Raw genomic sequence first — 57492 nt, 5'->3', positions numbered from 1 at the left:
GCGGAAGGCGGCGTTGCCGATCTCGGCGAAATCGGGGCCGCCATCGCCGCTATAGGCATAACCCGACCGCATCGAGCTATCGATGCGATAGCCGCGCTCGGCGAGCAGCCGCAGCGTGTTCGGCCCGATGCCGTAGCGCCCGGCGCGATAGGCGATCGGCCGCGTTCCCGTTCCCGCCGCGATCGCGTCGGTCAGCACATCGATCTTCGCCGCCTCGAGCTGCTCGGGCAGACTGCCGGCATAGCTGTTCGACGGCGTCAGCGCCTCGTCGAACGGGGGATTGACCCACGGGTGCAATTGCGTGCCGACCGCCGACACGCCGTCCTCGAGCACGCCAGCAAGCGTCGCGATCGCGTAGGCGTCGGTCGCGATCGGATAATCGACCATATAGGTCAGCGGCACGCCGTGATCGGCAAAGCGGCGGTGCGCCGCGGGGAGCGCCGCGATCGCCGACACGCCGTGCGTATCGCGCGTCAGCGGGGCGTTCCAGTCGAACTCTTCCTCGGTATCGACGAGCACGATGAAGCGCGTGCCGAACGCCGACGGCCACGCCACGAGATCGCGCGGCTCGGGCGCGCGCGGGCGATACCCGGGGGGTGGCACGCTTGCAGCCACGGTCAGTTGCTGGAAACCTGCTCCATATCGGCAGGAAAGGCGACCGGAAGGCGCAAAGTCAAGCTCTTGTCGCCGAGCGTCAGGCTCCCGCGCAGTTCGACGGCGAGATTGCGCGCGAGCCGCAGCGCAAACCCGGTCCCGAGCAAGGGTGCACCGCCGGACTGGTCGGCGCGATCGGCCTCGGATTCGGCGTCGATCGTCAGCAGCGTTTCCTCGGCATAGGCGGCGAGCGCCTTGGGCCGATCGAACACGATCACGACTGCACCATCATCGCGCCTCGCGACAACACCGATCCGGTCGCCAGCGCCGCCGGCTGCGACGAGCGTCGCGAGCAAGCGCGCGATCAGCCGCTCGACCGCGCGATCATCGCCGAGGATAGCCAGGGCGGGATCGTCGACCTGCAGCTCGAGCACGGTGCCGCGCAGCGTCGCGAGCGGCGCGAGATCATCGGCGATCCGCGTCAGCAGCGGTGCCAGCGGGACATCGGCGGCGCGCAGGTCGAGCGCGTGCGTCTCGATCCGCGCGGCCATGTCGATATCGTCGATCGCCGTGAGCAGGCCGCTCGTCTGGCTGCGGATCACACCGGCCTGTTCGCGATACGGCTGCGGGACTGGCCCGAGCATCTGCGCTTCGATCATCTCGGCAAAGCCGGCGATGGCGTTGGTCGGCGTACGCAATTCGTGCGCGAGCTGGCGCAGCGCGTCGGCGGCGGGGTTGCGCGCCTCGCGCGTCGGTTCGGCGGTTTCGTCGGCACGCGGGCGCCGCGCGCTGCCGCGATAGCCGGTGAAGCGGCCCGTCGTCCGGTCGAACACCGGGATCCCGGTGATCCGCCACGGACCTGCCGCATCGGACGTGCCATCGACCACCAATCGCGCGTCGCTGAAGCCGGCGCGGCGCCGGAAGGCGCCTGACGCGACGCCATCGACCTGCGATCCGATCGCCCCGTGATCGAGCGTCAACCCGATCAGCGGGGCGCGCGCGGCGCCCTCGACCCAGCGCAGCACGCCCGCGGCGTCGGTTTCGAAGCGGAAGGTCTCGGCCTGGCGTGCCGCCGGGACGAACGGCTCGGGCTGGATTTCGAGCGGTGGCGGCGCGGGCGCCTCGGCGCGCTTGCGCTGATAGGCGTCGATCCGCGCGACGAGCTCGGCAATCGGGAAAGTGCCCGATTGCGGCTTGTCGGGCTTCGGATCGGCGCTCGGCGGTGCCACCGAACCGCCTTCGCTCGCCTGTTCGGCGCGGCGCCGCGCCTCGGCTACGAGCGGCATCGATGCGGCGACCGAGGCAATCGACAGGAAGGGCGAGACGGGCGCGATCGTCTCGGGAATGGCGAACGGCTCGGGTTCGGCTTCGAGTATCGGCTGGGCGATAGGCGCTACGATCTCCGCAGGCGCCGGGATTTGGGGTGGCGCAACGGCGTCTGCGACGGGCTCGGGCGCGCCGAGCACGAAATCGACGCTTCCGAAGCTTTGCAGCGCGCGCGTCACGCCGTCGGCCAAATCGCGGCGGTGGCGGAGCACCGAGCGCGCGGCTGGCGACAGCGTGGGAAGGATCGCAGCCCACTCACCGGTCGACAAATCGGCAGTACGCAGCATCGGCGCAGCGATGGCGAGCTCGTCCTGGGCGAAGAAAGCCACCAGGGCTGCGGGCGGCGTGGCAAAAGCCAGCGCGCGCGCGCTCGCCGCGCGGATCGGCGGCGGGACGTCGCGCCGGATCGACGCGAGCCGCGCGATGGCAACGTCGGTTGCCGCAACACGCCCGCGACCAATCAGATCGACCAGCTGCCGCCACGTCGATTGCGCACCGAACGGCGTCGACATGTCTGCCGAAAGAACCGTGTCGAGGCTGTCGTCGAAGCGCAAGTCGGATCGTTCCCTGTGGTCGCCCATCGCGCCGTAAGAATTTCTTAACCGGGGGGAGGACTCGGTGGAAGCCCAAGATTTCGAGGCGTCGCATTGTGGGACAATTGCGTTCGCCGGCAATTATCTTATGCTGGGGGCAGAGCATGCGACGCGAAAGACGCGTCGCGGGGGAGCGGCACGTAATGAGCTTTGATTCGATCGACCGGCGTATTCTGGAATTGCTCCAGGACGACGGACGAATGACCAATGTCGAACTGGCCGAGCGCGTCGGGCTGACGGCACCGCCGTGCCTGCGGCGTGTCCGCGCACTCGAGGAAGCCGGGGCGATCCGCGGCTATCACGCCGAGATCGATGCAGCAACGCTCGGGTTCCCGATCACGGTGTTCGCGATGGTATCGCTGCGCAGCCAGGCCGAGCACGATCTCGCCGCGTTTGAAGAGCATGTCGCGACGATCCCAGAGGTCCGCGAATGCCACATGCTCAATGGCGAGATCGACTTCATCCTGAAGATCGTCGCGAGCGATCTCAAGAGCTTCCAGGAAATCCTGATGACGCACCTGACGCCAGCGCCGAACGTGGCGAGCGTCAAGACATCGCTGACGATCCGCACCGCCAAGGCGCTGCCCGGGATCCCGATCCGATCGGCGTAGAGCGGACGGGAAGTGCGGCGATCGAACGAACGGATGGTCTTGCGCTCCGGTTCGGCCTAGGCGGCAGCGATGTCTGACACATCGCCCGCCCGGATCATGTCGCAGCGCGAATTCGTCGCCTTTGTCGCGGCGTTGATGGCGGTCAATGCGCTGGGCGTCGATCTGATGCTCCCCGCGCTCGCCGATATCGGCCATCGCCTGGCGATCGCCACCGCGAATCAGCGGCAGTGGATCATCACGATCTACATGCTCGGCTTCGGCTCGGGACAGTTGGTCTACGGACCGCTCGCCGATCGCTACGGACGCCGGCCGGTACTGCTGATCTCGCTTCTCGGGTTCGTCGGGGCGAGCGTGTTTGCTGGCGGGTCGCAGACCTTCGCGGCGCTGCTCGGCGCGCGCTTCCTGCAAGGGCTGATGTCAGCCTCGACGCGCGTGCTCGCTGTGGCGATCGTGCGTGACCGCTTCTCGGGACGACAGATGGCACGGACCTTGTCGGTCGCGCAGATGATCTTCTTCCTCGTACCCATCCTCGCGCCCAGTATCGGACAAGTGCTGCTTGCATTCGGACCGTGGCGCTTCATCTTCTACGCGCTCGCCGCGTTCGCCGCGTTCGTGCTGAGCTGGACGTTCTTTCGGCTGGGCGAATCGCTGTTGGTCGAGCGGCGCTCGCCGCTGTCGCTCGCGGCGCTCGGCCAGGCGTATCGGCTGACGCTGACCAACCGCTATTCGGCCGGTTATGCGGTGGCGGCGTCGATGACCTTCGGCGCGATCATCGCGTTCGTGTCGTCGGCGCAGCAGATCTTCGTCGAGGAATTCCATGCCGGCACGCGCTTCACGATCCTGTTCGCGATCTGCGCCTTCTCGATGGGGTGCGCGGCCTTCGCCAACAGCCGGCTGGTCGAACGGCTCGGGACGCGGCTGATCTCGCAATCCGCCTTGCTCGGCCTCATCGCGCTGTCGGTGCTGCATATCGGCGTGATGGCGGCGGGCTTCGAAACGCTGCTGACCTATATGGTCTTCCAGGCGCTGAGCATGACGTGCATCGGCCTGTGCGGTTCCAATTTCGGCGCGATGGCGATGGAGCCCGTCGGGCATATCGCCGGGACGGCGTCGTCGATCCAGGGCTTCATCACCAGCGTCGGCGCGGTCATCGTCGGTTCGCTCATCGGCCAATCGTATAACGGCACGACCTATCCGCTCGCGATCGGCTATCTCGCGATCGGGCTGGTCGTGCTGGCGATCGTCTATTGGGTCGAAGGCGGCCGGCTGTTCCACGCACACCACGCGCGCTGACGCCGCGGGAGAGTTTGGCCAGCAGGATCGGGCGGCGCACCCACGCGTCAAGCCGAGCCGGTTGCGCTTGCGGTCGCCCGAAAAGAGCAGAGGATGGACCCGCGAACGGGCGGCCGTAGCGGGCAAGACCCCCATCCTAGGAGAGTGACGATGGACACGAGAGCCGGCAAGGAAGTCCATGACCTCATCGGTTTCGTCGGACTACGCGCGCATGCCACCGCGGTCGGCTTGCTCCAGCTCTCGGCCGAACTTGTCAAGGCCGGCGTCCTGCAGGAAGATGCGGTAACGCGGATCAAGGCGGCGATTGCCGACGAGCTCGAACTGTCGCGCCCTGCGACCGTATCGAAGGCCGAATTTGACCGCACGACACGCCGGCGGCTCGACCGGCTCTTCGCTGGCGACGAGAAGCTCGCGCCGGGTCCTGCAGCAGAGCCAGCGACCGAAACCGGCGCGCACGCAGCCGAGCGTTCTTCCTGATCGAAGTTAATTCCCGAAGAAAGCTGTGCTTTTCGCGGGACCAAAATCGTGTCTCCGCCCGTTAGGACGCTCCTGACGCTGGGAGAGATTGACGCGATGCCGTGCCGATCATGAGCGAGACAAAGCGTGCGGCGGGTGCCGTAATCCCCGTGTCGGAACAGCCCCTTGCTGCTCGCTGACGCCAATCCGCCAGCGCCTGAAGCGCGCCAGACCGAGCGTGATGCGGCGATCGGAATTGTCGCGACCAAGCTCGCGCAAGCGGCCGCGACGCACGACATTCTCTACATCGCAACCGACGAACAACGCGCCGAGGCCGTGGCCGCAGCGCTCGCCTGCGCTGAGCCCGATCTGCTGGTCGTGCACAGTCCGTCGAGCGACGCGCTGCCAGGCGACACCGCGCCCGCCTCCCCCACCAATGTCGGCCGCCGCATCGCCGCATTGCGCCGGTTGCGCGTCGCGCTGACCGAGCAGCAGCGCGTCGCCTTCATCACCACCGCCGAGGCGGCTGCCGCGGCCTACCCCCCGCCCCCGGCGTTCGACGATGCCCCCCCGACGCTGCGGGTCGGCGACCATGTCGACATGACGGCGCTCGCCGAAATGCTCGGCACGATCGGCTATGTCGCCGACGACCGGGTCGACGAGCCGGGCGAAATGGCGATGCGCGGGCAAGTCGTCGACCTGTACCCCGCCGACGCGGTCGCCCCCGTACGCATCGAGATCGTCGACGGCGCGATCAGCGCGATCCGGCTCTACGATCCGATCTCGCAGCTCGGCACCGAGCCGATCGAGTCGATCCAGGTTGGCCGCGTGTCCGAACCAGCGCTTGGCGCCGACTGGGAGTCGCTGTTCGACCATGCGCCCGACGCCGTGATCGCGATCGACCCCAAGGGAACGGCGCGGCGCGATCGCTACGTCGGCCTTGCCACCAGCGCCGCCAAGGCGCGCGGTCTCGACACGCTGCCGATCGTCGATCGGAAGCGCTGGGACAAGGCGCTGAAAGGGCGCACGATCATCGCGGTCGCCGCCGCCGACGAACAGCCCGTCCCACGCTTCGTCGAGCGCAAGGCGGCGGGTCGCGCTTTCTCGCGCTTCGCCAAGGCGGCGCTGGCGCAGGGGGACCGGCTCGTCCTGCTCGGCGCGGCGCGCGACATCCGTTTCCTCGCGCCGCGCCTCGCCAAGGCGCAGGGCATCGCCTTTACCAAGATCAGCCATTGGGCCGAGGTCGCGACGCTTGAACCGGGCAGCGCGGCGATGCTCGACATGCCGATCGACCATGGCTGGCAAGCGCCCGGCCTCAGCGTCGTCGCCGCAGCCGATCTGCTCGGCAGCCGCGTCCAGGCGACGCATGCGCCGTCGGATGCCGCGGCGGCGCTGCGCGGCGACATGGGCGACATCCGCATCGGTGACGTCGTGGTCCACGAGGATTTCGGGATCGGGCTCGTCGCCGGGGTCGAGCCCGTCGGGGTCGATGCCGATGGCGGCGACGCGATCGTCCTCGAATATGCCAATGAGGGCCGGAGGCTGGTGCCGGTCGCGGATGCCGACCGCATCTGGCGCTATGGCGCCGACCAAGACGCGGTCGCGCTCGACACGCTCGACGGGTCGAGCTGGGAGAAACGCCGCGGCGCGATCGACGCAGCGGTCGCCGAGAGTGCGCGCGGGCTGACCGCGCTCGCCGCCGAACGCGACCGCAAGACCGCCGCGGTGCTCGAGCCCGAAGTCGACGCCTATGAGCGTTTCGCCGCCGAGTTTGCCTTCACCGAAACCCCCGACCAGGCGCGCGCGATCGCCGCGACGCGGGCCGATCTGGCGGCGGGCAAGCCGATGGACCGGCTCGTCGTCGGCGATGTCGGCTATGGCAAGACCGAGGTCGCGCTCCGCGCCGCCGCGATCGCGGCGCTGGCGGGGAAGCAAGTCGTCGTCGCCGCGCCGACGACGGTGCTGGTGCGCCAGCATCTCGAACTGTTCAGCAAGCGCTTCGCCGCGACGGGCCTTGTCGTGTCCGGCCTGTCGCGGCTGTCGAGCGCGGCCGAGAAGAAGGCGGTCAAGGCCGGTCTCGCCGACGGATCGATCGCGATCGTGATCGGCACTGGTGCGGTGGCTGCGAAGGGCGTCGCCTATCGCGACCTTGGCCTCGTCGTGATCGACGAGGAACAGCGCTTCGGCGCGGCCGACAAGGCCAAGCTGCGCGGGCTCAACGCCGATGGCCATGTGCTGACGCTGACCGCGACGCCGATCCCGCGCACCTTGCAGGCCGCGCTGATCGGGCTGCAACAGGTATCGGTCATCGCTACGCCCCCGGCACGGCGCCAGCCGATCCGCACCAGCGTCGGCAGCTTCGATCCCGTCACGGTCCGCACCGCGTTGCTGCGCGAACGCGAACGCGGCGGACAAAGCTTCGTCGTCGTCTCGCGGATCGAGGATATCGCGCCGATGGCCGAACGGCTCGCCGCGCTCGTTCCGGGCCTCACGATCCGGCAAGCGCACGGCAAGCTGCCCGCCGCCGAAATCGACACCGCGATGGTCAGCTTCGCGAACGGCGATGGTGACGTGCTGCTCGCGACCAACATCGTCGAGGCCGGGCTCGACGTGCCGCGCGCCAACACGATGATCGTCTGTCGCGCCGACCGCTTCGGCCTGTCGCAGCTCCACCAGCTGCGCGGACGCGTCGGGCGGGGCGGGCGGCGCGGGCAGATCCTGCTGCTCACCGACCCCGAGAGCAAGGTCGCCGAAGCGACGCTCAAGCGGTTGCGCACGCTCGAGGCGCTCGACAAGCTTGGCGCCGGCTTCGCGATCAGCGCGCGCGATCTCGACATGCGTGGCGCGGGCGATTTGCTCGGTGATGCGCAGGCCGGGCACATGAAGCTGATCGGCGTCGATCTGTACCATTACCTGCTCGAATCGGCGCTTCGCACCGCGCGTGGCGAACATGTCGAGCGCTGGACGCCCGAGCTTCATCTCGGCATCGCGGGCAATCTTCCGTTGGACTGGATCCCCGAGGACGATGTGCGCGTCGCGCTTTACGGTCGGCTATCGCGGCTCAGCGAAATGGCCGCGCTCGACGCGTTCGAGGCCGAGCTCGAAGATCGCTTCGGGAGTTTGCCACCCGAGGCGCATGCCTTGCTGACGGTCGCGCGATTGCGCGTGCTCGCGTTCGGCGCGCGGATCGCGCGGATCGACGCCGGCCCCGCGGCGATAGCGCTGACGCCGCGGCACGATTTCGCCGACGACGCGGCGGGGCTCGAGGTGAAGGGCGACCGGCTGCTGCTGCGGAGCGCGCAGGACGACGCGATGGCGCGGCTCGGCGTGATCGAGACGCTGCTCGAAGGACTGTCGAGCGACACTTGACCTTGCCGCACCGATTCCTGTCTGTAGCGTGAACCAAAGCGACCGGTTGAGCGTTCGGTTGCGACGGATTACAGGTTGGCGCCGTAAATCGACGCTGGCGGCGCAATGGCTGCGTGGCCATTTGATCACAAGAAGGACGTGCGGTGGATATCAAGAGCGAGACAGAGGTGTCGCGGCGCGGCGTCCTGGTGGGCGGCGCGATGACGGCGGGGCTGGCCGCGATCCCGGCAGCGGCGGCGCCCGTCGCAGCACAACAGGAGCGCCCCATGACGATGCCCGTGACGCTCACCGTCAACGGCAAGAAGCAGACGCTCGAGGTCGATACGCGGACGACGCTGCTCGACACGCTGCGCGAGCATCTGCATCTGACCGGCACCAAGAAGGGCTGCGACCACGGCCAGTGCGGTGCGTGCACCGTGATCGTCGACGGCAAGCGCATCAATTCGTGCCTCAGCCTCGCGGTGATGCACCAGGGCGACAAGATCACGACGATCGAGGGGCTCGGCACGCCCGATCATTTGCATCCGATGCAGGCGGCGTTCGTCAAGCACGACGGCTATCAGTGCGGTTATTGCACCCCCGGGCAGATCTGCTCGGCCGTCGCGGTGCTCGCCGAAATCAAGGCCGGCACGCCGAGCCATGTCACCGCAAGCCTCACCGACGCACCGCGCGCCACCAATTCCGAGATGCGCGAGCGGATGAGCGGCAACATCTGCCGCTGCGGCGCCTATTCCAATATTCTCGACGCGATGAGCGAAGTTGCGGGGACAAACGCATGAAGCCGTTCACCTATGCGCGCGCCACATCGCCCGCCGAAGCGGCCGCTGCGGTCGCCCGCACCCCGAATGCCAAGTTCATCGCGGGCGGCACCAATTTGCTCGATCTGATGAAGCTCCAGATCGAGACCCCGGCGCATCTGATCGACGTGCAGGACCTCAAGCTCGACCGGATCGAGGAGACCAAGGACGGGGGCTTGCGCATCGGCGCGTTCGTCAGCAATTCGGATCTCGCCTCCGATGCACGCGTACGGCGCGATTACGGTGTGCTCAGCCGCGCGATCGTCGCGGGCGCAAGCGGCCAGTTGCGCAACAAGGCGACCACTGCGGGCAATCTGCTCCAGCGAACGCGCTGCCCGTATTTCTATGACACCAACCAAGCGTGCAACAAGCGCAAGCCCGGCTCGGGCTGCGCCGCGATCGGCGGGTTCAGCCGCCAGCTCGGCATCATCGGGACGAGCGACGCGTGCATCGCGACCTATCCCGGCGACATGGCGGTCGCGATGCGGCTGCTCGACGCCACGGTCGAAACGGTCCGCCCCGACGGCGCCGCGCGCGCGATCCCGATCGCCGATTTCTACACGCTGCCCGGCAGCACGCCGCATATCGAGACGGCGCTGGTGCCCGGAGAATTGATCACCGCGGTCACGCTGCCCAAGCCGATCGGCGGGACGCACATCTATCACAAGGTGCGCGACCGCGCGTCCTACGCCTTTGCGCTCGTCTCGGTCGCCGCGATCGTCCAGCGCGACGGCTCGGGCCGCGTTGCGGTCGGCGGGATCGCGCCGAAGCCATGGCGCGTCGAGGCGGCCGAAGCGGCGCTGCCGCAAGGCGCCGCGGCGGTGACGCCCAAGCTGCTCGCCGGCGCCAAGCCGACGCACGACAATGCCTTCAAGGTCACGCTGGTCGAGCGCACGCTCGCCGCGGCCCTGATCGAAGCGAAGGGCTGAACGCCATGAAGTTTGATACACCCGCCGGCCAGAACCCGATCGATCAGCTCAAGCATGTCGGCAAGCCGATCGATCGCATCGATGGCAAGTTCAAGACCACCGGCACCGCGCCCTACGCCTATGAGCGCCACGACGTCGTCGCCAATCCGGCGTACGGCTATGTCGTCGGCGCGGCGGTCGCCAAGGGGCGGATCAGCCGGATCGACATGACCGCCGCCAAGGCCGCTCCCGGCGTGCTGACGATCGTCACCGCCGAGAGCGCAGGGCCGCTCGGCAAGGGCAATTTCAACACCGCCAAACTGCTCGGCGGGCCCGAGATCGACCATTATCACCAGGCCGTCGCGCTCGTCGTCGCCGAAACGTTCGAACAGGCGCGCGCCGCCGCCGCGCTGATCGTGATCGATTACGCGCGCACCGCGGGCCGGTTCGATCTCAAGAAGGAATTGAAAGATGCGCCGCTCCACAGCGAAAAGGGCAAGCCGCCGGTTACCAAGATCGGCGATTTCGACGCGGCGTTCGGCACCGCGCCGGTCAAGCTCGACGCGACCTACACCACGCCCGATCACAGCCATGCGATGATGGAGCCGCACGCCACCACTGCGAAATGGGACGGCGACAAGGTCACGCTGTACACCTCGAACCAGATGATCGCCTGGAGCAAAGGCGACGTCGCCAAGACGCTCGGTATTCCCAAGGACAATGTCCGGCTGGTCTCGCCCTATGTCGGCGGCGGTTTCGGCGGCAAGCTGTTCATCCGCGCCGACGTGATCCTGGCAGCCCTCGGCGCGAAGGCCGCGGGACGGCCCGTCAAGGTCACGCTGACGCGCCCGATGATGTTCAACAACACGACGCACCGTCCCGCGACGATCCAGCGGATCCGCATCGGCGCCAGCGCCGATGGCAAGATCACCGCGATCGCGCACGAAAGCGGATCGGGCGATCTGCCCGGTGGTGGGCCCGAGACCGCGGTTAGCCAGACGCGGCTGCTCTATGCTGGCGCCAACCGCCTGACCTCGATGCGGCTCGCGGTGCTCGATCTGCCTGAGGGCAATGCGATGCGCGCGCCGGGCGAAGCGCCTGGGCTGATGGCGCTCGAAATCGCGATGGACGAAATGGCCGAGAAGCTCGGCTTGGATCCGGTCGCCTTCCGCGTCGCCAACGACACGCAGGTCGACCCCGAAAAGACCGAGCGCCGCTTCTCGCAGCGCCAGCTCGTCCAGTGCCTCGAGCAGGGCGCGGAGCGCTTCGGCTGGAAGCAGCGCAGCGCCAAGCCTGCGCAGCGGCGCGACGGCCAGTGGCTGGTCGGCATGGGCGTCGCGGCGGGCTTCCGCAACAGCATGGCGATGAAGTCGGCGGCGCGGGTCGCGCTCGACAAGAAGGGTATCGTCACCGTCTCGACCGACATGACCGATATCGGCACCGGCACCTACACCATCATCGCGCAGACCGCGGCGGAGATGATGGGCGTCGATGTCGACAAGGTCGTCGTCCAGCTCGGCGATTCCGACCATCCGGTCTCGGCTGGGTCGGGCGGGCAATGGGGCGCGAACAATGCGACAGCGGGCGTCTATGCCGCGTGCGTCAAATTGCGCGAGGCGATCGCGCAGAAGCTCGGCTTCAACTCGGCCGACGTCACTTTCGCCGACGGCAAGGTGCGCTCGGGCAACCGCAGCGTCGCGCTGACCGAAGCGGCGGGCGATGCCGGGCTCGTTGCCGAGGACGCCATCGAATATGGCACTTTGAGCAAGACCTATCAGCAATCGACCTTCGCCGGCCATTTCGTCGAGGCGGCGGTCCATAGCCTGACGGGCGAGGTCCGCATCCGCCGGATGCTCGCGGTCTGCGCGGCGGGGCGCATCCTCAACCCGAAATCGGCGCGCAGCCAGGTGATCGGCGCGATGACGATGGGCGCTGGCGCGGCGCTGATGGAAGATCTCGCGGTCGACACGCGCTTCGGCTTCTTCGTCAATCACGATCTCGCGGGCTACGAGGTGCCGGTCCATGCCGACATCCCGCACCAGGACGTGATCTTCCTCGACGAGGTCGATCCGACATCGTCGCCCATGAAGGCCAAGGGTGTCGGCGAGCTCGGCCTGTGCGGCGTCGGCGCGGCGATCGCCAACGCGATCTACAATGCGAGCGGGGTGCGCGTGCGCGACTATCCGGTCACGCTCGACAAGCATATCGCCCACCTGCCGCCAGTGGCATGAGACCGGGGATCGCCGGCGGCATGGCATTCGTGCCGCCGGCATCCTAAATAGTATCCCCGACCGTCGTCCGTCCCCGTTCGCCGTCCCCCATGAGTTTTCCATCTCCGATGTCGAACATCCGCCCCGACACCCCCCCGCCCCGCCCGCTCACCGACAGCTTCGGCCGCCGGATCACCTATCTGCGGTTGTCGGTGACCGACCGCTGCGATCTGCGCTGCCGCTATTGCATGAGCGAGGCGATGACCTTCCTGCCGCGCAAGGAAGTCCTGACGATCGAGGAAATGGGCGCGGTCGCCGATGCCTTCATCGCGCGTGGCGTGCGGAAAATCCGGCTGACTGGCGGCGAACCGCTGGTGCGGCGCGGCGTCGACGATCTCGCGCGCTATATCGGTCGGCATATCGCGACGGGTGCGCTCGACGAGATGACGCTCACCACCAATGCGACACGGCTGTCGCAGCATGCCGAGGCGCTGTTCGCGGCGGGCGTACGGCGCGTCAATGTCAGCCTCGACAGTCTCGATCCCGACAATTTCCGCCACATCACGCGGACGGGCAACCTTGCCGAAGTGCTCGACGGCATCGCCGCGGGCAAGGCGGCGGGATTGTCGATCAAGATCAACATGGTCGCGCTGAAGGGTGCGAACGAGAACGAGATCGAACCGATGATCCGCTGGTGCGGCACGCACGGTTTCGACCTTACGCTGATCGAGACGATGCCGCTCGGCGTGGTCGACGAGGACCGCACCGATCGCTATCTCCCGCTCGACGTCGTTCGCGAGCGGCTCGAGGCGCGCTTCACGCTGGAGCGCGACGATCATCGCACCGGCGGGCCGGCGCGCTACGTCCGCGTGCGTGAAACGGGCACGCGGCTCGGCCTGATCACCCCGCTCACCAACAATTTCTGCGAAGGCTGCAACCGCGTGCGGCTGACCGCGTCGGGGCGGCTCTACATGTGCCTCGGCCATGACGACAAGATGGACTTGAAGCAGGTGCTGCGCGAGGGCGGGCCCGCCGCGCTCGATGCGGCGATCGACGCCGCCTTGCTGACCAAGCCGCTGCGCCATGCCTTCGAGATCGTCGACCGCAACGCTGCGCCTGCGGTCGGGCGGCATATGAGCGTCACGGGGGGCTGACACGATGGCCGATAACGAGACGGCGCTCGCGGCTTTCACGGCCTGGCGTGGGGCACCGATGGCGATCGCCACGGTCATCTCGACCTGGGGATCGGCGCCGCGCCCGCGTGGCAGCCACATGCTCGTCCATGCCGACGGTCGCCTCGAAGGCTCGGTTTCGGGCGGGTGCGTCGAAGGCGACGTGCTTGCGCTTGCCGCCGATGTAATCGCGCGCGGCACCCCCGAACGCCGCCAATACGGCGTCGCCGACGGCCCGGCGTGGGAAGTCGGCTTGCCGTGCGGCGGGACGATCGAAGTGCTCGTCCAGCCGGTGTCCGACGCGGGCTTCCCGCCCGCGCTGTTCGACGCAATCGAGCATGCGCAAGGGTCCGGTCGCGGCGTGACGGTCCATACTGATCTGGCGACCGGGCGCAGCAGCCTCTCGCCGATGCCGGGCGACGGCATCTTCGCCAACACCTATGCCGCGCCGCGCCAGGTGCTGATCGTCGGTGCCGTACAGATCGCGCAGGCGCTCGCGCAGATCGCCGAGACGCTCGGCGTAAAGGCGACGGTGATCGACCCGCGCACGCGCTTTTTGACCGAGGAGCGCTTCCCCGGCGTGACGCTCGACGATCGCTGGCCCGACGAAGCCGTCGCGGCATACAATCCCGGCCCCTCGACCGCGGTGATCACGCTCAGCCACGACCCCAAGATCGACGATCCCGCGCTGATCGCGGCGCTTTCCGCCGAGACCGGCTATATCGCCGCGCTCGGCTCGCGCCGCAGCCATGCCGCGCGGCTCGAGCGATTGGCGGCGGCGGGCTTCGGCCAGGACGATCTGGACCGGATCGACGGGCCGGCCGGGATCGACATCAATGCGATCGGCGCGAGCGAAATCGCGTTGTCGGTCGCCGCCGGGATGGTCAAGGCGCTGCACGCGCGTGGGTAACATTGCCAGATTGCACGCGCGGCTCCCTACTCCGTTCGGGCTGAGCCTGTCGAAGCCCCGCTATCCGCACAAGCGCGCGGGTCCCATTGGGAGACCGGCCCTTCGACAGGCTCAGGGCGAACGGGTGAAGAGTCGCTTCATCCTCACCGCTCTGCGGGAGGCGCTGCCCGCCGCAAGTGTCGATCTTACATCAGCTTGTCGAGCGTGATCGGCAGATCGCGAACGCGCTTGCCGGTCGCGTTGAACACCGCGTTCGCCACCGCCGCGGCGACGCCGGTAATGCCGATCTCGCCAATGCCGTGCGCGCCCATCGGGGCGTGCGGATCGGCGATGTCGGTCCAGATCACGTCGATCTCGGGCACGTCCATATGGACCGGCACATGATATTCGGCGAGGCTCGGGTTCATCACGCGCCCGCTCCGCTCGTCGAACTGCGTCTCCTCCATCAGCGCCATGCCGAGCCCCATGATGATCCCGCCACGGAACTGGCTCGTCGCGGTCTTGGGATTGAGGATCTTGCCGCAATCGAACGAGCCGAGGAAGCGGCTGACGCGCACCTCGCCGGTCACCGTATTGACGCGGACCTCGGCGAACATCGCGCCGTACGAGTGCATCGACCAATGCTGCGTCTCGAGCGGGGCCGAGCCCGCGGCTTCGACGCTGACCGCGTCACGCTGCGCGCGCGACAGGATCGAGACATAGCTTTCGCACGCGCTCGGATCGTCGAGCTTGCACAGGCCACCCTCATACCCGCCGACTTCGCTCGGCTTGAGCCCGGCGAGCGGCGAATCGTTGCCCGCCAGCTTGAGCAATTCGGTGAACAGCGCGGTCTGCGCCGCGATCACCGCCGCGCCGATCGACGCGGTCTGCTGCGATCCGCCTGCCATCACCGTTCCCGGCATCTTCGAATCGCCGTACAGGAACGTGACCTTGTCCATCGGCAGCCCGAGCCGCTCGGCGAGCACCATGGTGTGCGTCGTCGCGGTCCCCATCCCCATTTCGTGCGCGGCGATCTCGACCGTGGCGTGGCCATCCTTGGTCAGCGTCAGCCGCGCAGCCCCACCGGGCATGCGATAATACGGATAGGTCGCGGTCGCGCAGCCCATCCCGACCAGCCACTCGCCCTCACGCCGCGTTCCTGGCGTGGCGTTGCGCTTGTCCCACCCAAAGCGCTCGGCGCCGCTGCGATACGCCGCGACGATGTTGCGCGACGAGAAGGGCGTGCCCGTCGTCGGGTTGGTCTCGGGCTCGTTCGTCTCGCGCAGCGCGATCGGATCGACGCCGAGTTGGGCCGCCAGTTCGTCGACCGCGCTCTCGAGCGCGAAGGTCCCGACCGATTCGCCCGGCGCGCGCATGAAGGTGTTGGCGAGCATGTCGAGCTCGACCGCTTTGACGTTGAGGAGAAAGCTCCCGGCGGCATAGGCCGAGCGCGTCGGCAGGATGAACGGCTCGGGCATATTGTTGTGCGACGTCATCGCGACGACGCCGGTGTGGATCAGCGCATCGAAATGCCCATCGGCCTGCGCGCCGATCGCGACGCGCTGCTCGGTCAGCGTGCGTCCGCCGACCATCCGGTAGACGCCTTCGCGCGACAGCATGATCCGCACCGGCCGCCCGGCAAGCTTGGCAGCGGCGGCTGCCAGGATCTGGTGGTTCCACAGCGTCTTGCTGCCGAACCCGCCGCCGACATAGGGCGAGGTCACGTGGACCTGCGCCTCGTCGATGCCGAACACCTGCGCGAGCGTCCAGGCGACGTGCGCGACGCATTGCGACGCGTCGTGGAGGATGAGTTCGTCGCCCTGCCAGACCAACGTCGCGCCGTGGAGTTCGATTGGGTTATGGTTGTGGCGCGGCGTGCGATAGGTCTGATCGACGCTGTGCGGCGCCGCGGCGAGCGCGGTCTCGGCATCGCCGATCTCGAGCAGCATCGGCGCGCCCATGAACGCCGCGTTCTTGCGATCGGCCTTGGCGTCCTCGAACCGCGTCATCGCGATCTCGGTCTCATACGTGACCGCGATCAGCGACGCGGCATGATCGGCCTGCTCCTGCGTTTGCGCGAGCACCACCGCGACCGGTTCGCCATTCCAATGGATGCGGTCATCCTGCATCACGGGCAACCTGTCACCACCGACCGCCTTCGGCGCGGACATCATCACCGGCGTCGGGTTGAGCCGCGGCGCGTTCTCGTAGGTCATGATCAGGACGACGCCGGGCAGCGCCTCGGCCGCCGCAACGTCGATGGCGGCGATCCGCCCCTTGGGGATCGTGCTGTAGGCGAGCGCGGCGTAGACCAGGTCCTCGAGCGGGAATTCAGCGGCGAAACGCGCCGCGCCCGTGACCTTCAACGGCCCGTCGAGCCGCGACACCTGCGTGCCGACGAGCCCGTGCTTGTGCGCGATCAGCGAATCGGGAACGCCGCCCGGCACCCAGCTGTCGGGCGCGAGCTCGACTGCTTTCTTCATCACCGCCTGCATCGCGCCCTGCGCGAGCTGTGTGGCGTTTTCGATGATGCTCATGCCTGCTCTCCGCTCAGTTCGGCGAGGGTCGCGACGATCGCGCGCTTGGTCAGTTCGATCTTGAAGCCGTTGTCGCGAAGACCCGCGGCGTCGGCCAGTTCCAGTTCGGCGGCCGCGCGGACGTTGACCTCGCTCGGTGCCTGACCGCGCAATGCGGCTTCGGCCTTGAAGGCACGCCACGGCTTATGCGCAACGCCGCCGAGCGCGATGCGCACGTCCTTGATCGCGCCGTTTTCGAGCTCGAGCGCCGCGGCGACCGAGATCAACGCAAAGGCATAGCTCGCCCGGTCGCGGACCTTGCGATAGGTCGAGTGCGCCGCGAATGGGAGTGCGGGCAGCGCGACCGACACGATCAGCTCACCCGGCTGAAGTTCGGTATCGCGCTCGGGCGTGCTGCCCGGCAAGCGATGCAAATCAACCAGTGCGATGGTCCGCTCGCCGCCCGGCCCCGCCACGCGCACCTGCGCATCGAGGGCCGCCAGCGCAACGCACATGTCCGAGGGATGCGTCGCGACGCACGAGGGCGACGCGCCGAGGATCGCGTGGATCCGGTTGAACCCTCCGATCGCATCGCACCCCGCGCCGGGCACGCGCTTGTTGCAGCGCGCGGCGTCATCGTAGAAATAGCCGCAGCGCGTGCGCTGGAGGAGGTTACCGCCAACGGTCGCAACGTTGCGGATCTGCGCGCTCGCCCCCGCCAGGATCGCGCGCGACAGCATCGGATAGTGCGCGCGGATCGTGCGGTCGGCCGCGAGTGCGGTGTTGGTCACCCCCGCGCCGATCACCACGCCGCCATCGGCGCCAACGGTGATCTCACGCGACAGGCCGGTCACGTCGACCAGCGCCGCCGGCCGCTCGATCGTCTCGCGCATCAGATCGACCAGGTTGGTCCCGCCGCCGAGATATTTCGCGTCTGGCGTAGCACCCGCAAGCGCGATCGCGCCGGGAACGTCGTCAGCGCGGGCATAGCTGAACGGCGTCATGCCACTTCCTCCTGCCGCGCGGGCGCCGAGGCATAGGTCTCCGCAATCGCCGCGACGATGCCGTTATAGGCGCCGCAGCGGCACAGATTGCCGCTCATCCGCTCGCGCAGCTCGTCATGGTCAAGCGCGATCGTCGCGGCGGTGAGGTCGCCCGTGACATGGCTTGGGATACCGCGCGCGATCTCGTCGGCCATCGCCACCGCCGAGCACAGCTGGCCTGGCGTGCAATAGCCGCACTGGAACCCGTCATGCTCGATGAACGCGCGCTGGAGCGGGTGCAGCCCCTCGGCGTCGGCCAGCCCCTCGACCGTGGTGATCGCACGGCCCTGATACTGCACCGCGAGCGCGAGGCAGGAATTGATTCGCTCGCCATCGACCAGCACGGTGCACGCACCGCACGCGCCCTGGTTGCAGCCCTTCTTGCTGCCCATCAGGCCGAGATTTTCGCGGAGCAGATCGAGCAGCGAGGTGCGGAGGTCGACCTCGACCTCGACGGGCCGGTCGTTGATCGTGAATTGCATTCAGCACCTCGCCTCAGGATCCAGGCCGCGGCATTTCCGCGCTCGCCCGGCCGATGGTGAGTCGCCTGATCGCGGCGAGTCATCGGCACCGCTGCTTTACGGCAGAAGACCAGCGTCCGTCACGCGATCTTGCCGCGCACGCGCCAGATCAGCGCTTATTTCGGCGCGCGTGAAGCCCACGCTGCCGCAGCGGCGTCATCGGCAGCACGCGGCTCGACCCAATGCGCTGCGCCGTCACCCTGCCATTCCTTTTTCCAGAACGGCGCGGCGGTCTTCGCCCAGTCGATCAGGAAGGCACACGCCTCCATCGCCGCGCCGCGATGGCGCGAGGCGGTACCGACCAGCACGATCCGCGCACCGACCGGCAGCCGCCCGTAGCGGTGGATCATCGTCACGCCGAGCAACGGCCAGCGCTCGGTCGCGGTCTGCGCGATCGCGCGGAGCGCCTGCTCGGCCATCGCGGGGTAGGTTTCCAGTTCGAGCGCGACGGTGTCGGCGGCGTCAGCGCGGACGATGCCGGTGAAACTCGCCACCGCGCCGCCTCCGAGCGTCTCGAGCCGCTCGAGTTCGGTCGCGGGGACGAAATCCGCCTGCTGGACGCCGATCAGGATGCTCATCCGCCCGTCACCGGCGGGAAGATCGCGACTTCGCGCGCGTCGCCGATCGGCGTCGACAGCGGCGCGAAGGTCTGGTCGATCGCGCAGCGCAGGCGCTCGGTGGTGGCGAACACGCCATAGCCCTCGCCCCGCGCTGCCAGCCAGGCGAGCAAATCGTCGACCGTTGCGACCCCAGTCGGCAGCTCGACGGCCTCGCCATCACGGCCGACCGCTTCGCGCACCCAGGAAAAATAGAGCAGATCGAGTTTCATGCCACGTCACCATCAGCGCCGAACCGACTATCGCGGCGCGTGTTTCTGGGTCGTCACGTAAGACCGAAGCCAGCGTCATGCCACCTCCCTTCGCGCGAAAACGCACCGACCGACAAATTGGCTTCCGCTCGCTATATTCGACGGTATACAGCGTTTCGCGGTGAGCCAAACGCGGCGCGTAAGGGGTTTTGCGAATGCGAGTGTCGATCATGGCCGCCACCATTTCGGCGGCGGCCCTGTGCAGTGCCACGCCGACCATCGCATCGGCCAAGGATGCGCCGCCCGCTGTCCCCGCCCTGGGCAACAGCGCGGAGGGCACGGCCGACATCACCGTCACCGCGCGCCGCCGCAGCGAGGATCTCGAAAAGGTCCCGCTCGCGATTTCGGTGGTGGGCGGCACGCTGCTCGAACGGTCGTACACCGTCAACACCAACCAGCTCAGCCTGCTGGTCCCCGCGCTCAACTACAGCTCGGCCAATCCGCGCAACACCGCCTTCACCATCCGCGGGCTCGGCAGCAGCGTCGTCGCGGTGAGCCAGGCGAATGACGGGCTCGAGCCCGGCGTCGGCTTCTATGTCGACCAAGTCTATCACGCCCGCCCCGCCACCGCCGCGTTCGACTTTTCCGACATCGCGCAGATCGAAGTGCTGCGCGGGCCGCAAGGTACGCTGTTCGGCAAGAATACCACGGCGGGCGCGATCAGCATCACCAGCAAGGCGCCGACCTTCAGCCCCGAGGCGAGCGAGGCGCTCTCGGTCGGCAGCTATAATTTCGTCCAGGCCAAGGCGTCCGCCTCGGGCCCGCTGATCGGCGATACGCTCGCCTTCCGCATCGCGGGGCTGACGACGCGACGCGACGGCGTGATTAACAATGTCCGCACCGGCGCCAAGCAAAACGGCATCGGCAACCAGGCGGTGCGCGGGCAGTTGCTGTTCAAGCCGACGAGCGATTTCCAGCTCCGCCTCACCGCCGACTTCACCAATTTCGAGAGCGAATGCTGCACCCAGGTCTATCTGCGCGTCGGCCAGAGCCTGCGCGCCGCGACGCGGCAATATGCCGGGCCGACCGGGCTCGCCGCGCAATTCGGCTATGCACCACCGAGCACCAACCCGTACGACCGCAAGACCGACATCGACGCGCCGCTCGGGGTCAACACCAACGAGGGCGGCGTCTCGGCGATCGCCGACTGGAACCTCGGGCGGATCGGCACGCTCACCTCGGTCAGCGCGTGGCGCTTCTGGAACTGGGATGCGGCGAACGACCGGGATTATACCGGCATCCCGGTCCAGATCACGCAGCACATCCCCTCGCGCCAGGACCAGTTCAGCCAGGAACTGCGGCTCGCCTCGAACGGCGAGCACCGCCTGGGCTATGTCGCCGGCCTGTACTTCTTTGACCAGAAGATCACCGGCGAGCCGATCAGCATCTACGGCCCCGCCGCGGCGCGCTATCTGATCGGCACGACCACCGGAACCGGCGCGGCGGCGGTCGCGGTGCCGGCAAACCTGCTCGACGGCTATGGCACCGATGGCAACACCCGGCTCAAGGAAGACAGCTATGCCGCCTTCGCCGAACTCAACTACAAGCTCCTGCCGCGCCTGACGCTGACCGGGGGCTTGCGCTACACCTATGAGGTCAAGGACGGCAGCTACAGCGCCTATACCTTCGGCGGACCGACCGTCACCAACGCGGCGCTGCTCGCGGCACAGCTCGGCGTGCTGCGCGGGCAGAGCTATTCGGGCCACGACACGGAAAGCAACCTGTCGGGCCGCGCGAACCTCGCCTGGCAGGCGACCGATCAAGTGCTGGCGTACGCAAGCTATGCGCGCGGCTTCAAATCGGGCGGGATCAACCTGTCGGGACTGCCGCTCGACATCGCCAACCAACCGGTGCTGACCACCGCCGTCATCCGGCCCGAGCTCAACACAACCTATGAGGCCGGGCTCAAAGCGGCGCTGTTCGACCGGCGGCTGACCTTCAATCTTGCGGGCTTCACCACCGCCGTGCGCGATTTCCAGGCGACGATCGTCGACAGCGCGCAGACGGTAGCGCTGCGCGGCTATCTCTCGAACATCCCCAAGGTCACGGTGAAGGGCGTCGAGGCCGACGTCACCGCCACGCTCACGCCCCGCTTCCAGCTCCGCGGTAACCTCGCCTATGCGCATGGCGAATACTCGCGCTACCCCGCCGGCCCCTGCCCGCTCGAACTCCAGACCGCCGCGACGGCCGCCTGCAACCTGACAGGGCGGCCGCTCGCCGGGCTGCCGAAATGGTCCGAGACGATCGGCGGCGACTATACGCTGCCGGTGGGGACGCTGGCGGTCATCCTCCATGCCGATTCGAGCTGGCGGACCAGCTATTATGGCGACCCGAGCCTGTCGAGATACACGCTGATCGACGGCTACACCGTCACCAATGCGAGCCTGGGCGTGCGGACCCGCAGCGGCCTCGAAGTCGCGGTGTTCGTCCGCAACGTGTTCAACGCCGACTACATCCAGAACCTGACGATCCAGGCGGGCAATTCAGGGCTGATCCTCGGCACGCCGAGCGACCCGCGCGTGATCGGCGTGACGCTGCGCGCGCACCAATAAAGCGCTCAGGTCAACGGATAGACGCGGCGGCGCTCGCCGTCGGGCGTCGTGTCGGCGACCACCCAGCAATTCGCTTCGATCAGCGGGCGCAACGTGTGCGATCGCTGATCGGCGAGGATCCGGATCGCTCCAGCGGCATCGCGCGATGCCTTGAGGAACAGCGTCGTGTCGGGTCGCGCATCGGTGTCGATCTCGACCGTTTCGCCGCGTTCGGGCGGAAGTCCGCTCATCACGCGGAGCGCCGCGCCGAAGAAAAAGCGCGCGCCGAGCAACGCCGCGACCGGGTTGCCCGGCAAGCCGAAGAACAGCGTGCCATTCGGCAACGTCGCGAACAGCAAGGGCTTGCCCGGCCGCATCCGCACCCCGTGAAAATGCACCTGCGCGCCGAGCTGCGCCAGCGCTCGGCCGAGATGGTCATGGTCGCCGCCCGACGCGCCGCCCGTCGTCACGACGATCGCGCTGTCCGACGCGGCCGCGATCGCGCGCTCGAGTTGCCCGGCATCGTCGCTGACCGGCGCGGCGCGCAGCGGTTCGATTCCCTGCTCGCGCAGCAGCGCCGTAAGCATCACGCTGTTGGCGTCGAAGATCGCGGCGGGCCGCGCGACGCTCGGCGGCACGAGCAGTTCGTCCCCGGTCGGCAGCAGCGTGATCGAGGGCCGCCGCGCGACGTCCAGCGCCGCGACCCCATAGCAAGCAAGCGCCCCGATGATTTCGGGCGTCACCCGCGTTCCCGGCGACAGCACGCGCGCACCGGCGGCCGCATCCTCGCCGCGACGCCGCACGTTCCGCCCCTGCAGCAGCGGGCGATCGAGGACGAGTGCGCCCTGCTCGATTCGCGCCTCCTCGTGCGGCAGAACGTAATCGCACCCGGCCGGGACCGGCGCGCCGGTGCTGATCCGGCACGCGGTGCGCGGCGCGTGCGCGGTCGGATTGATGCCCGCGCGGACCGATCCCGCGATCGGCAAATGCGCTGGCTGCTCGGGCGTGGCACCCACCGTATCGGCCGCGGCGAACGCGAAGCCGTCCATCGCGGCGGCATCGAAGCGTGGATAGTCGCTCGCCGCGATCCCTTCGCCCGCCGTCACGCGGTGCAGCGCATCGAGCAGGCCGACCGTCTCGACGCCGAGCGATGCCGACTGTTCGCGAATGATGGCGAGCGCGGCGTCGAAACTCGGCCGCTCGGCGCGTGGTGCGTCGCTCATTCGGCCCGGTCCGCGAGCCGCGCGAGATCGGCGACGCGATTGACGTTGGGCAGATCGCGCCCCGCATCGATCGCCACCGCGCCGACACGCGATGCCCAACGATAGACGGCGCGATCTTCGCTCTGCGTCAGACGGTGCGAGAGGGGTTCGGTCAGCGCGACGGGCCAATAGCCGATGATCGGCGCCTGCCGCAAAAACCGCGCTTCGCCGCCCGCCATCAACCGCTCGACAAGTGCGCTCGGAAGATACGGCGTATCGCACCCGATCGACAGCACCGCGTCATGCCCGTGCGCTTCGGCGTGCCGCAACGCGGCGCACAAGCCGCCAAGCGGCCCGAGATCCGGCGCCGGCCAATCGGGAATCGCGGCAAGCCCGTCTGGCCCCGTCGTCCGCCCGCAGACGATCACCGTATCGGTCGCCGCCCGCAACGCCGCCGCCGCATGCGCGGTCAGCGTCTGCCCGTCGAGCAGCGCGAGCGCCTTGTCGCTCCCGAACCGCGTCGCCTGACCACCCGCGAGGATCGCACCGAGCAGCGTCATGCCGCGCCGTGCGCCGCCAGCACCGCATCGCTGCGCGCCAGCATCACCACGCGCAAGCCGCACGACGCCGCACGCCGCAACGCAAGGTCGGTCGCCGCCGAGATCGTCACGAGGAGCGGGCAATTCGCCAATGCCGCTTTCTCGACCAGTTCGTACGAGCAGCGCGACGAGAGCAAGGCAAACCCGCCATCCCAGCCGCGACGCTCGCGCGCCATCGCGCCGATCAGTTTGTCGAAGGCATTGTGTCGCCCGACATCCTCGCGGACGAGCAGCACGTCGCCCTCTGCCGAGCACAACGCCGCGGCATGGACCGCGCCTGTCGCGCGGTTGAGCGGCTGGAGCGGGCGAAGCGCGTTCAAGCCGCGGAACAGCGCGGCGCTGTCGGCACGGCTCTGCGCCGTCACGGCGGGCAACGGGCGCAGCGCCTGTTCGAGATTTTCTATCCCGCACATCCCGCACGACGATTCGGACACGCGGTGCCGCACGCGTTCGAGCAGATTGGGTCCGCACTCGGGCGCGAGCGCGACGCGCACGATGTCGCCGTCGGCGCGCGAATGCACGTCGATCCCGAGCACTGCCTCGACGCCAGGAATGAGCCGCTCGCTCAAGGCGAAGCCCGTCGCGAAATCGGCGAGATCGGTCGGCGTCGCCATCATCACGGCATAGCCGACCCCGCTGAACTCGAGTGCGATCGGCCGCTCGACCGCGACCGCGCGCCGGATTTCGCTGTGCGTGCCGTCGGCGCGGATCTGCGCAAACGTCTGATCGAGGGAGGCATCCGTCATCGCATTCCCCTAGCCGATCCATCGGCATCGCCAAATGCGCAATCGCGCGCAAGCGATGCGCAAATCGTACGCTTTTGTGGGTGAACCAATCGGTTGCGGTATCGTTCAGCGAAAAGGTCCGCTCTGTCGTGCGGGCGAAATGCGGGAACGGTCATGGTCAAGCAGAAGTCGGACGCCCCTGAAATCGAGCCGTTCGAAGGGCCCGCCGGAGGCTGGGGTTCGGTCCGTTCGCTCGCCGAGATCCTGCCGCGCGAACGCGTCGGTCCCGAGGCGCTGCGCGAACTCGTCCGCCAGAACAAGCCCGACGGCTTCCAGTGCGTCAGCTGCGCCTGGCCGAAGCCCAAGCATCTCCACCCCGTCGAATTCTGCGAGGAAGGCGCCAAGGCGACCGCGTGGGAGCTGACCAGCTACCGCACCACGCCCGATTTCTTCCAGCAGCACACGCTGAGCGAATTGCGCGACTGGAAGGATTACGACCTCGAGCAGAACGGCCGCCTGACGCATCCGCTGCGCTACGATGCCGCGACCGACAAATATGTCGCGTGCAGCTGGGACGAGGCGTTTGCCGAGATCGGCGCGACGCTCAAGCCGATGGATCCAAAGTCGGTGGTCTTCTATTCGTCGGGCCGCACCAGCCTCGAGGCGTCGTACATGTACGGCCTGATGGCGCGGATGTACGGCAACCAGAACCTGCCCGACAGCTCGAACATGTGCCACGAATCGACCTCGGTCGGGCTCAAGGCGGCGATCGGCGTTCCCGTCGGCACGACGCGGCTCGAGGATTTCGAGACATGCGACATGATCCTGTTCTTCGGGCAGAATGTCGGCTCGAACGCGCCGCGGATGCTGCATGACCTGCGCAGCTGCCGCAAGCGCGGGGTCGAGATCGTCACCTTCAACCCCTTGAAGGAACGCGGGCTCGAGCGCTTCACCGATCCGCAGAACCCGATCGAGATGGCGACGCTCGGCGAGACCAACATCTCGACGCAATATCATCAGGTAAAAGCGGGTGGCGATCTCGCGGCGATGATGGGGATCGCGAAGTTTCTCGTCGAATGGCACGATGCAGCGCTCGCCGCGGGCAAGCCGCCCGTCCTCGATACCGCCTTCATCGCCGAGCACACGCATGGCTTCGACGCCTTCGTCGCGTCGGTGCGTGCCGCCGACTGGGATGCGATCGTCCATGAATCGGGCCTGCCCAAGGCCGAACTCGAAGAATCGGCGCGGCTCTACGCCAAGGCGAAGGCAGTGCTCGCGATCTACGGCATGGGTCTGACGCAGCACGTCAAGGGCGTCGAAAATGTCCGCATGGTCGTCAATTTGCTGCTGATGCGCGGCAATATCGGCAAGCCCGGCGCCGGACCGACCCCGGTGCGCGGCCATTCTAACGTCCAGGGACAGCGCACCGTCGGCATCACCGAGAAGACCGAGCTCGTGCCGGTCGAGCAGATCGAGAAGCAATACGGCTTCACCGCGCCGCGCGAGAAGGGGCTCAACACCGTCGAGGCATGCCGCGGCGTGATCGATGGGTCGGTCAAGGCGTTCGTCGCGCTCGGCGGCAATTTCCTGCGCGCGGTGCCCGAGACCGAGCCGATGGAAGCCGCCTGGACCAAGCTAGACGTGTCGGTCCAGATCGCGACCAAGCTCAACCGCAACCATCTCTTCCCGGGCAAGGTGACCTATCTCCTCCCCTGCCTCGGCCGGATCGAGAGCGATGTGCAGGCAAGCGGCCCGCAAGTCGTGACGGTCGAGGATTCGACGAGCTGCATCCACGCCTCGCGCGGCAAGGCGCATCCGGCGAGCGAGCATCTGCTGTCCGAACCCGCGATCGTCGGTGCGCTCGCCAAGCAGCTCCTGCCCCCCAATCCCAAGGTCGACTGGGACGCCTGGGTGGGCAATTATGCGCTGATCCGCGACGCGATCGAGGAAACCTATCCAAAAATCTTCCCTGATTTCAACAACAAGCTGTTCAGGCCCGGCGGCTATTGGAAGGGGAACAAGGCGTCCGAGCGGATCTGGCTGACGGAGAGCGGCAAGGCCGAATTCCTCGCGCCGAGCGGGCTGTGCGCCACCGGGTTCGACGACGCCGAGGGTCGCTTCCGGCTGATGACGCTGCGCTCGAACGACCAGTTCAACACGACGATCTACGGCTATCACGATCGCTTCCGCGGCGTGAAGGGGACGCGCGACGTGCTCTTCATCCACGCCGCCGACATGGCGGATGCCGGACTCTCGGAGGGGCAACTCGTCGCGCTCGAAAGCGATGCGGGCGACGGCATCGCGCGCCGCCGCGACGGGTTGATCGTAACGCCGTACGATATCCCGCGCGGTTGCCTCGGCGCCTATTATCCCGAGTGCAACGTGCTGATGCCGGTCGAGCATTATGCCGAGGAAAGCTTCGTGCCGGCAGCGAAATCGGTGCCCGTCAGGATTGTCGCCGACTAACCCTACGCCGTCACCCCGGCCTTGTGCCGGGGTCCACCGCGACCCGAGTGTGCCGCCGAAGCGCGCGCGGCACGGTGGGCCCCGGCACAAGGCCGGGGTGACGGGTTGGCTTCAATCGAGGATCGCTTACCGCGCGCCCATATCGACGACGGTCGTCGCAAGCCGATCGACCTCGCCACGGTCATGGCTCACATACAGGATCGGCAGCCCGACCTCGTCGCGCACGCGCTCGATCAGCTCCATGATTTCGCCCCGCCGCGCGCGGTCGAGCGAGGCAAGCGGCTCGTCCATCAGCAGGAATGCCGGCCCAGACAGCAGCGCCCGCCCGATCGCGACACGCTGCGCCTCGCCCCCCGACAGCGTGCGCGGCCAGCGATCTAGCAGATGCGCGATGCCGAGCAGTTCGCTCACCTCGTCGAGCGTCATCCCTGCCCCCGCCGCGCGCGCCGCACCGTACAGCAGGTTGGCGCGCACGCGGTAATGCGGGAACAGCCGCGCATCCTGAAAGATATAGCCGCAACGGCGCTGCTCGGCGGGAACGTTAGTGGTGCGATCGAACAGCGTGCGCCCCGCGACGCGGACATGCCCAGCATCGGGCCTGAGCAACCCCGCGATCATCGCGAGTGCGCTCGATTTGCCCGCGCCCGACGGACCGAACAGCGCGGTCAGCCCCGCCTCGCTTTGGAAGGCCAGCGCCGCGACCGTGCCCGAGCGGAAGCGATGCCGCACGTCGACGTCAAAAGACATGATCGACGCCCCCGCGGCGGCTGAGCCATTCCGACAGCACCAGCGCGGCCAGCGATAGCAGCACCGAGATCAGCGCGAGCCGCGCGACCATCGGGTCCGATCCCGGCACCTGCAGCGCCGAATAGATCGCGATCGGCAGCGTCTGCGTTTCGCCCGGGATGTTCGAGACGAAGGTGATCGTCGCGCCGAACTCGCCGAGCGAGCGCGCGAACCCGAGCACCGCACCCGCCGCGATCCCCGGCAGCGCAAGCGGGATCGTGATCGTCCGCCACACGCGCAGCCGCGACGCGCCGAGCGTCCGCGCCGCACCCTCGAGCCGCGGGTCGACCGCCTCGATCGACAGCCGGATCGCGCGGACCATCAGCGGCAGCGCCATGATCCCAGCCGCCACCGCCGCCCCGGTCCATCGGAACAGCAGCGACACGCCGATCGCCGCAAGCGGCGCGCCGAGCGGTCCGTTCGGCGCAAAGGCGAGCAGCAGCAACCAGCCCGTCACCACCGGCGGCAATACCAGCGGCAAATGGACGAGCCCGTCGAGCAGAAACTTCCCCGGAAACCGCGCCCGCGCGAGCAGCATCGCGAGCACGAACGCGATCGGCAGCGTCACCAGCACCGCGACGAGGCTGATCTTGAGCGACAGCCAGACGATCGTCCAAAGCTCGGGGGTCATCGCCGCTGCGACGCTCAGCGGGCCACGAAGCCGTAGCGCCGGAAGATTGCCTTGCCCGCGCTCGACACCAGGAAGCGCCGGAACCCCTCCGCCGCCGCTGGCGACGGCGCGGCCTTGAGCACCGCGACCGGATACGTGATCGGCGGATGGCTCGCCGCGGGGAACACCCCGACGATCCGCACCCGCTTCGAGGCATAGGCGTCGGTCGCATAAACGATGCCGTACGGCGCCGCGCCCCGCTCGACCAAGGCGAGCGCCGAGCGCACGGTATCGCCGCGCGCAACCTTCGGCGCGACCGCGCTCCACACGCCCAACGCGGTCAACGCCTGTTGCCCATATTTCCCCGCCGGGACCGCGCTGTCCGCCATCGCGAGCCGCCCGCTCCCGAGCCACTGCGTCAGCGCGAAGCCGCGCTTGATCGTCACAGGCTTCGCAACTGCCGCTGGGGCGACGAGCACCAGCCGGTTGCCGAGGAACGTCACGCGGCTCGCCGATACGATCGCGCCCTTCCTGGCCAGCGCGTTCATCCAATCCTCGTCGGCCGAGACGAACAGGTCGGCTGGCGCCCCCGCCTCGATCTGCCGCGCCAGCGCCGACGAGCCGCCGAACGAAATCACCGGCCGCTCATGCCGCTGCGCCGCCCAGGCATCGGCGGCAGCGTTCATCGATTCCTGCAAGCTCGCCGCCGCGAGCACGAGCGGCCCGCGCGCGAGCGCCGGGGCCGCAGCCAGCAAAGCGACCGACACGGTGAGCACGCTAAAGAGGGGGCGCATCGTCAAACTCCTACGGCCGAAACCGTGCATGGCGCGCTCCGTGCGGGAGAGCAACCCGGTCCGCTGCCCGTCTAGAAGTCGATCACCGACACCATGCTCCCGGCCGGTGCCGCGGCGGCATGCGGCAGCCGCCGGATCAGCACATCGGCCTCGGCCAGCGCGCGCTGCAGCCCCGAATCCTGGTTGGCGAGCGGTGCAACGCCGTCGCCGTCGAAGCGCGCGCGGACGAAGGTCTCGCGCGCGCTCACCGCATCGAGCGGCGCGGTCAGCGTCGCACTCCGCCAGCGCAGCGCATCCGACGGCGCGCGACCGCTCAACCCCGCCAGCAGCGTCGTCAGGAACAGCCGCGCGGTGACCATCGCCGAACTGGGATTGCCCGGCAACCCGAGCACCAGCTGGTCGCCGCGCCGGCCGAACCACACCGGCTTGCCCGGCATGATCGCGATCCGCGAGAACAGGATTTCGGTGCCGAGCGACACGAAGATCTGCTTGGCATAATCCTTCTCGCCGACCGACGCCCCGCCGGTGACAACGACGACATCGGCCTCGCCAAGCGCCTTGGTCGCGCCTGCGGTCAACTCGGCAATGTCATCGCGCAGGCGGTACCGCCCCATCATCTGCGCGCCCCAGCCTTCGCCGAGCGCCGCCGCGCCATAGGACGCGCTTTCCGGGAAGCTCCCCGTCCGCTCGCGCGCATGACCCGGCTCGGCGAGCTCGTCGCCCGTGCTGATCACGCTGAGCCGCGGACGTCGCCACACCGCAAGCGTCGCGACATCCGCCCCCGCCGCTGCGACCAACGCGCGCGGTCCGAGCACGGTGCCCGTTGCGAGCAGGACTTCGCCCATGCGAAAATCCGACCCATGAGGCCGGATGTAGCGCTTGCCGGAGAGTGTCCCGACGACGCGCATCGTATCACCCTCGCGCTCGACATCCTCCTGTACGACAACCCGGTCCGCGCCCTGCGGCAGTGGGGCCCCCGTGAAGAGCCTGACGCACGCGCCAGACTGCACCACTCCGTCGAAGGCCGTGCCCGGATAGGCAGCGCCGATGACGCGAAACGGGGGCGCCAGCGCGAGATCGGCATCCCGCAGCGCATAACCGTCCATCACCGATATGTCCGAGCGCGGCGCATCGACCTGCGCGACGCACGGCTCGGCCAGCACACGCCCGAGTGCCGCACCGAGCGCAACCGCTTCCGCCGCGAGCGGCTTCGCCTCGGCAACGACGATCGCGAGCGCCGCGTCGAACGCGATCACGCCGCGTCCGCCTGCCAGACGCCCGAGCGGCCTCCCGATTTGTGCGTCACTTGGATCCCCTCGATCCGCATCGTCCGGTCGACGGCTTTCAGCATGTCGAACAAGGTCAGGCATGCGACGCTGACCGCGGTCAACGCTTCCATCTCGACTCCGGTCTGCCCCTTGGTCTTGACGGTCGCCGCGACGCGAAAGCCCGGCAATGCGGGATCGGGCGCAATCCGCACCTTGATGCTCGTCAGCAGCAGCGGGTGGCACATCGGAATCAGCGTGCTGGTCTGCTTGGCCCCCATCACCCCGGCAAGCTCGGCGGTCTGCACCACCGCGCCCTTGGGCGCCTCGCCACGCAGGACGATGTCGAGCGTCTCCGCGGTGCAGTGCAGTCGCCCCTCGGCGGTGGCTACGCGTGCGGTATCGGCCTTTTCGCTGACATCGACCATATGCGCCCGGCCCGCAGCGTCGATATGCGTCAACCCATCCGCGGTTTCGACCGATAGGCTGGTATCAGGATTGGGCATGGTCTGTCCCATAGCTGGCGTCGCGCTCACCGTTCAGCCCTCGTCGATATCGAGGAACGGCACCACGTCGTTATCGGTCGCGAACCACAGCCCTGCCTGAACATCTTCGGGCTGCTGGCGTGCCAGCGCGATCGCGTCGGCGCGCGGCCCGTAGAACAGCGTCTGCGCCACGGGGTCGCTCTCGTCGAGATAATATAGCCGCACGCTCGCGGTGGAGGAAGTGGTGCGCATCGCGCTGCTTTGCCGCCGCCACGCGACCACGGCAAGGCCTCACGACGGTACCGGTGTCAGGGGGGCGGTGTCAGCGCTGAACGCGACCGAGGCCGCTCGCCTTCGCCATGCCCGAGCGCACGACGCTATGGTCGGCCGCGGTCATCGGATAGGATTCGGGCAACGACCATTTCTCGCGATAGGTTTCCGGCGTCAGCCCGTGGCCCGACAGATGGCGCTTGAGCGCCTTGAAGCGCGCACCGCATTCGAGGCACGCGATCGAATCAGGACGAACGCTCGCGCGCACCGAAACGGCCGGCGTGGGCGCTTCGGCGGCTGCTTCCGCCGGCGCTTCGCCAAGCTGCGTCATTGAGGCGTAAACCGACTTTATTAATTCGGGCACTTCACCGCTGGCGACGCGATTGGCGCTGACTTGCGCGATGACAATATCGCCAACGAGCCGTAACATCTTCAAATCCAACAATATCTCTTCCTCGTGTGCGCTCTTTGTGCGCCGCAGCACCGCAAGAGCCGTCTATTATAAGGTGATGTAGTCTTAAAGGTCCCAGAAGGTTGCGGCCTTGCGGGAATTAACATGGTTTATATGCAGGGTGCGCGATATGGAACACCTACCTCCGCCAGCGCTTCGCGCTATACATCGTGCGCTCATCCCGATGTGCCAATTGCGTTAGATGGACGATGATCGACCAGTTTTCCTATCACCAGCGTTCGATCGGTCCGGCCCTGCGAACAGCCGACGCATGATCAAGGTCGTCAGCTACAACATTCACAAGGGCATCGGGCTCGATCGGCAGCGCGACCCGCAGCGCATCCTCGACGTGCTGCACGAGATCGGCGGAGACGTGATCGCATTGCAGGAGGCCGATCGCCGCTTCGGCACCAAGGCGCGCATCATCCCGCAGCGTCTGATGGACGAGCATAGCCCGTGGCGCGCGATCCAGATTGGCCATGACCGCGCGAGCATGGGGTTTCACGGCAACGCATTGCTCGTTCGCAAGGAGGCCGCGGTGCACAGCTGTGCCACGCTGCATATCCCGGCGCTCGAACCGCGCGGCGCGATCCGTGCCGATGTCGTCGCGAACGGCACGCCGATCCGCGTGCTGGGGATGCATCTCGATCTGTCGGGGCTGTGGCGCCGCAAGCAGGCGCGCGCGATCCTCGCGCATATCGACGGATGCCCCGCACGCCTGCCGACGGTGTTGATGGGCGATCTCAACGAATGGACCCCGGCCGGCGGATGCCTGCACGATTTCGGACGCGACTATCCGAGCGTCCCGACCGGCCCGAGCTTCCATGCCCGCCGCCCGGTCGGGCGACTCGACCGGATCATGACGCGCGGCTTTCGCGTCGTCGATTACGGCGTGCATGCCAGCGTGATCGCCCGCCGCGCCTCGGATCATCTGCCGATCTGGGCGGTGCTGGACCCCGAGTGATGCGCGAGAAGGAACTTCGCCTCGCGCTCGTCTGCTATGGCGGCATCAGCCTTGCCGTCTACATGCACGGCATCACCAAGGAGATCTGGCGGCTCGCGCGGGCCAGCCGCGCCTTCCACGCGGGCGACTCGGCTGCGGCGACGGGCAGCGAAGCGGTCTATTTCGCCTTGTTCGAAGAAATCGAGGCCGAGACCGGGCTCAAGCTGCGCGTGCTCGTCGACATCATCGCCGGCGCGAGTGCGGGCGGGATCAACGGCATCTTTCTGGGCCAGGCGATCAGCACTGGCCAAAGCCTCGAACCGCTCACCCAGCTCTGGCTCGATTCGGCCGATATCGAGGCGCTGGTCGATCCCAAGCAAGCGCCGACGCACCGCTTCACCAAGGTTTGGGCGCTGCCGCTCGCCTGGATGGCGGGGCGGCGCGATGGCGAGGATATCGACCAGACCGTCGAGCCCGGCGAGCGCGAGGAAGTCCGCGCCAAGCTTTCGCATTTCATCCGCTCGCGCTGGTTCGAACCGCCGTTTGGCGGCGAGCGTTTCACCGGGCTGATCCTCGATGCGCTCGCAGCGATGGCGGCGTCGCCGCGCGAACCGCGCCTGCTCCCCCCGGGTCAGCCGCTCGACCTGTTCGTCACCGTCACCGATTTTCGTGGCCATCCCGAACGGCTGACGCTCAATTCGCCACCCGAAGTGGTCGAAACCGAACACCGCGTGATCGTCCCGTTCAGCGACCACGGCATCGCCGGCGAGACGCTCGCCGACCCCGCCGAGCTCGCCTTTGCCGGGCGCGCGACGTCGAGCTTTCCGGGGGCCTTCCCGCCTTTCATGGTCGGCGAACTCGACCGCGTGCTCGAAACGCGCAAGGCCAGCTGGCCGGGCCGCGCCGCCTTCCTCAAGCGCATCCTGCCGCGGCAATTCGCCGTGAACGCCGCCGAAAGCGCGGTGCTGATCGATGGCTCGGTGCTCAACAACGCGCCGTTCCGCCCCGCGATCGAAGCGCTGCGCGAGCGTCCGGCGCGCCGCCAGGTCGATCGGCGCTTCGTCTATATCGACCCCAACCCGCGCGGCGCGCTGGTGTTCGGTGCGACGCGGAGCGAAGTCCCGGGCTTCTTCCAGACGATCCTCGGCGCGGTCACCGAATTGCCGCGCGCGCAGCCGATCCGCGACAATCTCGAGGAGATCGCCACGCGCTCGCGCCAGATCGAGCGCATGCGCGCGATCATCGCGGGGATCCGGCCCGAGGTCGAAAAGCAAGTCGAGGCGCTGTTTGGCTACACGCTGTTCCTCGATTCGCCGACCGCGGCACGGCTCGCGACATGGCGCCGCCGCGCGCAAGCCGCCGCCGCCAAGAGCGCGGGCTATGGCTATGCCGCGTACGGCCATCTCAAGATCAACGGCGTGGTCGAGGCGATCACCGACTTGCTGTACCATGCCGGCGGCGAGCCCGGCGGGCAGCATTGGCGGCGGATCCGCGGGCATATCGCCGAGGCGGTCAGCGCGCGCGGGTTCGACGATATGCAATCGAGCCTTGCCGGCGGAGCGAGCCGCGCGACGATCGGTTTCCTGCGCACCTTCGACCTGGGCTTTCGCTTGCGTCGGCTGCGCCTGCTCGCGCGCCGCATCACCGATCTCGAGGGCGACCAGCCCGAGGCCGAACTCTCCGGCATCCGCGAGGCGATCTACGAAAGCCTTGCCGAATATCTCGAGCGCAAGCGGACCGACCGCTACGGCGCGTTGCGCGCCGCGGTGCAGGGCTTGCGCGGCGATGCCGGACCGTTGCTCGACGCGCTGGGCACGGCGATGGACTTGAAGGCGCTCGACAGCCGCACCGAGGCGCGCCTGGCAGCGGCGTTCGCCGGGCTCAGCCGCGAGATCAAGCGGCCGATCCTGCTGACCTATCTCGGCTTTCCCTATTTCGATGTCGCGACGCTGCCGCTGCTGCAGGGCGAAGGGCTCGACGAATTCGACCCGATCAAGGTCGATCGGATCTGCCCCGACGATGCCGCGAGCATTCGCAGCGGCGGCGCCGAAGCAAGTTTGAAGGGCATCCAGTTCAACAGCTTCGGTGCGTTCTTCAGTCGCGCCTATCGTGAGAACGACTATCTGTGGGGCCGGCTGCACGGAGCCGAACGGATGATCGACATCGTCCTGTCAGCGCTCGAACCGGGCATGACGCTCAAGGCTGGACGCACCGCCGCGATCAAGCGCGCGGCGTTCCTCGCGATCCTCGACGAGGAAGCCGAGAAGCTGACCGCGGTCCCCGGCCTTTTCGAGACGCTGCGCCGCGAGATCGGCTGAGGCGGCAAACGACGCGGCAGGTTGGCAACCCACCGCATTGCCATTACGCTGCCGTCATGCAGTTCCTCAAAATCCTCTTCTGGTGTCTTCTCGCCTTCATTGCGGCGGTCTTCACGCTCGGCAATTGGACCAGCGTGCCGATCAAATTGTGGGGCGGGATGGAGGCGCTGGTCAATTTGCCGCTGCTGCTGCTGCTGACCTTCCTCGCCGGGCTCGTGCCGACGCTGCTGTGGCATTCGACGTTGCGCTGGCGCTTGCGCAACCGCCTCACCGCAGCCGAGCGTGCGCTGCACGATCTGCGCGTCACCGCGGCACCCGTGCCGGTCTCGACGCTCAGCCCCGAAGCCGTCGTCGTCGTCCATCCGGTCGACCCGGCATGAGCAACCGCATCTACGTCGCGCTCGACACGCCCGATCTCGCCAAGGCGCACGCGATGGCGGGCAAGCTTCGCCACCATGTCGGCGGGATCAAGCTCGGCCTCGAATTCTTCATGGCCAATGGCCGCGCCGGCGTGCGCGACATGGCCGAGCTCGGCTTGCCGATCTTCCTCGACCTCAAGCTCCACGACATTCCCAACACCGTCGCCAAGGCGATCATGGCGCTGCGCGATCTCGCGCCGGCGATCCTCACGGTCCATGCCGCCGGTGGACGCGCCATGCTCGAGGATGCCAAGGCGGCGGCGCCTGTGGGCACCAAGGTGGTCGCGGTGACGACGCTGACGAGCCTCGACGGAACCGATCTCAAGTCGATCGGCTGCATGGGCGACCCGCACGAACAGGTGCTGCGCTTGACCGAGCTCGCGCGCGACTCGGGTGTCGATGGCGTGGTCTGCTCGGGCGAGGAAGTCGCCGCCGCACATCGATTCTGGCCCAGAGGTTTCTTCGTCGTGCCAGGTGTACGGCCCGCCGACGGCGTGGTCGGTGACCAGAAGCGCGTCGTCACCCCGCGCGCAGCGATCGACGCGGGCGCGTCGATCCTGGTGATCGGTCGCCCGCTGACGCAAGCCGAGGATCCCGACGCGGCCGCGCGCGCGATCGCCGCGACGCTCTGAGCAAGCGCTGAGGAACCGTCATGCAGATCAGCGCGAAAATCTGTGGTCTCTCGACCCCCGAAACGCTCGACGCCGCGATCGACGGCGGCGCGAGCCATGTCGGATTCGTGTTCTATGCGCCGTCGCCCCGTACGCTATCGCGCGATCGTGCCGCACAACTCGCCGCGCGCGTGCCAGCGCATGTCCAGCGTGTCGGGGTATTCGTCGACCCCGATGACGCGTTGCTCGACCGCGCGATCGCGGCTGGGCATCTCGACGTGCTGCAGCTCCACAAGACCCCGGCTGCGCGCAGCGCCGCGATCAAGGCGCGGACCGGCCTGCCGCTGTGGAGCGCGGTCGCGGTGCGGACGCGCGCCGATTTGGCGGAGGCGGCGACCTATGGCGGCGTCGCCGATCGGATCCTCTACGATGCCAAGACGCCGCCCGGTGCCGCGCTTCCCGGCGGGATGGGCGTGCGGTTCGACTGGAGCTTGCTCGAGGGCTTCCGGCATCCCTTGCCGTGGTTGCTGTCGGGCGGGCTCGATCCGGTCAATCTGCGCGAGGCGGTGGCGATGACCGGCGCGACGCTGGTCGACGTCTCCTCGGGCGTCGAAAGCGCCCCGGGGATCAAGGATGTCACGAAAATCCGCGCGTTCCTACAGGCGGTAAACGACCTCTAACTGAAAGCCCTCTCCCATCCTTCATGGGAGCGGGTTGGGTGAGGGTCTTCTGCCTTCTGTCGTCTGTCCGCGCATCCCGCCTCGAGAAGAACGCCCTCACCCAACCCTCCCCCGCGAAGGCGGGAGCGGGCTTTAGGCCGCACCCGGCTCGACACGCCCGCGCCAGGTGCTAAACGGCACGGCATGAACGCTCCCAACTCCTTCCGCACCCAGCCAGACGAGCGCGGCCATTTCGGTGACTTTGGCGGCCGCTATGTCGCCGAGACGCTGATGCCGCTCGTGCTCGAGCTCGACACCGCCTATCGCGCCGCCAAGGCCGACCCGGCCTTCAAGGCGCAGTTCGACGATCTGCTCGAACATTATGTCGGCCGCCCGAGCCCGCTCTATTACGCCGAGCGCTTGACCGAAGCGCTGCGCGAATCCGCGCCCGCGGGCAAAGGCGCGCAAATCTGGTTCAAGCGCGACGAGCTCAATCACACCGGCGCGCACAAGATCAACAATTGCATCGGGCAGATCCTGCTCGCGATGCGCATGGGCAAGACGCGGATCATCGCCGAGACCGGCGCTGGCCAGCACGGCGTCGCCACCGCGACGGTCTGCGCGCGCTTCGGCCTGCCGTGCATCATCTACATGGGCGCCAAGGACATCGAGCGGCAGGCCTCGAACGTGTTCCGCATGAAGCTGCTCGGCGCCGAAGTCCGCCCGGTGACGAGCGGATCGCATTCGCTCAAGGACGCGATGAACGAGGGCATGCGCGACTGGGTCGCCAACGTCCACGACACCTTCTACATCATCGGCACCGCTGCCGGCCCGCACCCATACCCTGAGATGGTGCGCGATTTCCAAAGCGTGATCGGCATCGAGGCACGCGCGCAGATGCTCTCGCGGATCAACCGCCTGCCCGACATGCTCGTCGCGGCGATCGGCGGCGGGTCGAACGCGATCGGGCTTTTCCATCCCTTCCTCGACGATAGCGAAGTGGCGATGCTCGGCGTCGAAGCGGCGGGTCGCGGGCTCGACAAGGAGCATGCGGCGTCGCTCGCCGGCGGCGCGCCGGGCATCCTCCACGGCAACAAGACCTATCTGCTGCAGGACGAGGACGGCCAGATCACCGAGGCGCACTCGATCTCGGCCGGGCTCGACTATCCGGGCATTGGCCCCGAGCACAGCTGGCTGCACTCGATCGGCCGCGTCGAATACACCTCGATCACCGACACCGAGGCGCTCGACGCGTTCCAGTTGCTGTGCCGCACCGAGGGCATCATCCCCGCGTTGGAACCGTCCCACGCCATCGCCGCGGTGGCGAAGCGCGCGCGCGAAATGGACCGCGACCAGATCATCCTCGCGAACCTGTGCGGGCGCGGCGACAAGGACATCTTCACCGTCGCCGAGGCGCTCGGGGTGGCGCTATGAGCACCGTCCAGAAGGCATCGTCACCCCGGCCTTGTGCCGGGGTCCACCAAGCCGCAAACTCCCCAGTCCGACACTCTTGCGTTGCGCTCGCTGCACAGTGGACCCCGGCACAAGGCCGGGGTGACGACCGATGAGTAACCGCCTCGCCGCCGCCTTCGCCAAGGGCCACCCCGCGCTCGTCGCCTTCGTCACCGCCGGCGACGGCCCGACGCCCGCGATCCTCGACGCGCTCGTCGAGGGCGGCGCCGACGTGATCGAGCTCGGCATGCCGTTCACCGATCCGATGGCCGATGGCCCCGCGATCCAGGCCGCTAACATCCGCAGCTTGCTCGCCGGCACGCGCACCGCCGACATCCTCGCGATCGCGACCGCCTTCCGCGCGCGCCACCCGGATACCCCGCTGGTGTTGATGGGCTATGCCAACCCGATGACGATCCGCGGCGGCGCGTGGTTCGCTGACGCCGCGCATGCCGCCGGCGTCGATGGCGTGATCTGCGTCGACATCCCGCCCGAGGAAGACCCCGAGCTCGGCCCCGCGCTGCGCGCCAAGGGCATCGCGCCGATCCGCCTCGCCACGCCGACCACCGACGCAGCCCGCCTCCCCGTCGTGCTCGATGGCGCGAACGGGTTCCTCTATTACGTTTCGGTCGCCGGCATCACCGGGCTGCAGCAGGCGGCGCAGACCTCGATCGACGAAGCCGTCAAGCGGCTCAAGGCGCATACCGACTTGCCCGTCGCGGTCGGCTTCGGCGTCCGCACGCCCGAACAGGCCGCCGCGATCGCCAAGGTCGCCGACGGCGTCGTCGTCGGCTCGGCGATCGTCGAACTCGTCGCCGAGCATGGCGCGGCCGCTCCGCACGCCGTGCGCGCCTATATCCAGTCCCTGTCGGCGGCGATCCGCACCGCCCGCGAAGGAGTTCCCGCATGAGCTGGCTCACCAGCGTCCGCAACGCACTGGCCTATGTCGTCCCCGTCAAGAAAGAGACGCCCGACAATCTGTGGCACAAGTGCAAGAGCTGCGGGACGATGACGTTCCACAAGGAGCTCGAGGACAATCTCCACGTCTGCCCGCATTGCGACCATCATGATCGCATCGGGCCGCTGCTGCGCTTCGAATATGTGTTCGACAAGGGCAGCTACACGATCGTGCCGCTCCCCAAGGTGCCCGACGACCCGCTCAAGTTCCGCGACACCAAGCGCTATGTCGACCGCATCAAGGCCGCGCGCGTTGCGACGTCGGAGGGCGATGCGCTGATCACGGCGCGCGGGACGATCGAGGGCCGCAAGGCGGTGATCGGCGTCCAGGACTTCGCCTTCATGGGCGGATCGATGGGACTTGCGGTCGGCGAGGCGTTCATCCGCGGCGTCGAGACCGCGATCCAGGAGAAATGCCCGTACATCATCTTCACCGCCGCCGGCGGCGCGCGGATGCAGGAAGGCATTCTCAGCTTGATGCAGATGCCGCGCGCGACAGTGGCGATCGCGATGCTGCACGATGCCGGGCTGCCCTATATCGTCGTGCTGACCGATCCGACGACGGGCGGCGTCACCGCGAGCTATGCGATGCTCGGCGACGTCCAGATCGCCGAGCCGGGTGCCTTGATCGGTTTTGCCGGGCAACGCGTGATCGAGCAGACGATCCGCGAGAAGTTGCCCGACGGCTTCCAGCGGGCGGAATACCTGCTCGAGCACGGCATGATCGACATGGTCAAGCACCGCCGCGACATGCGCGCGACGCTGGCGAGCCTGATCGACTATCTGTGCGGCCAGCGCGAAGCGGCGTAGCATATCTCCGTCTCCCCGCTTGCGGGGAGAGGGTAAGCGAGGCGAATCCCCAGCGCGGGAGAGGGGCAGTGGTCGGACGGTAGGTGGTCCTACCCCTCTCCCCGGCCCTCTTCGCGCACGCGGGAAGAGGGAGAAGACAATGGACAGCGCGACCTCGAGCAACCCCGCCGTGCAAACTCAACTCGACCGGCTCTGGTCGCTTTCCCCCGGCGCGGACATCCTCGGGCTAGAGCGCATCACGGCGCTGCTCGACCGACTCGGTAATCCGCACCACCGCCTGCCCCCGGTGATCCATGTCGCGGGCACGAACGGCAAAGGCTCGACCTGCGCGTTCCTGCGTTCGGCGATCGAAGCGTCGGGGCTTACCGCGCACGTCTACACCAGCCCGCATCTGGTCCGCTTCAACGAGCGGATCCGCCTCGCCGGCACCCTCATCACCGACGACGCCCTTGCGATCTTGCTCGCCGAAGTGCTCGATCACGCCGCCCACCTGACGGCGAGTTTCTTCGAAGTCACCACCGCAGCCGCGTTCCTCGCCTTCAGCCGCACGCCCGCCGACGTGTGCATCATCGAGGTCGGGCTTGGCGGCCGGCTCGATGCGACCAACATGGTGCCGGCGCCGATCGTCACCGGGATCGCGCAACTCGGGATCGATCATCAGAGCTTTCTCGGTGAAACGCTCGGGGAGATCGCGGGCGAAAAGGCCGGGATCGCCAAGCGCGGCGTTCCGCTCGTCACGATGCGCTATCCCGCGCCGATCGCAAAACGCGTCGCTGCGGTCGCGCGGACGGCCGGAGCCAAGCCAGCGCCCGCGGGCGACGACTGGCACTTCACGGTGGAAAGCGATCGCCTGATCTATACCGACGCCAATGGGACGATCGAAACCCCGCTCCCGCGCATGGCGGGCCCGCACCAGCCCGAGAACCTTGCGCTCGCCATCGCGCTGCTGCGGCATCAATCCACGCTTGCGATCCCAGCCGACGCCTATCGCATCGCCGCCGAGACGACGCACTGGCCCGCGCGAATGCAGCGGCTTCACCCCGGCCCGCTGCTCGACCAGCTTCCAGCAGGCAGCCAGCTCTGGCTCGACGGCGGGCACAATCCCGCCGCAGCACAGGCGATCGCGGCAGCGCTCGACGCGATTGCGCATCCCGCCGTCGGGCGGAGCGAAGTGCATCTCGTGCTCGGCATGCTCGCGAACAAGGATCCGGTCGGGCTGCTCACCCCGTTCGCGCGACTGGCGACGACGCTTCACGCGGTGCCCGTCCCGAACCACGAGCATCACGCGCCCGCTGCGCTCGCCGCGGTTGCGCATGACCTCGGGATCGCAGCCCATACCAGCGCCGACATTGCGGGTGCGTTGCGCGACATCACGACGATCGCCGATCCGGCGGAACCGCCGATCGTGCTGATTCTGGGCTCGCTCTACCTCGCCGGGGAAGCGCTTTCGGCGAATCTCGAGGCGCCAGACTGACGCACCTTTATTGCGATTGACTTGCAATAGCGAATGCCAGAGGATGCTCCTAGTAACGGAGCATCCCCTCATGAGTCTCAGCCCAGCCCCCTCGCCCAGCCCCGCACAGCGCCCGTCGGCGCTCGCCGCCAGCTTGCCGAATGCGATGCCGGAAGACCCGAATGCGCGCTTGCTGCTGTTCGCGTTCCGCCGGCTCGGCGCGAACGGCCTCAACGACGCGCACGGCGCGCAGGCGTTGTTTCACAGCTTTGGCGCAGCGTTTCGCCGGCCGTTGCTGTTGCTGCGCACGATGATGGCCGATCTCGCGCATTCCGCGACTTGCCCGATCGCGATCGCGCCGTGCTGCTGTCTGCGGATGACGAGCGCCGAGGCCGCGATCCTGACGATCGTCGCCCGCGCCGAGACCGCCCCCGAAACCGCACGGCTGCTGCTCGGTGACTTGATCGGCGTGCGTCGCCCGGACGGCGTGCTCGCCAGCATCACCGCGCTGGCGCAGGCGTTCGCCGATGCCGGGCGACCCGTTACGGCGTAACGCTGTCAGCCGGCCGGTCGCGCATCCTCGGTCTCGCCGACCGAGGCGTCGATCAGCCCCTTGCGGCTCATCCACCAGAACAGCAACACGCCCGGCAGCGCCGCGACCGTCGTCAGCAGGTAGAAGTTCACATAGCCCATCGCATCGATCAGACTGCCCGCGGTGGTGCCCGTCACGGCGCGCCCGACGATGCTCGTCGCCGCCGAGATCAGCGCATATTGTGCCGCGGTGAAGCGCGAATTGGTCAGCGCCGAGAAATAGGCGACGACGGTGACGCCGCCGATCCCGCTCGAGAAATTCTCGAAGCCGATCGCGCCCGCCATGCCGAGGTTCGAATGCCCCGCCATCGCCAGCCCGGCAAAGCTGAGGTTCGACACCATCATCAGCACGAGCGAGATCAGCACCGAGCGCTTCATGCCCAGCCGCGTATAGATCAACCCGCCGATGAAGATGCCGACGAGATAGGCGAGGAAGCCGATCCACACGTCGTAAAAGGCGATCTCGTCATTGGTGAATTTGAGCGAGTCGAACAGCAGCCGGAAAGTCAAATTGGCGAGCGTGTCCCCGATCTTGTGGATCAGAATGAACAGCAAGACGAGCAAGGCGCCCTGCCGCTGGAAGAACTGCACGAACGGCCCGATGATCGACGCGCCGAGATTCGCCATCCCGCCGCGTGCATCGGGCTCGCGGTGCCGCTCGGGCTCGCCGTAGAGCAGGCCGGCGATCATCGCGGGAAGCGCGAACAGGCCGCACAGTAGATAGGCGTTCGACCAACCAAATCGCGCCGCGACGACCAGAGCGAGCGCGCCTGCGCCCGCTGACCCAAGCCGCCAGCCATATTGCGACATGCCCGAGCCGACGCCCAACTGCCGCGGCTCGAGGATTTCGATGCGATACGCGTCGATCACGATGTCGAAGGTCGCGCCCGCCGCGCCGACCAGGATCGCCGCGATCGCAGTCGCATAAATATCGGCCTTTGGATCGACCAGGGCAAGGTTGGCGACCGCCGCCATTACCAGCAGCCCGGCGACGATCAGCCACGACACGCGCTGCCCGAGCCGCCCGATCAGCGGCAGGTGGACGCCGTCGACGACCCACGCCCAGATCCATTTGAGATTGTAGACCAGAAAGGCGAGGCTGAACGCGGTGACCGTCGACTTGGTGATGCCGCTCTGCGCCAACCGCGTCGTCAGCGTCGCGCCGATCATCGCGAACGGGAAGCCCGACGAGATCCCCAATGCCAGCGCGGCGAGCGGTGCCTTTTCAAGATACGGCCGGACACCGTCCCACCAATTCGGGTCGCGCCCGGTCACCGCATCCATTCGTCACTCGCCCCTTGCTCGTTAAAGCGCGAGACTAGCGGTAAATCACGTCGGAGGAACCTCCCAATCGTCACCCCGTTACGGACCGGGGCGAGCGATCAGCTTACGGTCACGAACAAACTGAAGCCGTTGGGCATCCGCTTGGGCTTCTTTCCCTCGAGCACGGCTTCGATTGCGGCAATCGCCGCGAGCAAATCACGCTGCGCGTAGGGCTTCGCCAGGCACCCTGCGGCGACTTCACGCCCGCCCTCGGGGCAAGAGCCCGTCACGAACAGCACCGGCACGCCGACGCCGTGCGCCGCGCGCGCGACGTCGAGTCCGCTGCCATCGGCCAAGCTGATGTCGACCAACACCAGATCGATCTCGCGCTCGCGCCCGATCACCACAAGCGCATCGGCGACGCGGTCGACCGTCGCCACCACAGAATATTCGGCATCGCGCAGGAAATGCTCGGTGTCGAACGCCACCAACGGCTCGTCTTCGACAAGCAAGAGGTTGGAAATCCGCCGCTTCTTCTTCGCGAAAAGCATCGCAGGAAATACCCGTCTTTTTTCTGGGGCCACCACAATGGTAGCGCGCGCACCGCCCTCGTTACGCACCCGTGCCTTAACGCGCGGCTACGAGATTGGGCACACATTATTTTGTGCGCACAACATGAGATAAATTGGGTATCAGGCGAGTGTGTCCAAGCCCCCTACCCCAATAGACCGCTCGAACGAGCCCCCGCGACCTTCGACGCGACCCAAAGACGAACAGAGGATCGCAAAACTGCTCGCGCGCGCCGGCGTCGCGTCTCGGCGTGAAGTCGAACGCATGATCGCCGAGGGGCGCGTCGCGCTCGATGGCGTCGTGCTCGATACGCCGGCGACGATCCTGCAATCGCTCACCGGGGTGACCGTCGATGGCGAGCCGATCGCCGCGCCAGCCGCTGCACGGCTGTTCCTCTATCACAAGCCGCCCGGCCTGCTCGTCACCGAGCGCGATCCCGCCGGGCGCCAGACGATCTACGACCAGCTGCCCGACGATCTGCCGCGGCTCGTACCCGTCGGCCGGCTCGATCTCAACACCGAGGGCTTGCTCCTCATGACCACCGATGGCGAGTTGAAGCGCCAGCTCGAACTCCCCGCGACCGGCGTCGAGCGTGCGTACCGCGCCCGCGCCTACGGCCCGATCACGCAGGAACAGCTCGAGGAGCTGATCCACGGCGTCGAGATCGAGGGCATTCGCTACGGCTCGATCAACGCCAATCTCGAGCGCCGCACCGGCGCGAACGTATGGATCGAGATGATCCTGACCGAGGGTAAGAATCGCGAAGTGCGCCGCGTGCTCGAATATCTCGGGCTCAAGGTCTCGCGGCTGATCCGTACGCGCTACGGCCCGTTCCTGCTCGGCGATCTCGCGGTCGGCGAGATTGGCGAGGTCAAGCAGCACGACGTCGTCAGCTTCCGCAAGGATCCGACGCGGAAAGGTGGCGGCGAAGCCCCCAAGCTGGTCGAGAAGCCGCGCCGCGAGCAGCGCGGGCCGCAGCAGATTCCGTCCGCGCCAAAGGCCCCGACGCCCAAGCCGCAACCCGCACGTCGAATCACCAAGACCTCGGCCAACCGCGCCGACAAGGCGGCGTTTGCCGAACCGACGCGCCAGGCGCAGCCCGGCCGCGATCCGGTCGTGCTGACCAAGGCCACCAAGGTGAAACGCTTCTACGACGCCAAGCCGAAGGCCGGCACCGAACCCGTTGCCCCGCGCGCGATCGCGCCGGGCCAGCGGCCGAAGGTGTTCAGCCCCGAGCTCGGCCGCAACGTCCGCGCCAAGCCGGGCCGCACCGCCACGCCGACCGAGACCGCCGAGCGCAAACCCGCCAAGGCGACGCCGCGCACCGCGGGCAAGGCGCGCGCCGCGCCGTCGAAGCCGGCGCGCGTGAAGATCCACAAGAGCCGGACCAGGAAGTAAGATGCGCATCATTGCCGGAAAATGGCGCGGTCGCCCGCTGGTCGCGCCCAAGGGCGAAGCGACTCGCCCGACTGCCGACCGCGTGCGCGAGGCGCTGTTCTCGATGCTCACCAGCCGCGTCGGTAGCTTCGAGGAATTGGCGGTCGCCGATTTCTTCGCAGGCTCGGGCGCGCTCGGGATCGAGGCGCTGTCGCGCGGCGCCGCGTCGTGCATCTTCGTCGAGCAGGACAAGCCCGCGCTCGACGCGCTGCGCGTGAACTTGACCAAATTGGGCGGCGCGAAGGAAATCGGCGCCGACGTCCGCGCGCAGTCGGTGCTTGCGCTGGGGCTCGCCGCCAAGCCGCTCGATCTGATCGTGATGGACCCGCCCTATGACAGCGGCGCGGGCGCGGTCGCGCTCGACAAGCTCAACCGGCTGGGGTGGATCGGCGAGGCGACGTGGATCAGCATCGAGACCGCCAAGGCCGAGCTGGTCGAGGTGGCCGGGTTCGTCGAGGACGTTTCGCGCGTGCACGGCAAGGCGCGGATCACGCTGCTGCGGCGGGCTTGAACAGATAAGCCCCTCCCCTGAAGGGGAGGGGCTTTAGATTAGCTCAAACGTGATGCGACAGCCCGAACAGCGTCAGCATCAGCCAGTACAGCCCGCCCGACAGCGCCATTGCCGCGGGCAGCGTCAGCACCCACGCCAGCGCCATGTTGCGCAGCGTCGTGATCTGCAGCCCGGCGCCATTCGCCACCGAGGCACCCGCCACGCCGCTCGTCAGGATGTGCGTCGTCGACACCGGCACCGCGATGAAATCGGCACCGGCGATCGTCGCCGCCGCGACGATCTCGGCCGCGGCACCCATGCCGTACGTCAGATGCGTCTTGCCGATCCGCTCGCCGACGGTGACGACGATCCGCTTCCAGCCGATCATCGTGCCGAGCCCGAGCGCGATCGCGACGATGATCTTCACCCAATACGGGATGTAGCGCGTGCCATGCTCGAGATTGGTGGCGTAGCTGTTGATCGCCTTGAGCTCGGCCGGCGCGAAGGTCTTCGCCGCCTTGTCCTTGTCCTTGACCGCGAGCTTGATCGTATCGAGCGCGAGATACATGTCGTTGCGCAAATTGGGCGTCGCCGCGGCGGGCACCTTCTGCAGCGTGCCATAGCCCTCGATGCGCTGGCTGACGTCGCGTGACAACGTATCGATCGCGCCGAACACCTGCGGCGACAGCACCTCGCGCACGCGCAGCGCCTTGGTCAGCGTCGTGCGCGCCGCGTCGACCGTCCCGTCCGGAGCATCGCCAGCATGCGCGCGGAATGCGCCGGCGGCCTGGTTGGCGGTCTGGACGAAGGCGGGCATGTCGCGCTCGGGCATCGTGCGATTGAGCGCATAGGCGGTCGGCGCGCAGCCGATCAGGATGAGCATGATGAGCCCCATGCCCTTCTGCCCGTCATTGCTGCCGTGGAAGAAACTCACCGCGGTGCACGTGCCGATCAGCAGCGCACGGATCCCCGGCGGCGGCGGCGTCTGGCCTTGGGGCTCCGAATACAGCTTGGGGTTCCGGATCACGCGCTTCATCAGCCACAGCAGCGCGAGCGCTCCGGCGAAGCCCATCAGCGGGCTGAAGAACAGCCCCTTGAAGACGTTGAGCGCTTGCGACCAATCGACCCCCGACGTGCCGCCGGTGTTCGCGGCGATCAGCTGGTTGGCGAAGCCGACGCCGAGCACCGAGCCGATCAGCGCATGGCTCGACGAATTGGGGAGCCCGACATACCAGGTGCCGAGGTTCCACAGCACGGCAGCGAACAGCAGCGCGAAGATCATCGCGAAACCGGCATTGCTGCCGACATGCAGGATCAGGTCGACCGGCAGCAGCGTGACGATCGTATAGGCGACCGCCCCGCTCGACAGCAGCACGCCGAGCAGATTGCAGCATCCCGACCACACCACCGCCACGGGTGCGGGAAGCGAGTGGGTATAGATGACGGTGGCAACGGCATTGGCAGTGTCGTGGAAGCCGTTGACGAATTCGAACCCCAGCGCGATCAGCAGCGCGAGCCCGAGAAACGCGAAGGTGCCGAGCGCGAGCCCCTCGCCGACGTTCGCGGTGTCGGTGAAGATGCTGTACGCGGCATAGGCGATCCCGGCGAACAGCACGCCGAAGAAGATCCAGCGCCCCGCGGGATGCAGTTTATGGTCGAGCCGTGGCCCATGCGATGCGTCCGTCGCCGATTCGGGGGACGCGAGAAAGGTGGTCGCCATGTCACCTATGGCCTTCGCTGGGTTCTGTTACGGTATGATGACAGCGCGCGGCTCGCGTGCCGTATCGGTGCCGCCGAGTCGGGAGCCAGCGCCCGGAAAATCGCGCTATTTCAAGCAATGGTCGGCTCGTAGCGCGGCACGACTTCGAGGATTCACCGCGAGCGTCGGCTCCGGTAGGCGATGCCGGGCGCATGGCGTAATGCAATTTGCGTGTCGCGCCGCCGCGCTCTAAAGCGTTTCGACGCGACCGGGGGGCGCAGGAGAGATTTGGGTGGGCACGGCTTTTATCGCGACGGCGCAAGTCGATACTGCCGAGCCTCCGCCGATCGATCCCCCCCCTGCCCCGTTCCAGCATCCACCGATTGCTGGCCCGCTGCGGATCCTCACCTATCTCTACAGTTTCGCGCCAGGCGGCGTCGAACGCGTTGCGGCACGGCTCCATGCGGCATGGAGCATGCGTGGTTTCGACGCGCAGGTCGTGCTCGCCGACGCCCGCGTCGCGCCACCGCAACCGTTGCGCGCGACGCGGCAAGTCGGCCTTCGACCGGCGGCGGGCCAGCTCGCCGGGTTCGTCGCACTCGCGCGCGGGCTTCCCGCGATGATCGGGGTGGAGCGCCCCGACATCCTGTTCTGCGCGGGCAACACCTACACCGCGCTCGCGGTCGTGCTGCGCTTGCTGCTCGGGCGGAAATGCCCGCCGATCGTCGCGAAGATCAGCAACTGCCTCGAGCGCCCCGACATGTCGCCGCCGGTGCGCGCATTCTACCGCATCTGGCTGCGCATCCAGGGGCGCTACATCGACCATTTCGTTGCGATGGCGCCCGCGATGCGCGACGAAATCGCGCAGCGGACCGGGGTCGCGGTCGACCGGATCAGCGTCATCCCCGATCCGGCATTGTGCGCGGGCGATCTCGCCCGGCTCGGCGCCGCGCGCGATGCGGCATCGCGCGGTCGCCCCGGCCGCCATTATCTCGCGGTCGGTCGGCTTGCACCGCAGAAGAATTTCGCGCTGCTGCTCGAGGCGTTCGCGCGCGTCGTGACGCCAGGCGATACGCTGACGATCCTCGGCGAAGGGCTCGAACGCGCGAGCCTCGAACGACTCGCGGCGTCGCTCGGGATTGCCGGCGCGGTGCACATGCCGGGGCATACCGACCCGCTCGACCGGTGGCTGGCGCAGGCCGACGTGTTCGTGCTGTCCTCGACCTATGAGGGCGTTCCCGCAGTGCTGATCGAGGCGCTGGCCGCCGGCTTGCCGATCGTCGCGACCGATTGCTGCGTCAGCATGCGCGATCTGCTCGGTCACGGTGCCTTCGGCGCGATCGTGCCGAAGGGCGATTGCGCGGCACTGGCGCGCGCGATGACGACCATTGCGCTCGACGATCGCGCAGTCGTCACGGCTCGGCGCGCCGCCGCCGCGGCGTTCACGGTCGAACATGCCGCCGACGCCTATCTCGACGTCATGCACACGCTCGCCGCACCGCGCCGCGCGCGGGTGGCGGGCAGGATCGACGCGCCCGCGCTCGCCGCCGAATAAGCGGAAGCGCTTGCCCGCGGGCGCGCCGTTCCCTACCTGTTCACCGATGAGTCTCCCCGCCCCTACCGATCAGGATCCGCCCTATCTGCGCGGCCTCAACGCGCCACAGCGCGACGCCGTGCTCACCACCGAGGGCCCCGTGCTCGTCCTCGCCGGCGCGGGCACCGGCAAGACCGCCGCGCTTACCGCGCGGCTCGCGCACCTGCTCAACACCCGCAAGGCCTGGCCGAGCGAGATCCTCAGCGTCACCTTCACCAACAAGGCCGCGCGCGAGATGCGCCACCGCGTCGGGATGCTCGTCGGCGACGTGGTCGAGGGGATGCCGTGGCTCGGCACCTTCCACGCGATCGGCGCGAAGATGCTGCGCCGCCATGCCGAGCTGGTCGGGCTGCAGAGCAATTTCACGATCCTCGACACCGACGACCAGCTGCGCCTGCTGAAACAGCTGATCCTGGCCGCCGATCTCGACGAGAAGCGCTGGCCGGCCCGCTCGCTCGCCGGGCTGATCGACGGCTGGAAGAATAAGGGCCTCACGCCCGCCCAGATCGATGCCGGCGAGAGCGAACTCTATGCCAATGGCCGCGGGCAGGAACTCTACGCCGCCTATCAGGCGCGCCTGGTCGCGCTCAACGCCTGCGATTTCGGCGACTTGCTGCTCCACATGCTCGTCATCCTGCAGCGCGACCGCGACGTGCTCGCCGATTACCAGCGCCGCTTCAAATACATCATGGTCGACGAGTATCAGGACACCAACAGCGTCCAGTATCTCTGGCTCCGCCTGCTCGCGCAGGAGCGCAAGAACATCGCCTGTGTCGGCGACGACGACCAGTCGATCTATTCGTGGCGCGGCGCGCAGGTCGAGAATATCCTCAAGTTCGAAAAGGATTTCCCAGGCGCCAAGATCATCCGGCTGGAGCAAAATTACCGCAGCACGCCGCACATCCTCGGCGCCGCCTCGGGCGTGATCGCCAACAATAGCGGCCGCCTCGGCAAGCAGCTCTGGACCGAGCTCGACGCGGGCGAGAAGGTCAAGGTGCTCGGCGTGTGGGACGGCCCCGAGGAAGCGCGTCGCGTCGGCGAGGAGATCGACAGCGTGCAACGCGGTGGCAAGTCGCTCGACGAGATCGCCATCCTTGTGCGCGCGCAGCACCAGACGCGCGAGTTCGAGGACCGCTTCATCGCGACCGGCATCAACTATCGCATCGTCGGCGGCTTCCGCTTCTACGAGCGCGCCGAGATTCGCGACGCGCTCGCCTATCTGCGCGTCGTCGCGCAGCCGGCCGACGATCTCGCCTTCGACCGCATCGTCAACGTCCCCAAGCGCGGCCTTGGCGACAAGGCGGTCGCCAAGATCCACCAGCTCGCGCGTGCGCAGAACGCCCCGCTCGTCACCGCCGCCGCGCGGCTGCTCGATACCGACGAACTGAGCGGCGCGGCGCGCAAATCGCTCGGCAATCTCGTGATCGACATGGCGCGGTGGCGCGCGCAGGTGACCGAGCTGCCGCATGGCGAACTCGCGCGGATCATCCTCGACGAAAGCGGCTATACCGCCGCGCTCCAGGCCGAGAAATCGGTCGAGGCGGCCGGGCGCCTCGAAAACCTCACCGAACTCGTCCGCGCGATGGAGGAATATGAGACGCTCGGCGCGTTCCTCGAACACGTTTCGCTGGTGATGGACAATGAGGCTGCGGCCGAGGAGCCCAAGGTCACGATCATGACGATTCACGCCGCCAAGGGCCTCGAATACGACACGGTGTTCCTGGTCGGCTGGGAGGAAGGGCTGTTCCCCTCGCAGCGCTCGCTCGACGAGGGCGGCACCAAGAGCCTCGAGGAGGAGCGCCGCCTCGCCTATGTCGCGATCACGCGCGCACGGCGCCGCGCGATCATCCTCCACGCCGCCAACCGCCGCATCTACGGCCAGTGGACGAGCAGCATCCCGAGCCGCTTCGTCGGCGAACTCCCGCCCGAGCATATCGAAGCCGAGTCGAGCATGGCGGGCGGCGAGAGCCTGTGGCGCGCCAATTGGTCCGAACGCGCCGATCCCTTCGCCGACGTCGCGCGCGGCACCGGCCGCGGCCCGGGGTGGCAGCGCGCGGCGGGCGTCGATTCCGCCAAGCCCGGCGGTGGCTACACGAACCGAACTTTCACGCGCGAGCCAAGCCGCGTCCAGGAATCGCGCGCTTCGGCGGTGAGCCTCGGCAACAAGGGCCGCGCCGACGTTTCGGTCGGGATGCGCGTGTTCCACCAGAAGTTCGGCTATGGCGCGATCGCCGAGATCGAGGGCAACAAGCTCGAGATCGACTTCGAGAGCGCCGGGCGCAAACGCGTGATGGATACGTTCGTGACGGTAGAGGCTTAGCCGCGACCGCAATCGTTGACCCGGCGACGGCCGGGGCCGCCAGATCGGGCGCGAGACGCGGAGATGCAGCAAAGCGAGGAGAACGGACACCGCCGCCGCGCCATCGCACTGCGCGGTACGGCTCGCCGAGCCCGCGTCCGCGCAACGCGTCTTACCAGCGCCTAGCGCGCCACGGCGCGCACCGGCACCAACACGTTGCACAGGTCCGTCGCACCCGCGGGCACCGTGAAGAACGGCCCGCCGCGATTGGCCCGCGCCTCTAGCGTCGCGGCGAAGACCGGCGCATCGGGGCGCAGATATTCAAACGCCGGGCGTTCCGCCGCGGGCAGATCGGCCGCGATCGCAATCCGCTGGATCGGCACGCGTTGCTTTGGATCCTCGTACAACCCGAGCCCCCCGCCCGTCCCGCGCGGCAAGGCCGAGAGCGCCGCCATCCCGTCGATCACGCGCCCGACCAGCGCGATATTGCGGTCGAGATGCCGCGGAGCGTGCCCGATCACGGTATAGAGATCGCCCCCCGTCCCGGTGTCTGGCGCAAGATCACGCGCCACGCCGACCATGCCGTAGCAATGCGGCAGCCATTGCCGCGTGCCATCCCCCGCCACCGCCCAGCCGCTCGGCGTGAAGCCGGTGCGGCTGGCATAGGCATCGCGATACGGATTGGCGACGGCGACGCCGTGCGCACCCCACGCCCATTCATATTCGGCGGGCGGCCTGGTCGTGATCCCGGCGGCAGGCGGCTTCTTCTCGGTCGCATCGCCCCATTGCGTGACGTAATTGTCCTGGACGCGGTAGACGGTCGCGTCCTTCCACCAACCGCTCCGCGCGATCGTGCGGATATTGGCGACGTGTACCGGGGCAAAAGCGGGGGCGAGCCAGATCACGCTGCGACGTCCGTCGGCAAAGTCGATCAGCAGCAGATCCTGCGGGTCGATCGCGCCCCAGGCACTCGCCGGAGCGGCGGCGGCGAGCTGCGCCGCGGTCGGCTTCGGGGCGGGCGCGGGCGCGGCCTGGGCGGCGGCGAGCAGGGCGAAAAGCGGGAGCAGCATCGGCATCACGCCAACCTGCCCGCTCGGCACGGCGGCGGCAATCCCTGTCGCGCGCAGCAGAATGCTTGCACAGCGGGCAGCGACGCTCTAGGGCCACCCTCCTGTCCAGGACATGCGGAGCGGTGGCCGAGTGGTCGAAGGCGCTCGCCTGGAAAGTGAGTATACGTCAAAAGCGTATCGAGGGTTCGAATCCCTCCCGCTCCGCCACCAAGTCTCTGTTTTTGCAGAGATATTTGGGAAACCCACTGAGTCCAAATCAACAGAATTCTGACTCTCCAAGTACGGTTTTGGCCATTTTCGCGCAAATTTGCTTGATCGTTCTCTGTTCGTACCGCTCTCAAATGGTTTCGTAGTGAATTCAGCAGGTTATGACCGACCATATTGCCGATTTCGAATATGATTTGCTCCGCCAGCCAGTCTTTATAGACTCAGATACCGATGAAAGTGTTCCCCGAGATCGGGGGAAACGGCGCAAAACTGCGTGATATCATTGCAGACTCGGTACCGCGGAGAAATTTTGCCCCCGACCAAATCCCCTAATTGGACGAATATTCTCCGGCGCGACGGTAGCCAGTACGGAATTCATTCCTGTCGCGTACCGATAAGAATCATGGACAATTCTTCGGACCAATGTGCGGTGGACCCCGCATTCACATAGCGCGGTAGCGGTCGGTGCGTACGGCCTAGTCGTGTTTAGGAAACGAACGAGCGAGTCCTAGGCTTTCCGTGCCGCGACGCGTTTGGCACCGTATCGAAAAAAAACGACAAGGAACGGTTAGCTTCGCTGCCGCGATTCTCATCACCTTTTAATGACTTAATAGCGGTTTTCCGTCCCACCGCTATCAGCGAAACGGCAGTGAAATGGCAGGGAAAGAATATCCATAGTATCGTCGTCGTCGAATTCGATCGTTTTGTTGACAACGAAAGTAGTACCTAATTATTTTAAATATATTTGCTAGCAAGGTTGGTCAGGCTTTGCTAAATCATCGATGTCGAGAGGGAGATTGGCGTGACGACGCGCGGTCAACCTTTCGGCTGGCCCTCGTTGTCGCATGGAAATTTGCAGCGGCTACGGAAAGGCCAAAAAATGACTACTCGACAAAAACCGGCCGGTGGAACGACCGACAATATTTCTACAATTCTTCGCCACAATGTGCGGCTCGACCGCATAGAATATATCCGAGTCGACGCCCTGAACAGCTACGGTCGCAAGCTGCGGCGCCGAGTCAAAGGCACGATCGAGGCGCTTAAAGCATCGCTCCAGGCGTTCGGCATCGTTTCACCTATTTTAATAGACGCGAGCAATACCATCATTGGTGGTGAGGCGATCGTTGAGGCGGCGCGCGCACTCGGCTATGTTGACGTACCGACCATCCGCGTCGAGCACCTCGATGAAGCGGAAGTGCGCTTTCTCCGGCTTGCTTTGAACAAGCTGAGCGAAAACAGTCGGTGGGACGAGGTCGAACTTGCGGTCGAGTTCACCGAACTCATCGAGATGGACACGGTGCTGGCTTATGAGGTGACAGGCTTCAGCACGCCTGAGATCGATAACCTTCTCTATCCATCCTCGGTCGAGTCGGAACTCGATCCCGACGACGATCTTAGCGAGGTTGGAAAACCGGGAATGGCTGTGAGCCGTATTGGCGATGTCTGGCAACTTGGTCGCCACCGCGTGCTTTGCGGTTCGTCGCTGGACCACGGAGACCTAGCCATCCTGATGGACGGGCAGATCGCAAGCATGGTTCTCACCGACCATCCCTACAATCTAAAGATAGATGGCTTCGTGAGTGGCAATGGAAAGAATAAAAATAGGGAGTTTGTTCAAGCCAGTGGAGATTTGAGCGAAGAACAGTTCACTGATTTTTTGTCGACTAGTATCGCAGCTCTTGCTGCGCGATGCCGTGATGGTGCTTTGCTATATATGTTTATGGATTTTCGGCATCAGTGGGAGATGATGACCGGAGTTCGCGCAGCGCACCTGGCTCTTCTAAGCATGGCAGTGTGGGTGAAGGCCTCGGGAGGAATGGGCTCATTTTACCGGTCGCAGCACGAGCTCTGTTACATCGCGAAGAAGGGCAAGGCTCCGCATACGAACAACATCCAGCTCGGGCGATTTGGAAGGACGAGGACCACCTGCTGGTTCTATCCAGGCGTAAATACCTTCGGCGCAGGGCGTGATGAGCTTCTTGCGATGCATTCCACTTGCAAAAACGTTTCAATGCTCGCCGATGCAATCCGCGATGCGACTAATCGTGGCGAAGTTGTGCTCGATGGCTTTCTAGGCAGCGGGTCCACGCTGATCGCCGCTGAGCGAACCGATCGTGTCTGTCGCGGCGTCGAACTCGATCCCCTGTACGTCGATACAATCGTCCATCGATGGGAAAAGGCTACTGGCCAAAAGGCGGCGCTCATCGCGAGCGGTGAAACCTTCGATCAGGTAGAAATGCGTCGCGCTGCCGAGGCACTCCCTCAAGTCAACGCAGTAAATCCGCGTCCGCGCGTCCGCCCCGTCGTCTGAGCTCATCAAGGTAATTTTGTCATGCCGTTCCGTCCGATCGTTCCCGCCGCCACGCCTATCGGAGGAGGTGTACCGAAGCTCGCCCCCCCCGCCCTGGTCGAGTCCCCCCCGGCGGCGAAAGCCATCGCCAACCCGCCAGCGCGCATCCGGTCGGCGACGGCGGGACGATCCGAGCCAGAACCGGAACCGAAGCGTCGTCATCACAAATCCAAAATTGCCGAGACCAATTTGGATGAAAACGGAGACTACATCATCGGTAAATGGAGGCCGCCAATTAAGTACCAATGGACGAAGGGTCAGTCTGGAAATGCACGTGGCCCGAAACCTCGAAAAGCCATCGACCCCGAGACTGCGCTTAATGACGCAATCCTGGCGGAGTTCGCAACGATTGCGAACGGCGAAAAGGCTATGACGAATCTTGGGTTGTTTGCGCTTAACAGTTTGAAGGCGAGAGCCGCACAAAAGGATCGAAAGGCGGCCGAGTTCCTGCTCGACCTTTACTACGCCAAACTGCGTGAACGTAAGCCACAGAATGAGGGCGCCGGGTTGCTGCCTGAGGAGCAGGCCATCATCGACGCCTTGTTGAACACCGCCGGGTGGGAGGAAATGCCGGACATTCGCAAGCGTCTTACGTCTTCGGACGCCCCGGAGCCAGACGATGAATGACCCCAACATCGTTTCGTCAGCAGCATTCCAGCGCGCGCTACATGATGAACTGATGCGGCGCTCGCTCGCTGACTTTCACGCCGCCGGGTTTAGCATGCTGCACGGCGGCGAGAAGCTGGTCGCGGCGCCACATGTTGAGGCGATGGCCCATGTTTTGACTCGCCTCGCCAAGGGCGAGATCAAGCGCTTGATTATTACGCTGCCGCCGCGCCACGGCAAGTCCGAGCTGACGTCCAACTCTTTCGTGGCTTGGTTGCTTGGGCATGATCCAACAGCAAAGATCACGGTGGTTAGTTACGGGGCGGATCTGTCCGTCCCGCTGGTCGATGGGGCGCGCACTATCGTCAAACATCCGCGCTATCAGCGGTTGTTTCCCGATACCCGAATCCGCCGCGATCATGACCGCGCCGGGTTCATCAAAACCACCCAAGGAGGTAGTATCCGAGCCGCATCGCGGCTCGGCGCAATGACCGGTCTGGGAACCCATTACCTTATCTCCGACGACTGGCAGAAGGCTGGCGAGGTCATTTCCGCGATCGAGCGTGAAAACTCGATCGATACCTTTCGCAAGACGTTTTTAAACAGGTTCGACAATCTCGCGGACGGTCGCATGGTCATCGTGCAGCAGCGTTTGCACGAAGAGGATCTGGTAGGATGGGCGCTCGAGCATGGTGACTGGTACCACCTCAATCTGCCTGGCATCGCGGTTCAGAAGCAAGACATTCCGTTAGCGCTAGGCAAGGTGTGGCAGCGTAAAACGGGCGATCTGCTTTGCCCGGCGATTGCCCCACAGTCGGTCTACGACTGGTGGAAACAGACGATGACCCCGGCCGATTATGAAGCGCAGGTCCAGCAAGATCCGGGCTCCGGCGGAGGAGGTCTGGTAGATTGGGGATGGTTCAGCTCCTACGAAAATCGCCCACCCCGCACATTCTTCGAGAGGGTCGTTCAAAGTATCGACCTTGCATCGTCAGACGCTACGACCAGAAGCTCTTGGTCGGTCGGTATGACGTGGGGCTACCGAAAAGGGCTGTGGTATCTCCTTGATCTGTTCAGAGCAAAAGAAGACTTTAACGAGCAGGTCGATCGTGTCCTGCACTGGCATCGACACTGGAAAGCCGACGTGCTGTTGATCGAACGCGCTTCGAACGGCGGACCGTTATACGACTTGGTAAAGGCTGCAAGGTTGCCTGGCCTCGTACGCCTGCCAAAGCCGACGGTATCGAAACGAGCGCGCCTCGAAGCAGCTACCGTTCATTTGCGGACCGGAAAATTCTTGTTGCCCGAAAACGCTGAATGGCTTCCTGCATTGCGTCGCGAACTGTTGGGGTTTCCTGACGCCTCGTCGGACGATCAGGTCGATGCTCTATCGCAGTTCGTCAATTGGACGTTCGAGAAGCAAGATTGGATCGGGGCCAAGCGCGATGCCAACGGGCGACGGATGGAAGTTAGACGTCCGACCCGCAAACCGCGCTTTTACGATGGCAACCTATCATCAGCCGACTTCATGCACGAGAGCGACGATTAAATGGTTGGCGCGTGACGCTCTCCAGACACCGCTCCAGTATGCGGGCGTGCCCGTGCTAATCAAGTCTGTCCGCGCAACCGTTGAACCAAAACGACCATCGCCATCGTGTCGAGCCGGCAATAATCCAGCAGTCCGCGGCGGAGCACTGTTCGCCGCTCGGGCGGGGTCTCGCCGATGATTAACTCAAGATACGCATCCTGCGCCTCGACACCCGACTTCGTACCATCGAGAGTCGCATAATCCAGCTCGGGCACGAGCGTTGGAAGCACGGCCTTGATTGACCAGCTACCGCGCATGTCTCGGTGGTAGTAATGCCGCCGCGCGACCAGCAGCAGATCGACCAAGCGGTCGGCGAGCGTGCGCAGCGTCGTGGCGTGTTGGGCAACAGCGCTCGCCAGCCGCAAAAGGCACGAGCGCTCGAACGGCGCGTTCCACGCGATTACCGCCCCGGTCGCCGGCAAGCTCGCGAGCGCTGCCGCGCAAGCCGCACGCGGATCAGCGCCGTCGGTCGACAGGAACTCGGTGTGCTCTAGGCCCCCTTCCCCGCGATCGATATGCGCAGAGAACTGAAACGGGATCTGCTGATAGGGGCTGGTCCCAAGCCAGCGCGGAACGGCAAACGCGATTGTCTCGAAGTCGAGGAACGTCCGCGGATAAGCCCAGCCGTCGGTCTCGTTGGATGCGCCGGTGACAAAGCAGGCCATCGGAACGCCGGCGCGGTGCTGAGCGTGGCGGAGTAAAATCCAGCCGTTGGTAAGGCTGCTTCTTTTAGGAGCGGCCGGGGATGTTTGGCGT

The 57492-nt window shown here is 66.9% G+C and carries 50 protein-coding genes and 1 tRNA gene (1 of these 51 only partly in view); 29 read left to right on the top strand and 22 right to left on the bottom strand.

The window, feature by feature from the left end; all coding sequences use genetic code 11:
- Together ACP7C5_RS05085 and ACP7C5_RS05080 are read right to left on the bottom strand one after the other, a co-directional pair.
- On the bottom strand, window positions 1–603 hold the 5' portion of the coding sequence (locus tag ACP7C5_RS05085; RefSeq protein WP_426263425.1) for a polysaccharide deacetylase family protein. 423 nt of this gene lie to the left of the window's left edge; only the first 603 of its 1026 coding nucleotides appear in the window; its start codon is at window positions 601–603; its stop codon lies off the left edge, out of view.
- Between the two features lie 14 nt (window positions 604–617).
- Window positions 618–2474, bottom strand: a complete 1857-nt coding sequence (locus tag ACP7C5_RS05080) for a histidine kinase dimerization/phospho-acceptor domain-containing protein (RefSeq protein WP_426263424.1) — start codon at window positions 2472–2474, stop codon at window positions 618–620.
- 182 nt (window positions 2475–2656) lie between these two features.
- Here ACP7C5_RS05080 and ACP7C5_RS05075 point away from each other — a divergent pair, with 182 nt between their 5' ends.
- From ACP7C5_RS05075 to ACP7C5_RS05035, 9 genes are all read left to right on the top strand, one after another.
- Complete coding sequence (locus tag ACP7C5_RS05075; RefSeq protein WP_133188921.1) at window positions 2657–3124, top strand: Lrp/AsnC family transcriptional regulator; 468 nt, start codon at window positions 2657–2659, stop codon at window positions 3122–3124.
- A gap of 96 nt (window positions 3125–3220) precedes the next feature.
- A complete protein-coding gene (locus tag ACP7C5_RS05070; protein WP_426263903.1) occupies window positions 3221–4417 on the top strand; it encodes a multidrug effflux MFS transporter in 1197 nt (398 codons plus the stop codon).
- A 150-nt stretch (window positions 4418–4567) separates the two neighbouring features.
- On the top strand, window positions 4568–4894 hold the full coding sequence (locus tag ACP7C5_RS05065) for a hypothetical protein (RefSeq protein ID WP_426263423.1): 327 nt from the start codon (window positions 4568–4570) through the stop codon (window positions 4892–4894).
- A 165-nt stretch (window positions 4895–5059) separates the two neighbouring features.
- On the top strand, window positions 5060–8242 hold the full coding sequence (locus tag ACP7C5_RS05060) for a helicase-related protein (RefSeq protein WP_426263422.1): 3183 nt from the start codon (window positions 5060–5062) through the stop codon (window positions 8240–8242).
- 143 nt (window positions 8243–8385) lie between these two features.
- A complete protein-coding gene (paoA, locus tag ACP7C5_RS05055) occupies window positions 8386–9021 on the top strand; it encodes an aldehyde dehydrogenase iron-sulfur subunit PaoA (RefSeq protein ID WP_426263421.1) in 636 nt (211 codons plus the stop codon).
- The gene (locus ACP7C5_RS05050; RefSeq protein ID WP_133188929.1) at window positions 9018–9968 is read left to right on the top strand and encodes an FAD binding domain-containing protein; all 951 of its coding nucleotides are present in this window, start codon (window positions 9018–9020) and stop codon (window positions 9966–9968) included. Before paoA ends, ACP7C5_RS05050 begins: the two co-directional genes overlap by 4 nt.
- A gap of 5 nt (window positions 9969–9973) precedes the next feature.
- A complete protein-coding gene (gene paoC / locus ACP7C5_RS05045) occupies window positions 9974–12178 on the top strand; it encodes an aldehyde oxidoreductase molybdenum-binding subunit PaoC (RefSeq protein WP_426263420.1) in 2205 nt (734 codons plus the stop codon).
- 89 nt (window positions 12179–12267) lie between these two features.
- A complete protein-coding gene (gene moaA, locus ACP7C5_RS05040) occupies window positions 12268–13311 on the top strand; it encodes a GTP 3',8-cyclase MoaA (protein WP_426263419.1) in 1044 nt (347 codons plus the stop codon).
- A 4-nt stretch (window positions 13312–13315) separates the two neighbouring features.
- Window positions 13316–14239, top strand: a complete 924-nt coding sequence (locus ACP7C5_RS05035; protein WP_426263418.1) for an XdhC family protein — start codon at window positions 13316–13318, stop codon at window positions 14237–14239.
- Between the two features lie 185 nt (window positions 14240–14424).
- On the opposite strand, the gene ACP7C5_RS05030 is transcribed toward ACP7C5_RS05035, so the two are convergent.
- The 5 genes from ACP7C5_RS05030 to moaD form a co-directional block, all read right to left on the bottom strand.
- On the bottom strand, window positions 14425–16755 hold the full coding sequence (locus ACP7C5_RS05030) for a xanthine dehydrogenase family protein molybdopterin-binding subunit (RefSeq protein ID WP_426263417.1): 2331 nt from the start codon (window positions 16753–16755) through the stop codon (window positions 14425–14427).
- On the bottom strand, window positions 16752–17738 hold the full coding sequence (locus ACP7C5_RS05025; RefSeq protein ID WP_426263416.1) for an FAD binding domain-containing protein: 987 nt from the start codon (window positions 17736–17738) through the stop codon (window positions 16752–16754). Before ACP7C5_RS05025 ends, ACP7C5_RS05030 begins: the two co-directional genes overlap by 4 nt.
- Window positions 17735–18259, bottom strand: a complete 525-nt coding sequence (locus ACP7C5_RS05020; protein WP_426263415.1) for a 2Fe-2S iron-sulfur cluster-binding protein — start codon at window positions 18257–18259, stop codon at window positions 17735–17737. Before ACP7C5_RS05020 ends, ACP7C5_RS05025 begins: the two co-directional genes overlap by 4 nt.
- 155 nt (window positions 18260–18414) lie before the next feature.
- Window positions 18415–18876 (bottom strand): molybdenum cofactor biosynthesis protein MoaE, encoded by a 462-nt coding sequence (locus tag ACP7C5_RS05015; protein ID WP_426263414.1) that lies wholly within the window; start codon window positions 18874–18876, stop codon window positions 18415–18417.
- Window positions 18873–19127, bottom strand: coding sequence for a molybdopterin converting factor subunit 1 (gene moaD / locus ACP7C5_RS05010; protein ID WP_426263413.1), 255 nt, complete (start codon window positions 19125–19127; stop codon window positions 18873–18875). The genes ACP7C5_RS05015 and moaD overlap by 4 nt, the downstream gene beginning before the upstream one ends.
- 194 nt (window positions 19128–19321) lie before the next feature.
- On the opposite strand from moaD, the gene ACP7C5_RS05005 reads away from it, so the two are divergent.
- On the top strand, window positions 19322–21718 hold the full coding sequence (locus ACP7C5_RS05005) for a TonB-dependent receptor (RefSeq protein WP_426263412.1): 2397 nt from the start codon (window positions 19322–19324) through the stop codon (window positions 21716–21718).
- Between the two features lie 5 nt (window positions 21719–21723).
- On the opposite strand, the gene ACP7C5_RS05000 is transcribed toward ACP7C5_RS05005, so the two are convergent.
- From ACP7C5_RS05000 to fdhD, 3 genes are read right to left on the bottom strand one after another with little or no spacing between them, the layout of a single operon-like run.
- Window positions 21724–22920 carry a molybdopterin molybdotransferase MoeA gene (locus ACP7C5_RS05000; RefSeq protein WP_426263411.1) on the bottom strand — a complete coding sequence of 399 codons (1197 nt, stop codon included), beginning with the start codon at window positions 22918–22920 and terminating at the stop codon, window positions 21724–21726.
- Window positions 22917–23459 carry a molybdenum cofactor guanylyltransferase gene (locus ACP7C5_RS04995; protein ID WP_426263410.1) on the bottom strand — a complete coding sequence of 181 codons (543 nt, stop codon included), beginning with the start codon at window positions 23457–23459 and terminating at the stop codon, window positions 22917–22919. Before ACP7C5_RS04995 ends, ACP7C5_RS05000 begins: the two co-directional genes overlap by 4 nt.
- Window positions 23456–24244 (bottom strand): formate dehydrogenase accessory sulfurtransferase FdhD, encoded by a 789-nt coding sequence (fdhD, locus tag ACP7C5_RS04990; RefSeq protein ID WP_426263409.1) that lies wholly within the window; start codon window positions 24242–24244, stop codon window positions 23456–23458. Before fdhD ends, ACP7C5_RS04995 begins: the two co-directional genes overlap by 4 nt.
- Before the next feature lie 153 nt (window positions 24245–24397).
- Here fdhD and ACP7C5_RS04985 point away from each other — a divergent pair, with 153 nt between their 5' ends.
- Window positions 24398–26689 (top strand): FdhF/YdeP family oxidoreductase, encoded by a 2292-nt coding sequence (locus ACP7C5_RS04985; protein ID WP_426263408.1) that lies wholly within the window; start codon window positions 24398–24400, stop codon window positions 26687–26689.
- 126 nt (window positions 26690–26815) lie between these two features.
- Here ACP7C5_RS04985 and ACP7C5_RS04980 read toward each other — a convergent pair whose 3' ends face one another.
- The 7 genes from ACP7C5_RS04980 to ACP7C5_RS04950 all read right to left on the bottom strand — a co-directional run bounded on the left by ACP7C5_RS04980 (window position 26816) and on the right by ACP7C5_RS04950 (window position 31329).
- Window positions 26816–27436 (bottom strand): ATP-binding cassette domain-containing protein, encoded by a 621-nt coding sequence (locus ACP7C5_RS04980; protein ID WP_426263407.1) that lies wholly within the window; start codon window positions 27434–27436, stop codon window positions 26816–26818.
- The gene (gene modB / locus ACP7C5_RS04975) at window positions 27426–28106 is read right to left on the bottom strand and encodes a molybdate ABC transporter permease subunit (RefSeq protein WP_322163128.1); all 681 of its coding nucleotides are present in this window, start codon (window positions 28104–28106) and stop codon (window positions 27426–27428) included. Before modB ends, ACP7C5_RS04980 begins: the two co-directional genes overlap by 11 nt.
- Before the next feature lie 14 nt (window positions 28107–28120).
- Window positions 28121–28879: a molybdate ABC transporter substrate-binding protein gene (gene modA, locus ACP7C5_RS04970; protein WP_426263406.1), complete on the bottom strand. Its 759-nt coding sequence runs from the start codon at window positions 28877–28879 to the stop codon at window positions 28121–28123.
- Window positions 28880–28950: 71 nt separating this feature from the next.
- Window positions 28951–30135, bottom strand: coding sequence for a molybdopterin molybdotransferase MoeA (locus tag ACP7C5_RS04965; RefSeq protein ID WP_426263405.1), 1185 nt, complete (start codon window positions 30133–30135; stop codon window positions 28951–28953).
- Window positions 30132–30650, bottom strand: coding sequence for a cyclic pyranopterin monophosphate synthase MoaC (gene moaC / locus ACP7C5_RS04960; protein ID WP_322163122.1), 519 nt, complete (start codon window positions 30648–30650; stop codon window positions 30132–30134). The genes ACP7C5_RS04965 and moaC overlap by 4 nt, the downstream gene beginning before the upstream one ends.
- Before the next feature lie 33 nt (window positions 30651–30683).
- Window positions 30684–30881 carry a hypothetical protein gene (locus ACP7C5_RS04955; protein ID WP_426263404.1) on the bottom strand — a complete coding sequence of 66 codons (198 nt, stop codon included), beginning with the start codon at window positions 30879–30881 and terminating at the stop codon, window positions 30684–30686.
- Window positions 30882–30951: 70 nt separating this feature from the next.
- Window positions 30952–31329: a MucR family transcriptional regulator gene (locus tag ACP7C5_RS04950; RefSeq protein WP_426263403.1), complete on the bottom strand. Its 378-nt coding sequence runs from the start codon at window positions 31327–31329 to the stop codon at window positions 30952–30954.
- A gap of 292 nt (window positions 31330–31621) precedes the next feature.
- Here ACP7C5_RS04950 and ACP7C5_RS04945 point away from each other — a divergent pair, with 292 nt between their 5' ends.
- The 10 genes from ACP7C5_RS04945 (at window position 31622) to ACP7C5_RS04900 (ending at window position 41525) form a co-directional block, all read left to right on the top strand.
- Window positions 31622–32314, top strand: coding sequence for an endonuclease/exonuclease/phosphatase family protein (locus tag ACP7C5_RS04945; RefSeq protein ID WP_133188969.1), 693 nt, complete (start codon window positions 31622–31624; stop codon window positions 32312–32314).
- A complete protein-coding gene (locus ACP7C5_RS04940; RefSeq protein ID WP_426263402.1) occupies window positions 32314–34611 on the top strand; it encodes a patatin-like protein in 2298 nt (765 codons plus the stop codon). Before ACP7C5_RS04945 ends, ACP7C5_RS04940 begins: the two co-directional genes overlap by 1 nt.
- A 56-nt stretch (window positions 34612–34667) precedes the next feature.
- Window positions 34668–34991, top strand: coding sequence for a hypothetical protein (locus ACP7C5_RS04935; protein ID WP_426263401.1), 324 nt, complete (start codon window positions 34668–34670; stop codon window positions 34989–34991).
- Window positions 34988–35662: an orotidine-5'-phosphate decarboxylase gene (gene pyrF, locus ACP7C5_RS04930; RefSeq protein ID WP_354286209.1), complete on the top strand. Its 675-nt coding sequence runs from the start codon at window positions 34988–34990 to the stop codon at window positions 35660–35662. The genes ACP7C5_RS04935 and pyrF overlap by 4 nt, the downstream gene beginning before the upstream one ends.
- A 20-nt stretch (window positions 35663–35682) precedes the next feature.
- Entirely contained in the window at window positions 35683–36321 is a 639-nt protein-coding gene (locus ACP7C5_RS04925) for a phosphoribosylanthranilate isomerase (RefSeq protein ID WP_426263400.1), read from the top strand.
- 183 nt (window positions 36322–36504) lie between these two features.
- Window positions 36505–37734, top strand: coding sequence for a tryptophan synthase subunit beta (trpB, locus tag ACP7C5_RS04920; protein WP_426263399.1), 1230 nt, complete (start codon window positions 36505–36507; stop codon window positions 37732–37734).
- A gap of 130 nt (window positions 37735–37864) precedes the next feature.
- Window positions 37865–38662, top strand: a complete 798-nt coding sequence (gene trpA, locus ACP7C5_RS04915; RefSeq protein ID WP_426263398.1) for a tryptophan synthase subunit alpha — start codon at window positions 37865–37867, stop codon at window positions 38660–38662.
- A complete protein-coding gene (gene accD / locus ACP7C5_RS04910; RefSeq protein ID WP_426263397.1) occupies window positions 38659–39519 on the top strand; it encodes an acetyl-CoA carboxylase, carboxyltransferase subunit beta in 861 nt (286 codons plus the stop codon). Before trpA ends, accD begins: the two co-directional genes overlap by 4 nt.
- A gap of 139 nt (window positions 39520–39658) precedes the next feature.
- Window positions 39659–40993, top strand: coding sequence for a bifunctional folylpolyglutamate synthase/dihydrofolate synthase (locus ACP7C5_RS04905; RefSeq protein WP_426263396.1), 1335 nt, complete (start codon window positions 39659–39661; stop codon window positions 40991–40993).
- 70 nt (window positions 40994–41063) lie between these two features.
- Complete coding sequence (locus ACP7C5_RS04900; RefSeq protein ID WP_426263395.1) at window positions 41064–41525, top strand: DUF6628 family protein; 462 nt, start codon at window positions 41064–41066, stop codon at window positions 41523–41525.
- 5 nt (window positions 41526–41530) lie between these two features.
- Here ACP7C5_RS04900 and ACP7C5_RS04895 read toward each other — a convergent pair whose 3' ends face one another.
- Window positions 41531–42847 carry an AmpG family muropeptide MFS transporter gene (locus ACP7C5_RS04895; RefSeq protein WP_426263394.1) on the bottom strand — a complete coding sequence of 439 codons (1317 nt, stop codon included), beginning with the start codon at window positions 42845–42847 and terminating at the stop codon, window positions 41531–41533.
- A 98-nt stretch (window positions 42848–42945) separates the two neighbouring features.
- Entirely contained in the window at window positions 42946–43377 is a 432-nt protein-coding gene (locus ACP7C5_RS04890; protein WP_133188990.1) for a response regulator, read from the bottom strand.
- 283 nt (window positions 43378–43660) lie between these two features.
- Here ACP7C5_RS04890 and ACP7C5_RS04885 point away from each other — a divergent pair, with 283 nt between their 5' ends.
- Window positions 43661–44794, top strand: a complete 1134-nt coding sequence (locus ACP7C5_RS04885) for a pseudouridine synthase (RefSeq protein ID WP_229839200.1) — start codon at window positions 43661–43663, stop codon at window positions 44792–44794.
- Between the two features lies 1 nt (window position 44795).
- On the top strand, window positions 44796–45344 hold the full coding sequence (gene rsmD / locus ACP7C5_RS04880) for a 16S rRNA (guanine(966)-N(2))-methyltransferase RsmD (RefSeq protein WP_133188992.1): 549 nt from the start codon (window positions 44796–44798) through the stop codon (window positions 45342–45344).
- 43 nt (window positions 45345–45387) lie between these two features.
- On the opposite strand, the gene ACP7C5_RS04875 is transcribed toward rsmD, so the two are convergent.
- Window positions 45388–47043, bottom strand: a complete 1656-nt coding sequence (locus tag ACP7C5_RS04875) for an inorganic phosphate transporter (protein ID WP_426263393.1) — start codon at window positions 47041–47043, stop codon at window positions 45388–45390.
- Between the two features lie 271 nt (window positions 47044–47314).
- On the opposite strand from ACP7C5_RS04875, the gene ACP7C5_RS04870 reads away from it, so the two are divergent.
- Window positions 47315–48577: a glycosyltransferase gene (locus ACP7C5_RS04870; RefSeq protein ID WP_426263392.1), complete on the top strand. Its 1263-nt coding sequence runs from the start codon at window positions 47315–47317 to the stop codon at window positions 48575–48577.
- A gap of 46 nt (window positions 48578–48623) precedes the next feature.
- Entirely contained in the window at window positions 48624–50936 is a 2313-nt protein-coding gene (locus tag ACP7C5_RS04865) for an ATP-dependent helicase (RefSeq protein ID WP_322163097.1), read from the top strand.
- Between the two features lie 161 nt (window positions 50937–51097).
- Here ACP7C5_RS04865 and ACP7C5_RS04860 read toward each other — a convergent pair whose 3' ends face one another.
- On the bottom strand, window positions 51098–51991 hold the full coding sequence (locus ACP7C5_RS04860) for a peptidylprolyl isomerase (RefSeq protein WP_426263391.1): 894 nt from the start codon (window positions 51989–51991) through the stop codon (window positions 51098–51100).
- Window positions 51992–52101: 110 nt separating this feature from the next.
- Here ACP7C5_RS04860 and ACP7C5_RS04855 point away from each other — a divergent pair.
- The 4 genes from ACP7C5_RS04855 (at window position 52102) to ACP7C5_RS04840 (ending at window position 56697) form a co-directional block, all read left to right on the top strand.
- Window positions 52102–52192: transfer RNA gene (locus ACP7C5_RS04855), tRNA-Ser, on the top strand.
- Between the two features lie 802 nt (window positions 52193–52994).
- Window positions 52995–54503, top strand: a complete 1509-nt coding sequence (locus tag ACP7C5_RS04850) for a site-specific DNA-methyltransferase (RefSeq protein WP_426263390.1) — start codon at window positions 52995–52997, stop codon at window positions 54501–54503.
- Between the two features lie 21 nt (window positions 54504–54524).
- Window positions 54525–55169, top strand: coding sequence for a DUF5681 domain-containing protein (locus tag ACP7C5_RS04845; protein ID WP_426263389.1), 645 nt, complete (start codon window positions 54525–54527; stop codon window positions 55167–55169).
- Window positions 55162–56697 carry a hypothetical protein gene (locus ACP7C5_RS04840; RefSeq protein WP_426263388.1) on the top strand — a complete coding sequence of 512 codons (1536 nt, stop codon included), beginning with the start codon at window positions 55162–55164 and terminating at the stop codon, window positions 56695–56697. Before ACP7C5_RS04845 ends, ACP7C5_RS04840 begins: the two co-directional genes overlap by 8 nt.
- Before the next feature lie 59 nt (window positions 56698–56756).
- Here the strand turns inward: ACP7C5_RS04840 and ACP7C5_RS04835 are convergent.
- The coding region (locus tag ACP7C5_RS04835; RefSeq protein WP_426263387.1) for a DUF2779 domain-containing protein at window positions 56757–57492 on the bottom strand (736 nt) is incomplete at its 5' end.

Origin of the sequence: Sphingomonas sp. PWP1-2, assembly GCF_049898305.1 — a bacterium.
Taxonomy (GTDB): Bacteria; Pseudomonadota; Alphaproteobacteria; order Sphingomonadales; family Sphingomonadaceae; genus Sphingomonas; species Sphingomonas glacialis.
The sequence above is the reverse complement of the archived record's forward strand: the minus strand, read 5'-3'. Positions and strand labels throughout refer to the sequence as shown.

Coding starts and splice junctions, on each gene's coding strand:
- ACP7C5_RS05075 (WP_133188921.1), top strand. CDS start 2,657: ATGAGCTTTGATTCGATCGACCGGCGTATTCTGGAATTGCTCCAGGAC.
- ACP7C5_RS05070 (WP_426263903.1), top strand. CDS start 3,221: ATGTCGCAGCGCGAATTCGTCGCCTTTGTCGCGGCGTTGATGGCGGTC.
- ACP7C5_RS05065 (WP_426263423.1), top strand. CDS start 4,568: ATGGACACGAGAGCCGGCAAGGAAGTCCATGACCTCATCGGTTTCGTC.
- ACP7C5_RS05050 (WP_133188929.1), top strand. CDS start 9,018: ATGAAGCCGTTCACCTATGCGCGCGCCACATCGCCCGCCGAAGCGGCC.
- paoC (WP_426263420.1), top strand. CDS start 9,974: ATGAAGTTTGATACACCCGCCGGCCAGAACCCGATCGATCAGCTCAAG.
- moaA (WP_426263419.1), top strand. CDS start 12,268: ATGAGTTTTCCATCTCCGATGTCGAACATCCGCCCCGACACCCCCCCG.
- ACP7C5_RS05035 (WP_426263418.1), top strand. CDS start 13,316: ATGGCCGATAACGAGACGGCGCTCGCGGCTTTCACGGCCTGGCGTGGG.
- ACP7C5_RS05030 (WP_426263417.1), bottom strand. CDS start 16,755: ATGAGCATCATCGAAAACGCCACACAGCTCGCGCAGGGCGCGATGCAG.
- ACP7C5_RS05025 (WP_426263416.1), bottom strand. CDS start 17,738: ATGACGCCGTTCAGCTATGCCCGCGCTGACGACGTTCCCGGCGCGATC.
- ACP7C5_RS05020 (WP_426263415.1), bottom strand. CDS start 18,259: ATGCAATTCACGATCAACGACCGGCCCGTCGAGGTCGAGGTCGACCTC.
- ACP7C5_RS05015 (WP_426263414.1), bottom strand. CDS start 18,876: ATGAGCATCCTGATCGGCGTCCAGCAGGCGGATTTCGTCCCCGCGACC.
- moaD (WP_426263413.1), bottom strand. CDS start 19,127: ATGAAACTCGATCTGCTCTATTTTTCCTGGGTGCGCGAAGCGGTCGGC.
- ACP7C5_RS05005 (WP_426263412.1), top strand. CDS start 19,322: ATGCGAGTGTCGATCATGGCCGCCACCATTTCGGCGGCGGCCCTGTGC.
- ACP7C5_RS05000 (WP_426263411.1), bottom strand. CDS start 22,920: ATGAGCGACGCACCACGCGCCGAGCGGCCGAGTTTCGACGCCGCGCTC.
- ACP7C5_RS04995 (WP_426263410.1), bottom strand. CDS start 23,459: ATGACGCTGCTCGGTGCGATCCTCGCGGGTGGTCAGGCGACGCGGTTC.
- fdhD (WP_426263409.1), bottom strand. CDS start 24,244: ATGACGGATGCCTCCCTCGATCAGACGTTTGCGCAGATCCGCGCCGAC.
- ACP7C5_RS04985 (WP_426263408.1), top strand. CDS start 24,398: ATGGTCAAGCAGAAGTCGGACGCCCCTGAAATCGAGCCGTTCGAAGGG.
- ACP7C5_RS04980 (WP_426263407.1), bottom strand. CDS start 27,436: ATGTCTTTTGACGTCGACGTGCGGCATCGCTTCCGCTCGGGCACGGTC.
- modB (WP_322163128.1), bottom strand. CDS start 28,106: ATGACCCCCGAGCTTTGGACGATCGTCTGGCTGTCGCTCAAGATCAGC.
- modA (WP_426263406.1), bottom strand. CDS start 28,879: ATGCGCCCCCTCTTTAGCGTGCTCACCGTGTCGGTCGCTTTGCTGGCT.
- moaC (WP_322163122.1), bottom strand. CDS start 30,650: ATGCCCAATCCTGATACCAGCCTATCGGTCGAAACCGCGGATGGGTTG.
- ACP7C5_RS04955 (WP_426263404.1), bottom strand. CDS start 30,881: ATGCGCACCACTTCCTCCACCGCGAGCGTGCGGCTATATTATCTCGAC.
- ACP7C5_RS04950 (WP_426263403.1), bottom strand. CDS start 31,329: ATGTTACGGCTCGTTGGCGATATTGTCATCGCGCAAGTCAGCGCCAAT.
- ACP7C5_RS04945 (WP_133188969.1), top strand. CDS start 31,622: ATGATCAAGGTCGTCAGCTACAACATTCACAAGGGCATCGGGCTCGAT.
- ACP7C5_RS04940 (WP_426263402.1), top strand. CDS start 32,314: ATGCGCGAGAAGGAACTTCGCCTCGCGCTCGTCTGCTATGGCGGCATC.
- ACP7C5_RS04935 (WP_426263401.1), top strand. CDS start 34,668: ATGCAGTTCCTCAAAATCCTCTTCTGGTGTCTTCTCGCCTTCATTGCG.
- pyrF (WP_354286209.1), top strand. CDS start 34,988: ATGAGCAACCGCATCTACGTCGCGCTCGACACGCCCGATCTCGCCAAG.
- ACP7C5_RS04925 (WP_426263400.1), top strand. CDS start 35,683: ATGCAGATCAGCGCGAAAATCTGTGGTCTCTCGACCCCCGAAACGCTC.
- trpB (WP_426263399.1), top strand. CDS start 36,505: ATGAACGCTCCCAACTCCTTCCGCACCCAGCCAGACGAGCGCGGCCAT.
- trpA (WP_426263398.1), top strand. CDS start 37,865: ATGAGTAACCGCCTCGCCGCCGCCTTCGCCAAGGGCCACCCCGCGCTC.
- accD (WP_426263397.1), top strand. CDS start 38,659: ATGAGCTGGCTCACCAGCGTCCGCAACGCACTGGCCTATGTCGTCCCC.
- ACP7C5_RS04905 (WP_426263396.1), top strand. CDS start 39,659: ATGGACAGCGCGACCTCGAGCAACCCCGCCGTGCAAACTCAACTCGAC.
- ACP7C5_RS04900 (WP_426263395.1), top strand. CDS start 41,064: ATGAGTCTCAGCCCAGCCCCCTCGCCCAGCCCCGCACAGCGCCCGTCG.
- ACP7C5_RS04895 (WP_426263394.1), bottom strand. CDS start 42,847: ATGGATGCGGTGACCGGGCGCGACCCGAATTGGTGGGACGGTGTCCGG.
- ACP7C5_RS04890 (WP_133188990.1), bottom strand. CDS start 43,377: ATGCTTTTCGCGAAGAAGAAGCGGCGGATTTCCAACCTCTTGCTTGTC.
- ACP7C5_RS04885 (WP_229839200.1), top strand. CDS start 43,661: ATGATCGCCGAGGGGCGCGTCGCGCTCGATGGCGTCGTGCTCGATACG.
- rsmD (WP_133188992.1), top strand. CDS start 44,796: ATGCGCATCATTGCCGGAAAATGGCGCGGTCGCCCGCTGGTCGCGCCC.
- ACP7C5_RS04875 (WP_426263393.1), bottom strand. CDS start 47,043: ATGGCGACCACCTTTCTCGCGTCCCCCGAATCGGCGACGGACGCATCG.
- ACP7C5_RS04865 (WP_322163097.1), top strand. CDS start 48,624: ATGAGTCTCCCCGCCCCTACCGATCAGGATCCGCCCTATCTGCGCGGC.
- ACP7C5_RS04860 (WP_426263391.1), bottom strand. CDS start 51,991: ATGCCGATGCTGCTCCCGCTTTTCGCCCTGCTCGCCGCCGCCCAGGCC.
- ACP7C5_RS04845 (WP_426263389.1), top strand. CDS start 54,525: ATGCCGTTCCGTCCGATCGTTCCCGCCGCCACGCCTATCGGAGGAGGT.
- ACP7C5_RS04840 (WP_426263388.1), top strand. CDS start 55,162: ATGAATGACCCCAACATCGTTTCGTCAGCAGCATTCCAGCGCGCGCTA.